This is a genomic window from Pseudomonas sp. NY15437, assembly GCF_048068435.1.
Taxonomy (GTDB): domain Bacteria; phylum Pseudomonadota; class Gammaproteobacteria; order Pseudomonadales; family Pseudomonadaceae; genus Pseudomonas; species Pseudomonas nitroreducens_B.
Map to the genome: position 1 here is coordinate 57672 of NZ_JBLUQC010000010.1, position 55383 is coordinate 113054.

Annotated in this window: 59 protein-coding genes (2 of these 59 running past the window's edge); 52 read left to right on the top strand and 7 right to left on the bottom strand. The window is 66.2% G+C overall.

What is annotated here, in order from left to right; all coding sequences use genetic code 11:
- Positions 1-399, bottom strand: the 5' end (the start) of a protein-coding gene (locus ACNFIA_RS21375; protein ID WP_416788454.1) for a hypothetical protein. 1239 nt of this gene lie to the left of the window's left edge; the window shows 399 of its 1638 coding nt (coding positions 1-399); the start codon lies at positions 397-399; its stop codon lies off the left edge, out of view.
- A gap of 212 nt (positions 400-611) precedes the next feature.
- Between ACNFIA_RS21375 and ACNFIA_RS21380 the strand changes: the two genes are divergently transcribed.
- The 16 genes from ACNFIA_RS21380 to ACNFIA_RS21455 all read left to right on the top strand — a co-directional run bounded on the left by ACNFIA_RS21380 (position 612) and on the right by ACNFIA_RS21455 (position 16728).
- Positions 612-1754 carry a flagellin gene (locus ACNFIA_RS21380; protein WP_416788457.1) on the top strand — a complete coding sequence of 381 codons (1143 nt, stop codon included), beginning with the start codon at positions 612-614 and terminating at the stop codon, positions 1752-1754.
- A gap of 77 nt (positions 1755-1831) precedes the next feature.
- Positions 1832-2173 carry a flagellar protein FlaG gene (locus ACNFIA_RS21385; RefSeq protein WP_259756432.1) on the top strand — a complete coding sequence of 114 codons (342 nt, stop codon included), beginning with the start codon at positions 1832-1834 and terminating at the stop codon, positions 2171-2173.
- A 97-nt stretch (positions 2174-2270) separates the two neighbouring features.
- Complete coding sequence (gene fliD / locus ACNFIA_RS21390; protein WP_259756431.1) at positions 2271-3671, top strand: flagellar filament capping protein FliD; 1401 nt, start codon at positions 2271-2273, stop codon at positions 3669-3671.
- Between the two features lie 143 nt (positions 3672-3814).
- Positions 3815-4195 (top strand): flagellar export chaperone FliS, encoded by a 381-nt coding sequence (gene fliS, locus ACNFIA_RS21395; protein ID WP_259756430.1) that lies wholly within the window; start codon positions 3815-3817, stop codon positions 4193-4195.
- 26 nt (positions 4196-4221) lie between these two features.
- Positions 4222-4518 carry a flagellar protein FliT gene (locus ACNFIA_RS21400; protein ID WP_259756429.1) on the top strand — a complete coding sequence of 99 codons (297 nt, stop codon included), beginning with the start codon at positions 4222-4224 and terminating at the stop codon, positions 4516-4518.
- 267 nt (positions 4519-4785) lie between these two features.
- Positions 4786-6261, top strand: coding sequence for a sigma-54 dependent transcriptional regulator (locus ACNFIA_RS21405; protein ID WP_259756427.1), 1476 nt, complete (start codon positions 4786-4788; stop codon positions 6259-6261).
- A 121-nt stretch (positions 6262-6382) separates the two neighbouring features.
- On the top strand, positions 6383-7612 hold the full coding sequence (locus ACNFIA_RS21410) for a sensor histidine kinase (protein ID WP_416788460.1): 1230 nt from the start codon (positions 6383-6385) through the stop codon (positions 7610-7612).
- A gap of 5 nt (positions 7613-7617) precedes the next feature.
- The gene (fleR, locus tag ACNFIA_RS21415; protein ID WP_416788462.1) at positions 7618-9033 is read left to right on the top strand and encodes a sigma-54-dependent response regulator transcription factor FleR; all 1416 of its coding nucleotides are present in this window, start codon (positions 7618-7620) and stop codon (positions 9031-9033) included.
- Positions 9034-9368: 335 nt separating this feature from the next.
- Positions 9369-9698 carry a flagellar hook-basal body complex protein FliE gene (gene fliE / locus ACNFIA_RS21420; protein ID WP_416788464.1) on the top strand — a complete coding sequence of 110 codons (330 nt, stop codon included), beginning with the start codon at positions 9369-9371 and terminating at the stop codon, positions 9696-9698.
- Between the two features lie 19 nt (positions 9699-9717).
- Positions 9718-11511 (top strand): flagellar basal-body MS-ring/collar protein FliF, encoded by a 1794-nt coding sequence (fliF, locus tag ACNFIA_RS21425; RefSeq protein WP_259756421.1) that lies wholly within the window; start codon positions 9718-9720, stop codon positions 11509-11511.
- On the top strand, positions 11504-12520 hold the full coding sequence (fliG, locus tag ACNFIA_RS21430) for a flagellar motor switch protein FliG (protein WP_017520274.1): 1017 nt from the start codon (positions 11504-11506) through the stop codon (positions 12518-12520). The genes fliF and fliG overlap by 8 nt, the downstream gene beginning before the upstream one ends.
- Position 12521: 1 nt before the next feature.
- The gene (gene fliH / locus ACNFIA_RS21435) at positions 12522-13319 is read left to right on the top strand and encodes a flagellar assembly protein FliH (RefSeq protein ID WP_416788467.1); all 798 of its coding nucleotides are present in this window, start codon (positions 12522-12524) and stop codon (positions 13317-13319) included.
- Positions 13309-14664 (top strand): flagellar protein export ATPase FliI, encoded by a 1356-nt coding sequence (gene fliI / locus ACNFIA_RS21440; RefSeq protein ID WP_259756418.1) that lies wholly within the window; start codon positions 13309-13311, stop codon positions 14662-14664. The genes fliH and fliI overlap by 11 nt, the downstream gene beginning before the upstream one ends.
- Before the next feature lie 88 nt (positions 14665-14752).
- Positions 14753-15196, top strand: a complete 444-nt coding sequence (gene fliJ / locus ACNFIA_RS21445) for a flagellar export protein FliJ (protein WP_416788469.1) — start codon at positions 14753-14755, stop codon at positions 15194-15196.
- A 54-nt stretch (positions 15197-15250) separates the two neighbouring features.
- Positions 15251-16087: an aminoglycoside phosphotransferase family protein gene (locus ACNFIA_RS21450; RefSeq protein ID WP_416788471.1), complete on the top strand. Its 837-nt coding sequence runs from the start codon at positions 15251-15253 to the stop codon at positions 16085-16087.
- Complete coding sequence (locus tag ACNFIA_RS21455; RefSeq protein WP_416788474.1) at positions 16075-16728, top strand: DUF1345 domain-containing protein; 654 nt, start codon at positions 16075-16077, stop codon at positions 16726-16728. Before ACNFIA_RS21450 ends, ACNFIA_RS21455 begins: the two co-directional genes overlap by 13 nt.
- On the opposite strand, the gene ACNFIA_RS21460 is transcribed toward ACNFIA_RS21455, so the two are convergent.
- From ACNFIA_RS21460 to ACNFIA_RS21470, 3 genes are all read right to left on the bottom strand, one after another.
- On the bottom strand, positions 16725-17345 hold the full coding sequence (locus ACNFIA_RS21460; protein WP_416788476.1) for a LysE family translocator: 621 nt from the start codon (positions 17343-17345) through the stop codon (positions 16725-16727). The two genes, ACNFIA_RS21455 and ACNFIA_RS21460, sit on opposite strands and share 4 nt — an antisense overlap.
- Positions 17346-17396: 51 nt before the next feature.
- The gene (locus ACNFIA_RS21465) at positions 17397-18200 is read right to left on the bottom strand and encodes an AraC family transcriptional regulator (RefSeq protein ID WP_416788478.1); all 804 of its coding nucleotides are present in this window, start codon (positions 18198-18200) and stop codon (positions 17397-17399) included.
- Positions 18201-18440: 240 nt separating this feature from the next.
- Entirely contained in the window at positions 18441-19157 is a 717-nt protein-coding gene (locus tag ACNFIA_RS21470; protein ID WP_416788480.1) for a TorF family putative porin, read from the bottom strand.
- 252 nt (positions 19158-19409) lie between these two features.
- On the opposite strand from ACNFIA_RS21470, the gene ACNFIA_RS21475 reads away from it, so the two are divergent.
- From ACNFIA_RS21475 to ACNFIA_RS21610, 28 genes are all read left to right on the top strand, one after another.
- A complete protein-coding gene (locus ACNFIA_RS21475) occupies positions 19410-19715 on the top strand; it encodes an STAS domain-containing protein (protein ID WP_259756407.1) in 306 nt (101 codons plus the stop codon).
- A 16-nt stretch (positions 19716-19731) separates the two neighbouring features.
- Positions 19732-21441, top strand: a complete 1710-nt coding sequence (locus ACNFIA_RS21480) for a SpoIIE family protein phosphatase (protein ID WP_416788482.1) — start codon at positions 19732-19734, stop codon at positions 21439-21441.
- Positions 21442-21546: 105 nt separating this feature from the next.
- A complete protein-coding gene (locus ACNFIA_RS21485) occupies positions 21547-21888 on the top strand; it encodes an Hpt domain-containing protein (RefSeq protein WP_259756404.1) in 342 nt (113 codons plus the stop codon).
- A gap of 66 nt (positions 21889-21954) precedes the next feature.
- Complete coding sequence (locus tag ACNFIA_RS21490; RefSeq protein ID WP_416788485.1) at positions 21955-23265, top strand: flagellar hook-length control protein FliK; 1311 nt, start codon at positions 21955-21957, stop codon at positions 23263-23265.
- A gap of 488 nt (positions 23266-23753) precedes the next feature.
- Positions 23754-24275, top strand: coding sequence for a flagellar basal body-associated protein FliL (fliL, locus tag ACNFIA_RS21495; protein WP_259756402.1), 522 nt, complete (start codon positions 23754-23756; stop codon positions 24273-24275).
- A gap of 9 nt (positions 24276-24284) precedes the next feature.
- Positions 24285-25256, top strand: a complete 972-nt coding sequence (gene fliM / locus ACNFIA_RS21500; RefSeq protein ID WP_259756401.1) for a flagellar motor switch protein FliM — start codon at positions 24285-24287, stop codon at positions 25254-25256.
- Between the two features lie 22 nt (positions 25257-25278).
- A complete protein-coding gene (fliN, locus tag ACNFIA_RS21505; protein ID WP_259756400.1) occupies positions 25279-25746 on the top strand; it encodes a flagellar motor switch protein FliN in 468 nt (155 codons plus the stop codon).
- Between the two features lies 1 nt (position 25747).
- Entirely contained in the window at positions 25748-26224 is a 477-nt protein-coding gene (gene fliO, locus ACNFIA_RS21510) for a flagellar biosynthetic protein FliO (RefSeq protein ID WP_259756399.1), read from the top strand.
- 23 nt (positions 26225-26247) lie between these two features.
- Positions 26248-27012: a flagellar type III secretion system pore protein FliP gene (gene fliP, locus ACNFIA_RS21515; RefSeq protein ID WP_416788711.1), complete on the top strand. Its 765-nt coding sequence runs from the start codon at positions 26248-26250 to the stop codon at positions 27010-27012.
- Positions 27013-27118: 106 nt separating this feature from the next.
- Positions 27119-27388: a flagellar biosynthesis protein FliQ gene (gene fliQ, locus ACNFIA_RS21520; RefSeq protein WP_045212070.1), complete on the top strand. Its 270-nt coding sequence runs from the start codon at positions 27119-27121 to the stop codon at positions 27386-27388.
- Positions 27388-28164 carry a flagellar biosynthetic protein FliR gene (gene fliR / locus ACNFIA_RS21525; protein ID WP_259756396.1) on the top strand — a complete coding sequence of 259 codons (777 nt, stop codon included), beginning with the start codon at positions 27388-27390 and terminating at the stop codon, positions 28162-28164. Before fliQ ends, fliR begins: the two co-directional genes overlap by 1 nt.
- Entirely contained in the window at positions 28164-29300 is a 1137-nt protein-coding gene (gene flhB, locus ACNFIA_RS21530; RefSeq protein WP_259756394.1) for a flagellar biosynthesis protein FlhB, read from the top strand. Before fliR ends, flhB begins: the two co-directional genes overlap by 1 nt.
- 101 nt (positions 29301-29401) lie before the next feature.
- Entirely contained in the window at positions 29402-30241 is an 840-nt protein-coding gene (locus ACNFIA_RS21535) for a TPM domain-containing protein (RefSeq protein ID WP_416788489.1), read from the top strand.
- Positions 30242-30335: 94 nt separating this feature from the next.
- Positions 30336-30920 carry a hypothetical protein gene (locus ACNFIA_RS21540; RefSeq protein WP_416788491.1) on the top strand — a complete coding sequence of 195 codons (585 nt, stop codon included), beginning with the start codon at positions 30336-30338 and terminating at the stop codon, positions 30918-30920.
- A 114-nt stretch (positions 30921-31034) separates the two neighbouring features.
- Positions 31035-33158: a flagellar biosynthesis protein FlhA gene (flhA, locus tag ACNFIA_RS21545; RefSeq protein ID WP_416788493.1), complete on the top strand. Its 2124-nt coding sequence runs from the start codon at positions 31035-31037 to the stop codon at positions 33156-33158.
- A gap of 15 nt (positions 33159-33173) precedes the next feature.
- Entirely contained in the window at positions 33174-34484 is a 1311-nt protein-coding gene (gene flhF / locus ACNFIA_RS21550) for a flagellar biosynthesis protein FlhF (RefSeq protein WP_259756387.1), read from the top strand.
- A 164-nt stretch (positions 34485-34648) separates the two neighbouring features.
- Positions 34649-35476, top strand: coding sequence for a flagellar synthesis regulator FleN (fleN, locus tag ACNFIA_RS21555; RefSeq protein ID WP_017520297.1), 828 nt, complete (start codon positions 34649-34651; stop codon positions 35474-35476).
- The gene (gene fliA / locus ACNFIA_RS21560) at positions 35473-36222 is read left to right on the top strand and encodes an RNA polymerase sigma factor FliA (RefSeq protein WP_259756385.1); all 750 of its coding nucleotides are present in this window, start codon (positions 35473-35475) and stop codon (positions 36220-36222) included. Before fleN ends, fliA begins: the two co-directional genes overlap by 4 nt.
- A gap of 197 nt (positions 36223-36419) precedes the next feature.
- On the top strand, positions 36420-36794 hold the full coding sequence (locus ACNFIA_RS21565; protein ID WP_085988857.1) for a chemotaxis response regulator CheY: 375 nt from the start codon (positions 36420-36422) through the stop codon (positions 36792-36794).
- Between the two features lie 19 nt (positions 36795-36813).
- On the top strand, positions 36814-37596 hold the full coding sequence (locus ACNFIA_RS21570) for a protein phosphatase CheZ (RefSeq protein WP_259756383.1): 783 nt from the start codon (positions 36814-36816) through the stop codon (positions 37594-37596).
- Positions 37597-37628: 32 nt separating this feature from the next.
- Positions 37629-39836: a chemotaxis protein CheA gene (locus tag ACNFIA_RS21575; RefSeq protein ID WP_416788497.1), complete on the top strand. Its 2208-nt coding sequence runs from the start codon at positions 37629-37631 to the stop codon at positions 39834-39836.
- A gap of 324 nt (positions 39837-40160) precedes the next feature.
- Positions 40161-41279 (top strand): protein-glutamate methylesterase/protein-glutamine glutaminase, encoded by a 1119-nt coding sequence (locus ACNFIA_RS21580; RefSeq protein WP_416788499.1) that lies wholly within the window; start codon positions 40161-40163, stop codon positions 41277-41279.
- Complete coding sequence (locus ACNFIA_RS21585; RefSeq protein WP_259756378.1) at positions 41279-42019, top strand: flagellar motor protein; 741 nt, start codon at positions 41279-41281, stop codon at positions 42017-42019. Before ACNFIA_RS21580 ends, ACNFIA_RS21585 begins: the two co-directional genes overlap by 1 nt.
- Positions 42020-42035: 16 nt before the next feature.
- Complete coding sequence (gene motD, locus ACNFIA_RS21590; protein ID WP_416788502.1) at positions 42036-42920, top strand: flagellar motor protein MotD; 885 nt, start codon at positions 42036-42038, stop codon at positions 42918-42920.
- Between the two features lie 45 nt (positions 42921-42965).
- Positions 42966-43754, top strand: a complete 789-nt coding sequence (locus ACNFIA_RS21595) for a ParA family protein (protein WP_259756375.1) — start codon at positions 42966-42968, stop codon at positions 43752-43754.
- A gap of 97 nt (positions 43755-43851) precedes the next feature.
- Positions 43852-44790, top strand: coding sequence for a CheW domain-containing protein (locus ACNFIA_RS21600; RefSeq protein WP_416788505.1), 939 nt, complete (start codon positions 43852-43854; stop codon positions 44788-44790).
- 62 nt (positions 44791-44852) lie between these two features.
- Positions 44853-45332: a chemotaxis protein CheW gene (locus ACNFIA_RS21605; RefSeq protein WP_015476565.1), complete on the top strand. Its 480-nt coding sequence runs from the start codon at positions 44853-44855 to the stop codon at positions 45330-45332.
- Position 45333: 1 nt separating this feature from the next.
- A complete protein-coding gene (locus ACNFIA_RS21610) occupies positions 45334-45741 on the top strand; it encodes a DUF2802 domain-containing protein (protein ID WP_416788507.1) in 408 nt (135 codons plus the stop codon).
- A 62-nt stretch (positions 45742-45803) separates the two neighbouring features.
- Here the strand turns inward: ACNFIA_RS21610 and ACNFIA_RS21615 are convergent, their stop codons facing one another.
- Positions 45804-47219, bottom strand: a complete 1416-nt coding sequence (locus tag ACNFIA_RS21615) for an amino acid permease (RefSeq protein ID WP_416788509.1) — start codon at positions 47217-47219, stop codon at positions 45804-45806.
- Between the two features lie 444 nt (positions 47220-47663).
- Here ACNFIA_RS21615 and ACNFIA_RS21620 point away from each other — a divergent pair, with 444 nt between their 5' ends.
- The gene (locus tag ACNFIA_RS21620) at positions 47664-48161 is read left to right on the top strand and encodes a hypothetical protein (protein WP_416788511.1); all 498 of its coding nucleotides are present in this window, start codon (positions 47664-47666) and stop codon (positions 48159-48161) included.
- Positions 48162-48165: 4 nt separating this feature from the next.
- Here ACNFIA_RS21620 and ACNFIA_RS21625 read toward each other — a convergent pair whose 3' ends face one another.
- Together ACNFIA_RS21625 and ACNFIA_RS21630 are read right to left on the bottom strand one after the other, a co-directional pair.
- Positions 48166-48507 carry an EscU/YscU/HrcU family type III secretion system export apparatus switch protein gene (locus tag ACNFIA_RS21625; RefSeq protein WP_259756367.1) on the bottom strand — a complete coding sequence of 114 codons (342 nt, stop codon included), beginning with the start codon at positions 48505-48507 and terminating at the stop codon, positions 48166-48168.
- Positions 48504-50126, bottom strand: coding sequence for a flagellar hook-length control protein FliK (locus ACNFIA_RS21630; protein ID WP_416788513.1), 1623 nt, complete (start codon positions 50124-50126; stop codon positions 48504-48506). Before ACNFIA_RS21630 ends, ACNFIA_RS21625 begins: the two co-directional genes overlap by 4 nt.
- A gap of 300 nt (positions 50127-50426) precedes the next feature.
- Here ACNFIA_RS21630 and ACNFIA_RS21635 point away from each other — a divergent pair, with 300 nt between their 5' ends.
- From ACNFIA_RS21635 to ACNFIA_RS21665, 7 genes are all read left to right on the top strand, one after another.
- Positions 50427-51062, top strand: coding sequence for a serine acetyltransferase (locus tag ACNFIA_RS21635; RefSeq protein ID WP_259756363.1), 636 nt, complete (start codon positions 50427-50429; stop codon positions 51060-51062).
- A gap of 142 nt (positions 51063-51204) precedes the next feature.
- Positions 51205-51861 (top strand): cytochrome c biogenesis heme-transporting ATPase CcmA, encoded by a 657-nt coding sequence (gene ccmA, locus ACNFIA_RS21640; RefSeq protein WP_416788517.1) that lies wholly within the window; start codon positions 51205-51207, stop codon positions 51859-51861.
- Positions 51858-52529, top strand: coding sequence for a heme exporter protein CcmB (gene ccmB, locus ACNFIA_RS21645; RefSeq protein ID WP_054907301.1), 672 nt, complete (start codon positions 51858-51860; stop codon positions 52527-52529). The genes ccmA and ccmB overlap by 4 nt, the downstream gene beginning before the upstream one ends.
- A gap of 65 nt (positions 52530-52594) precedes the next feature.
- Complete coding sequence (locus ACNFIA_RS21650; protein WP_088416741.1) at positions 52595-53341, top strand: heme ABC transporter permease; 747 nt, start codon at positions 52595-52597, stop codon at positions 53339-53341.
- Positions 53338-53514 (top strand): heme exporter protein CcmD, encoded by a 177-nt coding sequence (gene ccmD / locus ACNFIA_RS21655; protein ID WP_081519307.1) that lies wholly within the window; start codon positions 53338-53340, stop codon positions 53512-53514. The genes ACNFIA_RS21650 and ccmD overlap by 4 nt, the downstream gene beginning before the upstream one ends.
- Positions 53511-53996 carry a cytochrome c maturation protein CcmE gene (gene ccmE / locus ACNFIA_RS21660; protein ID WP_259756360.1) on the top strand — a complete coding sequence of 162 codons (486 nt, stop codon included), beginning with the start codon at positions 53511-53513 and terminating at the stop codon, positions 53994-53996. Before ccmD ends, ccmE begins: the two co-directional genes overlap by 4 nt.
- Before the next feature lies 1 nt (position 53997).
- Positions 53998-55383, top strand: partial view of a heme lyase CcmF/NrfE family subunit gene (locus ACNFIA_RS21665; protein WP_416788522.1) — the 5' portion only. 588 nt of this gene lie beyond the right edge of the window; only the first 1386 of its 1974 coding nucleotides appear in the window; it begins with the start codon at positions 53998-54000; its stop codon lies beyond the right edge, outside the window.

Consider the following 55383-nt stretch of genomic DNA (forward strand, 5'->3'; position numbering starts at 1 on the left):
GATCAGCCGTTCGGCTTCCTCGTGGGCCTCGATGCGGTTGAGCGCCGCGAGCAGCAGCTTGAAGCGCCAGAGGTTCGGCACCGCGTCGTACCACTGCTGTGCCTTGACCAGGTTGCCATTGAAACGGGGACGCTTGGCCAGTTCGTCGAACAGCAGGCTGTCGATGCGTTCGTCGAAAGGCGCCTCCAGCGCACGCTCGACATGCGGCTCGGCTTCCTGGTCGCGATTGCGTCCGAGCAGCAGGGCGGCCAGGTGCGCGTGGGCCAGGGCGAGCTCGGGCATCAGCTTGAGCAACTGCTGATAAAGAGGAATCTTGCGCTCGTCGTCATTGACGCGCTCGGCTTCCTCGAGCGCGCGGGCGATGCGCTGGACCTCGGCCTGGATCTGGGATGAATGCATGGGCTGCTGCCTTGATGTGACGTTGCCTTGACGGATTGCCCTGCGGTTGCAAGAAGAGGGCCATGGCGCTTGTGCAAGGGCTTCTGAAAAAAATCCAAAAAAAAACTAAAGCCCCGCCCCTCCACGACGATAACCCTAACGAAGGTTCTCCACGCCACTTCGGTCAGTTGCCAGGCTGGGAGCCACATAGCCCAAATTACGAGGAACTCGTCATGGCTCTTACCGTTAACACGAACATTGCCTCGCTCTCCGTTCAAAAGAACCTGAGCAAGGCTGCTGGCTCCCTGTCCAACTCGATGACTCGCCTGTCCACCGGCCTGCGCATCAACAGTGCCAAGGACGACGCCGCCGGTTCGCAGATCTCCAACCGTCTGACCAGCCAGGTCAAAGGTCTCGACGTAGCCGTCAAGAACGCCCAGGACGCCAACTCCATCGCCCAGGCCGCTGAAGGCGCCCTGCAGGAGTCCACCAACATCCTGCAGCGTATGCGTGAGCTGTCCCTGCAGTCGGCCAACGGCTCGAACAGCTCCGAAGACCAGAACTCGTTGAACCAGGAGTTCAAGTCGCTGACCGCTGAACTGACCCGTATCTCCAAGACCACCACCTTCGGTGGCGGCACCTCCGGCATCAAGCTGCTCGACGGCTCCGCTGGCACCAACGGCACCCTGACCTTCCAGGTCGGCGCCAACGCCAACGAAACCATCAGCTTCAGCCTGGGTGACATGGGTGCCAATGCGCTCAAAGGCTCCTCGGCCCTGGCCTCGGTTGATGTCGCGCTGACCACCGCACTGACCTCGGCCAATGCCGTGACTGCCACAGCCGGCACCATGGTGATCGACGGCACCACCGTCAACATCGCCAAGGGCTCGACCACCAAGGACATCATCAGCGCTATCAACACCAATGTCAGTGGTGTAACTGCGACTACTGACACCAACGGCACCAAGATCACTCTGCATTCAGGCAACGCAATCGTCGTGAGTGCCGGGACTGGCGCCACCGCAGCCACCGCTAGCAGCACCGCGACCGTCTCCTCCTCGTTCACCGTGCAGCAGCTGGATATCACCACCTCCAAAGGCGCCCAGTCGGCTACCCAGGTGATCGACGCCGCGCTGAAGCAGATCGATACCCAGCGTTCCGCTCTGGGTGCCGTGGAAAACCGCCTGGACAGCACCATCTCCAACCTGCAGAACGTGTCGCAGAACGCCACCGCTGCACGCTCCACCATCCAGGACGTGGACTTCGCCTCGGAGACCGCGGAAATGACCAAGCAGCAGACCCTGCAACAGGCCGCCACCGCGGTCCTGGCCCAGGCCAACCAGCTGCCCTCGGGCGTCCTGAAGCTCCTGCAGTAACAGGGACTGACGGTCGAAAATGGAAAGGAAGGGCGCCCAGCGCCCTTCCTTGCTTTGCGTGTGGAGGGTAAAACCTGATGGATACCAGCCTCGGAATCAACGCCCCGCGCCCGCTCGACAACAGCACCGCGGGCAGCAAGCCGGCCAGCGGCAACAGCTTGCCGCACAGCGCCAATCAATCGCCGGCGCCGCTGGGCAAACGCAACCTCGAGGAAGCGGTGAGCCGCCTGCGCGAACAGGCGCAATCGGTCCAGCGTAACCTGGAATTCTCCGTGGACGACGCCAGTGGCGAGACCGTGGTGAAGGTCGTGGCCTCCGATACCGGCGAGGTCATTCGGCAGATTCCTTCGGAAGTTGCGCTCAAGTTGGCAGAAAGCCTGAAGGAAGCGGGTAATCTGCTGTTCAGTGAACGGGCCTGACTTCGCAAGAGGGTTCTGGCGCGATTCTTGAATGAAGCGTCACTAGACGCAGGCGGCAACTGAAAGCCGCCAGAAATTTGGACAGGAGGGTAGGCAAATGGCCGGGACTTCGATCAACGGTGTTGGGTCGGGATATGACATCGACTCCATCGTGACCTCGCTGGTGAACGCGCAGAAGGCGCCGAAACAAAGCCAGATCACCACGCAGCAGACCAAGGCCAATACCCAGCTGTCCGCGCTCGGCACGCTCAAGAGCGCACTGTCGACCTTCCAGACTGCGCTGGACAAGCTCAACGACAGCAGCGCCTTCGCCGGCCTGGCGGTGAAGTCCTCCAGCACCGACACCCTGACTGCCACCCTCGGCACCGGTGCCACGGCAGGCACCTACAAGGTGGTTGTCGGCAACCTCGCCACCAGCTCCAAGGTCGCCAGCCAGTACATCGACAAGTCCGCCAGCTTCGGCGCCGGCAGCCTGAAGATCACCCAGGGCAACAGCACCTACACGGTGAACGTGTCCGCAGGGTCGGACCTCTCGAGCATCCGCGACAGCATCAACAGCCAGCTCAAGTCCAGCGGCATCACCGCCAACATCATCACCGACGCCACCGGGCCGCGCCTGGTGCTGGGTTCCAGCGTCACCGGCGCCGGCAGCGACATCAGCGTCCAGGCCAGCGGTGACAGCAGCCTGGATGTGCTCAACATCGACGGTGCCGGCACCAAGGCCTCGGCCACGGCCGGCGGCTATATCGACGCGGTCGCCAAGGACGCCAACTACACCATCGACGGCCTGGCGATGACCAGCTCCACCAATACCATCAGCAGCGCCATCAGCGGGGTGTCCTTCACCCTGGCCGCCCCGGGCAGCTCGACCGTCACCGTCGACACCAACAAGGATGGCCTGAAGACCTCGATCCAGTCCTTCGTCGACTCCTACAACGCGCTGATCACCTCGATCAACTCGCTGACCAAGGTCACCAATACCACCGACAGCAGCGGCAACCCGACCACCAGCGCCGCGGCGCTGTCCGGCGATGCCATGACCCGCAGCCTGCTCAGCGGCCTGCGCAACGAGCTGGTGGGGGCTTCCGCCAACGGCGGCAGCATCAAGCTGCTGTCCCAGCTGGGCATTTCCACCAAGAACGACGGCACCCTGTCGGTGGATGACAAGAAGCTCAACACCGCGCTGACCAACGACTTCTCCTCGGTGCAGGGCTTCTTCACCGGCAAGGGTGGCCTGCTCGATCGCATGAGCAGCAGCGTCAAGAGCTACACCCAGAGCAACGGCCTGCTCGACCAGCGCACCAGCAACCTGAACCAGACCCTCAGCGACCTGGCGACCCAGCAGACGGCGCTGACCAGCCGCATGGACAAGCTGACCACCACGCTCATGGCCAAGTACAACGCCATGGACTCCCTGGTGGCCCAGCTCAACGCCACCAAGTCCAGCGTACTGACCACGCTCAACGCGCTGAACAAGGCCAGCAGCTCCGACAGCTGATCCCGGCCAGCCGCGCTGCGCCGCTCTGCGGCGGCGCTTCGCGGCAGTACGCCAGTGCAGTTTTTTGCCTAAAGCTTTTTCCGCCTGCGCCGATACGCTGGATATCGACGATTTGATCGTTCAGCGAATCAAGGGGAAATCAGATGAACGCTTCGGCAGCGCTGCGCCAGTACCAGAATGTGAACAACCAGTCGCAGGTGCACGACGCCTCCCCCCACCGTCTGATCCAGATGCTGATGGAAGGTGGCCTGAGCCGAATCGCCCAGGCGCGTGGCGCCATGGAGCGCGAGCAGTTCGCCCAGAAGGGCATGCTGATCGCCAAGGCCACCGCCATCATCGCCGGTCTGCGCGAGGCACTGAACTTCGAAGCCGGTGGTGAAGTGGCGGAGAACTATGCCAACCTGTACGACTACATGAGCCGTCGCCTGGGCGACGCCAACCGCAGCAACGATGTCCAGATGCTCGACGAGGTGTCGGGTCTGCTGCGCACCATCAAGGAAGGTTGGGACGCCATCGCTCCGTGATCGCGGCCCGCCAGGAGAGACCAGAAATGACCCTCGCCGTCCAGCACATCGAACAGACCCGTCTTGCCCTGGGGGCGGCGCTTGCCCAGGAAGACTGGGAGGCCATCGCCCGCCTCGATCTGCAGTGCCGCGACTACGTCGATGCCGCCATGGTCGAGCCGCTGGACGATGACAGCGACCTCAAGCGCAGCCTGGAAGGGCTGCTGGTGCTGTATCGCGACCTGGTCCAGGCGGTCACCCGCCAGCGCGAGGACGTGGCCGGCGAGATCGTCCGCGTCAACCGCTCGCACCAGGGCGCCAAGGTCTACCAGATGTTCGGCTGATCCATTCGGGTCAGCTGTCTTTGGGCGGTGATCGGCACATGCCGGTGGCCGCCTCTTCCGCTTCGAACTACCCTCATTCGAATTGCCATGACCGGGATCAACACCCTTCGTCGGGCTGCATCAAAAAAAACACGCCATAAATTTGACTCTTGCCACAATTTTGACTTAACTAGTGGCCAAATGCTGGCTAGCACGGGGAAATTGTGCTGTGCCCAGATCGTGTCAGTCGCCGTAGTACGGCCTTCAAGCCCGGGATGACAAGCTAAGATGTGGCGCGAAACGAAAATCCTCGTGATCGATGACAACCAGGACCGTTGCCGGGACCTGTCGGTAATCATCAGCTTCCTGGGTGAAGACCAACTGTCCGGCGGCAGCCGCGATTGGCGCCAGGTTGTCGACCCGCTGCCCAACGGCAGCCGCGATGTCCTCTGCGTGCTGGTCGGCGCGGTGGACAGCAAGGGCGGGGCGCTGGAGCTGCTCAAGCAGCTCGCCGCCTGGGACGAGTACCTGCCGGTGCTGCTGTTGGGCGAACCGGTGCCCAACGAGTGGCCCGAGGAACTGCGCCGCCGCGTGCTGGCCAGCCTCGAGATGCCGCCCAGCTACAACAAGCTGCTCGACTCCCTGCACCGCGCCCAGGTCTACCGCGAAATGTACGACCAGGCCCGCGAGCGCGGCCGCCAGCGCGAACCCAACCTGTTCCGCAGCCTGGTGGGCACCAGCCGTGCCATCCAGCAGGTGCGGCAGATGATGCAGCAGGTCGCCGACACCGACGCCAGCGTACTGATCCTCGGCGAGTCCGGTACCGGCAAGGAAGTGGTGGCGCGCAACCTGCACTACCACTCCAAGCGCCGCGACGCGCCCTTCGTGCCGGTCAACTGCGGCGCGATTCCCGCCGAGCTGCTGGAAAGCGAACTGTTCGGCCACGAGAAGGGTGCCTTCACCGGCGCCATCACCAGCCGGGCAGGGCGCTTCGAACTGGCCAACGGCGGCACCCTGTTCCTCGACGAGATCGGCGACATGCCGCTGCCGATGCAGGTCAAGCTGCTGCGCGTGCTGCAGGAGCGCACCTTCGAGCGCGTGGGCAGCAACAAGACGCAGAACGTCGACGTGCGCATCATCGCCGCGACCCACAAGAACCTCGAGAAGATGATCGAGGACGGCAGCTTCCGCGAAGACCTCTACTACCGCCTCAACGTCTTCCCCATCGAGATGGCCCCCCTGCGCGAGCGCGTGGAGGACATCCCGCTGCTGATGAACGAACTGATCTCGCGCATGGAGCACGAGAAGCGCGGTTCGATCCGCTTCAACTCCGCCGCCATCATGTCGCTCTGCCGCCACGACTGGCCGGGCAACGTGCGCGAGCTGGCCAACCTGGTCGAGCGCCTGGCGATCATGCATCCCTACGGCGTGATCGGCGTTGGCGAGTTGCCGAAGAAATTCCGCCATGTCGACGACGAGGACGAGCAACTGGCGACCAGCCTGCGCGAGGAACTCGAAGAGCGCGCGGCGATCACCGCTGGCCTGCCGGGCCTCGACTCGCCGGCCATGTTGCCGGCCGAGGGCATCGACCTCAAGGACTACCTCGCCAACCTGGAGCAGGGCCTGATCCAGCAGGCGCTGGACGACGCCAGCGGCGTGGTGGCCCGCGCCGCCGAACGCCTGCGCATCCGCCGTACCACCCTGGTGGAGAAAATGCGCAAGTACGGCATGAGCCGCCGCGAAGAGGAAATGGCGGAGGATTGACGCCTGCGCCCTGCTCGTTTTTTCAACTCATTGAAAAATAACGAGTAAATTTTAGGCACGCGGTTTGCTAAGACTCATCCGACCGACAGATTCACGCCGTCGGACGGATGAGGAAAACCGCATGATGCCCGCCACCCAACGCCAGACTGATCTCGCTTCCCCGCTGCCCGCAGAACCGCTGCCGGTACCGGTGGAACAGCAGAGCCGTGCCCATCTGGAGCAGACCTTCGCGCTGTTCAGCCAGATGTCCAGCCAGCTCAACCAGTCCTACAGCCTGCTGGAAGCCCGCGTCACCGAACTCAAGGGCGAGCTCGCCCTGGTCAGTGCGCAGCGCATGCAGGAGCTGGCGGAGAAGGAGCGCCAGGCCAACCGCCTGCAGAGCCTGCTCGACGTGCTCCCCGGCGGCGTCATCATGATCGACGGCCAGGGCGTGGTGCGCGACGCCAATCCGGTGGCGGTGGCCCTGCTGGGCAAGCCGCTGGTGGGCATGCTCTGGCGCGAAGTCATCTCCCGCAGCTTCGCCCCGCGTGCCGACGACGGCCACGAAGTCTCCCTGCGCGATGGCCGCCGCGTGTCCATCGCCATCCGCCCGCTGAACGGCGAACCCGGCCAGCTCATCCTGCTCAACGACCTGACGGAAACCCGTCGCCTGCAGGAACAGCTCGCCCGCCATGAGCGCCTGTCCGCCCTTGGCCGCATGGTCGCGTCCCTGGCCCACCAGATCCGCACCCCGCTGTCCGCCGCGATGCTCTACGCCGGCCACCTGAGCGAGGGCGAGCTGCCGGTGGAACAGCAGCAGCGTTTCGCCGGGCGCATCAAGGAGCGCCTGCACGAACTGGAAAGCCAGGTGCGCGACATGCTGGTGTTCGCCCGCGGCGAACTGCCCCTGCCGGACCGCCTTGCCCCCACCCAGCTGTTCGCCAGCCTGCGTGCCGCCGCCGAATCCCACGTCGCCGGCCTGAACCTGCGCTGGCAGTGCGACGCCCGCGCAGGCGAGCTGCTGTGCAATCGCGACACCCTGGTCGGCACCGTGCTCAACCTGGTGGAAAACGCCATCCAGGCCGCCGGCCGCGATGTGCGCCTGAAAGTGCACCTGTACCAGCGCGGCAACAGCCTGCGCCTGTCCGTCAGCGACAACGGCCCCGGCATGAGCGCCGAGACCCTGGCGCGCCTGGGCGAGCCGTTCTTCACCACCAAGACCACCGGCACCGGCCTCGGCCTTGCCGTGGTCAAGGCCGTCGCCAAGGCCCACCAGGGCGAGCTGCGCCTGCGCTCGCGCCCCGGTGTCGGCACCTGCGCCACCCTGATTCTGCCGCTGATCCTGGCTCAACCCGTCGTCCACGAGGAGTGATTTCCATGGCCGCCAAAGTCCTGCTGGTCGAAGACGACCGCGCCCTTCGTGAAGCCCTCTCCGACACCCTCTCGCTCGGCGGGCATGACTTCGTCGCCGTCGACTGCGCCGAGGCCGCGCTGCCGGCGCTGGAGAAGGACGCCTTCGGCCTGGTGATCAGCGACGTCAACATGCCGGGCATGGACGGGCACCAGCTGCTCGGCCTGATCCGCAAGCGCTACCCGCAACTGCCGGTGCTGCTGATGACGGCCTACGGCGCCGTCGACCGCGCCGTGGACGCGATGCGCCAGGGCGCCGCCGATTACCTGGTCAAACCCTTCGAGCCGCGCGCGCTGCTGGAGCTGGTGGCGCGCCATGCGCTGGGCGCCGTTCCGGCCAGTGCCGGCGAAGGCCCGGTGGCCCTGGAACCGGCCAGCCAGCAACTGCTGGAGCTGGCGGCCCGCGTCGCCCGCAGCGACTCCACCGTGCTGATCTCCGGCGAGTCCGGCACTGGCAAGGAAGTCCTCGCGCAGTACATCCACCAGCAATCGCCGCGCGCCGGCAGACCCTTCGTTGCCATCAACTGTGCGGCGATCCCGGACAACATGCTCGAGGCCACCCTGTTCGGCCACGAGAAGGGCGCCTTCACCGGTGCCATCGCCGCCCAGCCGGGCAAGTTCGAACTGGCCGACGGCGGCACCATCCTGCTCGACGAAATCTCCGAAATGCCGCTGGCCCTGCAGGCCAAGCTGCTGCGCGTACTGCAGGAGCGCGAGGTGGAGCGCGTCGGCGCGCGCAAGCCGATCAGCCTGGACATCCGCGTGCTTGCCACCACCAACCGCGACCTGCTGGGTGAAGTGGCTGCGGGGCGTTTCCGTGAAGACCTCTACTATCGCCTGTCGGTCTTCCCGCTGGCCTGGCGTCCGCTGCGCGAGCGTCCCGCCGACATCCTGCCGCTGGCCGAGCGCCTGCTGGCCAAGTACGCGCGCAAGATGAACCATGCGCCCGTGACCCTGGCCGAGGACGCCCGCGCCGCGTTGCTGGCGCATCCCTGGCCGGGCAACGTGCGCGAGCTGGACAACGCCATCCAGCGCTCGCTGATCCTCCAGCAGGGCGGCCAGGTGCAAGCGGCCGACCTTTGCCTGACCGCGCCGATCGGCCTGGCGCCGCGCCCCGTGCTGACGGCGGTTCCGGCTTCGCCTGCCGCGCCGGCTCCCGTGGGTGTCGAGATTCCGTCACCGACCTCCGTGGAGGCCGGGCCGTTGGGCGAAGATCTCAAGCGCCGCGAGTTCCAGATGATCATCGACACCCTGCGCAGCGAGCGCGGCCGCCGCAAGGAAGCCGCCGAGCGCCTGGGCATCAGCCCGCGCACCCTGCGCTACAAGCTCGCGCAGATGCGCGATGCCGGCATGGATGTGGAGGCGTACCTCTACGCCAGCTGATCGGCGAACGAACGACCCCTCTTGGCCCGCCTTCGTGCGGGCCTTTTCTTGAGGCCCGCTGCGCTCGGGCAGGCGTGCTTTTCGTAGGAGCGAGCTTGCTCGCGAACCGGTCTCGTGCCAGAGCTGTTCGCGAGCAAGCTCGCTCCTACAGGCCCGTCCCGATCATGGCGACGAAGCTGCCAGCCTCTGCCTGTTCGGTTTTCCCCTAGAAGCCCCATCCCAGAGCCATCCACCGTCTTTTTCCTACGCCCTGAAAACCTGGCACCCAAGTTGCAATCTCCCCTGCAAAGCGCCGCGCAGTGTCAAAAAACCGCGGCCAGTCGGAGGGGTAAGTGATGAGTCAGGGTATCGAGTTCAATCGTCTGTTGCTGGAAATGCGCTCCATGCAAATGGAGGCCATGGCCAAGGCGAAGACGCAGGCCGGGCCGGTCGAAGCGGGAGCGCCGAGCTTCTCGCAGATGCTCGGCCAGGCGGTGGACAAGGTGAACGGTACCCAGCAGGCCGCCTCCGACATGGCCAGCGCGTTCGAGATGGGGCAGAAAGGGGTTGATCTCACCGATGTGATGATCGCCTCGCAGAAGGCCAGTGTTTCTTTCCAGGCGATGACCCAGGTACGCAACAAGCTCGTGCAGGCGTACCAGGACATCATGCAGATGCCGGTTTGAGCGGCGAGGATCGTAGGTAATGGCTGAAGCCAGCGTTATTGACAGTCAGGTTCCCGCCAAGCTCGGCGCCGATGCGCCGAAGAAGCCGCTGCTTGGCCTGACGTTCCTCGAGAACCTCGCGGACATGCCGGTGCTGCGCCAGGTCGGCCTGCTGGTCGGCCTCGCCGCGAGCATCGCCATCGGCTTCGGCATGGTGCTGTGGTCCCAGCAGCCGGACTACAAGCCGCTCTATGGCAGCCTCAACGGCGTCGACGCCAACAAGGTGGTCGAGGCGCTGACCGCTGCCGACATCGGCTACAAGATCGAGCCCAACTCCGGCGCGCTGCTGGTGAAGGCCGACGACCTGGGCCGCGCGCGCATGAAAGTCGCCGGCGCAGGCCTGGCGCCGACCGACAACAACGTCGGCTTCGAGATCCTCGACAAGGAGCAGGCGCTGGGCACCAGCCAGTTCATGGAAGCGACCAATTACCGTCGCGGCCTGGAAGGCGAGCTGGCGCGCACCGTCTCCAGCCTGAACAACGTCAAGGCCGCCCGCGTGCACCTGGCGATCCCCAAGAGCTCGGTATTCGTCCGTGACGACCGCAAGCCCAGCGCCTCCGTGCTGGTCGAGCTGTACCCGGGCCGCACCCTGGAGCCGAGCCAGGTGCTGGCGATCGTCAACCTGGTCGCCACCAGCGTGCCGGAACTGGATAAATCCCAGGTCACCGTGGTCGACCAGAAGGGCAACCTGCTGTCCGACCAGCAGGAGCTTTCCGAGCTGACCATGGCCGGCAAGCAGTTCGATTTCACCCGGCGCATGGAAAGCAACTTCACCCAGCGCGTGCACAGCATCCTGGCGCCGGTGCTGGGCAACGGCCGCTACAAGGCCGAGGTCTCCGCCGACGTCGACTTCAGCGCGGTGGAATCCACCTCCGAGTCGTTCAACCCGGACCAGCCGGCCCTGCGCAGCGAGCAGGTGAACAACGAGGAACGGCAGAACAGCAACGGCCCGCAGGGCGTGCCGGGTGCGCTGTCGAACCAGCCGCCGGGCCCGGCCAGCTCGCCGCAGACCACCGCCCAGAATGCCGGCGGGGATTTCGTCGCGCCGGGTCAACCGCTCAAGGACGCCAACGGCCAGACCATCATCGATCCGAAGACCGGCAAGCCGGAGCTGGCGCCGTACCCGACCGACAAGCGCCAGCAGAACACCCGCAACTACGAGCTGGATCGCTCGGTGAGCTACACCAAGCAGCAGCAGGGCCGCCTGCGCCGGCTTTCCGTCGCGGTGGTGCTGGACGACCGCATGATCGCCGACCCGAAGACCGGCGAAGTCAGCCACCAGCCCTGGAGCGCCGACGAACTGGCGCGCTTCACCCGCCTGGTGCAGGACGCGGTAGGCTATGACGCCAGCCGTGGCGACAGCGTCAGCGTGATCAACGCACCGTTCGCCCCGGAGCTGGGTGACGAGATCGTCTCGCCGCCGTTCTACTCGCAGCCCTGGTTCTGGGACGTGGTCAAGCAGGTGCTGGGCATCGTCTTCATCCTGGTGCTGGTGCTGGGCGTGCTGCGCCCGGTGCTGAACAACCTGTCGGGCAACAAGAGCAAGGCCCTGGTGGCCGGTGGCGCCGCAGGCGAAGGTGGCCTGGGCGAGTTGGGCGGTCTGGAGGGCGAGCTGTCCGAAGACCGCGTGAGCCTCGGTGGCCCGGCCAGCATCCTGCTGCCCAGCCCGTCCGAGGGGTACGATGCACAATTGAATGCGATCAAGACACTGGTCGCCCAGGACCCGGGGCGCGTTGCCCAGGTAGTGAAGGACTGGATCAATTCCGATGAGTGAAGCCCGCATGAGCGCCAAACTGAACAAGGTCGACAAGGCCGCCATCCTCCTGCTCTCCCTGGGTGAGACCGATGCCGCGCAGGTGCTGCGCCACATGGGCCCGAAGGAAGTGCAGAAGGTCGGCGTGGCCATGGCGCAGATGCGCAACGTGCACCGCGAGCAGGTCGAGCAGGTGATGGGCGAGTTCGTCGAGATCGTCGGCGACCAGACCAGCCTGGGCGTGGGCGCCGACAGCTACATCCGCAAGATGCTCACTCAGGCCCTGGGCGAGGACAAGGCGAACAACCTCATCGACCGCATCCTGCTGGGCGGCAACACCAGCGGCCTGGACAGCCTGAAGTGGATGGAGCCGCGCGCCGTGGCTGACGTGATCCGCTACGAGCACCCGCAGATCCAGGCCATCGTGGTCGCCTACCTCGACCCGGACCAGGCCGGCGAAGTGCTCAGCCACTTCGACCACAAGGTGCGCCTGGACATCATCCTGCGCGTGTCCTCGCTCAACACCGTGCAGCCGTCCGCGCTCAAGGAACTGAACCTGATCCTGGAGAAGCAGTTCGCCGGCAACGCCAACTCCACCCGCACCACCATGGGCGGCGTGAAGCGCGCGGCGGACATCATGAACTACCTCGACAGCTCGGTCGAAGGCGCGCTGATGGACGCCATCCGCGAAGTCGACGAGGACCTGTCGGGCCAGATCGAAGACCTGATGTTCGTCTTCGACAACCTCGCCGACGTCGACGACCGCGGCATCCAGGCGCTGCTGCGCGAGGTGTCCTCGGACGTGCTGGTGCTGGCCCTCAAGGGCTCGGACGAGGCGATCCGCGAGAAGATCTTCCGCAACATGTCCAAGCGTGCCGCCGAACTGCTGCGCGACGACCTGGAGGCCAAGGGCCCGGTGCGCGTCAGCGAAGTGGAAGGCGCGCAGAAGGAAATCCTCACCATTGCCCGGCGCATGGCCGAGTCCGGCGAGATCGTGCTGGGCGGCAAGGGCGGCGAGGAGATGATCTGACGTGGTCCCGCCGGCGAAGGATGAAGACAAGCTCAGCGAACTGATCCGCGCGCGCGACGTGGCGGGCTTCGACCGCTGGTCGTTGCCCAGCTTCGACCCGGCGCGCCCGGCCCCCGAGCCCGAGCCGGAACCCGAGCCTGCGGTGGAGGAGCAGCCGCAGATCGAGGAGGTACCAGAGGAAGAGGTCAAGCCGCTGACGCTGGACGAACTCGAGGCGATCCGCCAGGAGGCGTACAACGAAGGCTTCTCCACCGGCGAGAAGGACGGCTTCCACGCTGGCCAGATCAAGGCGCGCCAGGAAGCCGACGCGGCCCTGCAACCGCGCCTGCAGAGCCTCGAAACCTTGATGTCGCATCTGCTCGAACCCGTTGCCGAGCAGGACCAGATGCTCGAACAGGGCATGCTCACCCTGGTAACCCACGTGGTGCGCCAGGTGGTGCAGCGCGAATTGGCCACCGACTCCAGCCAGATCCGCCTGGTGCTGCGCGAGGCGCTCAAGCTGCTGCCCATGGGCGCCGGCAACATCCGCATCCAGGTCAACCCGCAGGACTTCGAACTGGTGAAGGCCCTGCGCGATCGCCACGAAGAAAGCTGGAAGATCATCGAGGACGACGGCCTGCTGCCCGGAGGCTGCCGCATCGAAACCGAACATTCGCGCATCGACGCCAGCGTCGAGACGCGCCTGGCCCAGGCCGTGAAGCAACTCTTCGAGCAGCAGCGCGACCAGGCCACCCACGCACTGGAGCCTGACCTGCACGTCGACCTCGACGCCGGCCAGGGCAACCCCGATGCGCCTTGACCGCGTCAGTTTCGCCCGACGCCTGCAGGGCTACACCGACGCCGTGGACCTGCCCGCCCAGCCGGTGGTGGAAGGGCGCCTGCTGCGCATGGTCGGCCTGACCCTGGAGGCCGAAGGCCTGCAGGCCGCCGTCGGCAGCCGTTGCCAGGTGATCAACGACGGCGGCTATCACCCGGTGCAGGTGGAAGCCGAAGTCATGGGCTTTGCCGGCAGCAAGATCTACCTGATGCCGGTGGGCAGCCTGGCCGGCATCGCCCCCGGCGCCCGCGTGGTGCCGCTGCCGGATTCCGGCCGCCTGCCCATGGGCATGTCCATGCTCGGTCGCGTGCTCGATGGTGTCGGCCGCGCGCTGGACGGCAAGGGCGGCATGCGCGCCGAAGACTGGGTGCCGATCGATGGCCCGATCATCAACCCGCTGGCGCGCGACCCGATCCATGAACCCATGGACGTCGGCATCCGCTCGATCAACTCCCTGCTTACCGTCGGCCGCGGCCAGCGCCTGGGCCTGTTCGCCGGCACCGGCGTGGGTAAATCGGTGCTGCTGGGCATGATGACCCGCTTCACCAAGGCCGACATCATCGTGGTCGGGCTGATCGGCGAGCGGGGCCGCGAGGTGAAGGAATTCATCGAGCACATCCTCGGCGAGGAAGGCCTCAAGCGCTCCGTGGTGGTCGCCTCGCCTGCCGACGATGCGCCGCTGATGCGCCTGCGCGCCGCGCAGTACTGCACGCGCATCGCCGAATATTTCCGCGACAAGGGCAAGAACGTCCTGCTGCTGATGGACTCCCTGACCCGCTACGCCCAGGCCCAGCGCGAGATCGCCCTGGCCATCGGCGAGCCGCCGGCGACCAAGGGCTACCCGCCGTCGGTGTTCGCCAAGCTGCCGCGCCTGGTGGAGCGCGCCGGCAACGGCGAGAAGGGCGGCGGTTCGATCACCGCGTTCTACACCGTACTCAGCGAAGGCGACGACCAGCAGGACCCGATCGCCGATGCCGCGCGCGGCGTGCTCGATGGCCACTTCGTACTGTCGCGCCGGCTGGCCGAGGAAGGCCATTACCCGGCCATCGACATCGAAGCCTCGATCAGCCGGGTGATGCCCCAGGTCACCAGCCCCGAACATATGCGCGACGCCCAGCGCTTCAAACAGTTGTGGTCGCGCTACCAGCAGAGCCGCGACCTGATCAGCGTCGGTGCCTACGTGGCCGGCGGCGATCCGGAAACCGACCTGGCCATCCAGCGCTTCCCGATCATGCGCCAGTTCCTTCGCCAGGCCCTGGACGAAAGCCAGAACCTCGACGACAGCCGCCTGCTGCTGGATGCGGTCGTCAGCGGCAAGGCCGGTTGATGGGTTTGCTCCCCGGCTCTGAGCTTTTCGCCCCCTCTCCCTATAGGGAGAGGGCTGGGGAGAGGGGCGCACGGCAGAGGTTTCTCCCATGAACCGCCGCGCCGAGCGCCTCGCCCCGGTGGTGGACATGGCGCTCAAGGCCGAGCGCGAGGCCGCGCGCCAGCTCGGCCAGATGCAGGGCCAGCTGCAGCAGGCGCAGCGCAAGCTCGCCGAGCTGGAACGCTACCGCTTCGACTATCAGCAGCAGTGGATCACCAACGGCCAGCAGGGCGTCAGCGGCCAGTGGCTGATCAACTACCAGCGCTTCCTTTCCCAGCTCGAAGGCGCCGTCGAACAGCAGAATCGCTCGGTGGCTTTCCACGAGAACAACGTGGGCAAGGCGCGGGAGATCTGGCAGGAGAAGTACGCCCGCCTCGAAGGCCTGCGCAAGTTGGTGGAGCGCTACCGCGAGGAAGCCCGCCTGGCCGCCGACAAGTACGAGCAGAAGCAGCTCGACGAATTCGCCCAGCGGCTGAAGCCGACCGCCGACTGACGCCCCGGCCGGTCGTGCTAGGCTCCAGGCAATCTCTTCCAGCGGAACCCGTCCATGCCGTTACCTGCGCCCGTGCCTGTGGATTTCGAGCGTGTCCTGCGCCTGTGGTGCCTTACTCCCGAAGGTGAGCCGATCATCACGCCCAGCAGCCATCTGCTGCCGGTTCGCTGGATGGGCCGGGCGGCGATGCTCAAGCGCGCGCTGGACGTCGAGGAGCAGGGCGGTTGCCGGGTGATGAGCTGGTGGTGTGGCGAAGGCGCCGCACAGGTCTTTGCCTACGACGGTGACAGCATCCTCATGGAACGCGCCGAGGGCACGCGCTCGCTGATGCACATGGCGCTCAACGGCGAGGACGACCAGGCCAGCCGCATTCTCTGCGACGTGGTACGGCGCCTGCACTGGCCGCGCGATGAGCCGCCGGCGGATCTGATCGGCCTGCGCGAATGGTTCCGCGACCTGGCGCCGGCCGCCAGGCGCTACGGCGGGCTGTTCCCGCGCTGCCTGGACACCGCCGAGGCGCTGCTGGCCAGCGAGCAGGACCAACGCGTGCTGCACGGTGATATCCATCACGACAACATCCTCGACTTCGGCGAACGCGGCTGGCTGGCGATCGATCCCAAGCGTCTCTACGGCGAGCGCCTGTTCGACTACGCCAACCTGCTGTGCAACCCGGACCTGCCCACCTCCCGCGAGCGCACGCGCTTCCTGCGCCAGTTGGACGTGATCGTCGAGCACGCCCGCGTCGATCGCCGGCGGTTGCTGGAGTGGGTGCTGGCATTTGCCGGGCTGTCCGCCGCCTGGTTCCTCGACGACGGCATGGCCGCCGACAGCGACCTGGCCGTGGCGCACCTGGCCGCCGCCGAACTGGACCGCATGGCATGCTGCGCCTGAACCGGGCGCTGCTGCGGACCCATCCGCGCCTGGTCAGTGCCGTGGTCGTCGGCCTGCTGGTGGCGCTGGCGAGCTATCCGCTCGCGCCTATGACCCGCGTGCTGCTGGGCTGGAACTGCATGGCCTGGCTCTACGTGCTGTTGATCGGCTGGCTGGCCCTGCGCGCGGAGCCGGCGGATGTCCGCCGGTTGGCCGAGATCGAGGACGAGAATGCCGAAGCGGTGCTGGTACTGGTCACCGTGGCGGCGGTCGCCAGCCTGGGCGCCATCATCGTCGAGCTGGCCACCGCCGGGGATGCCGGCGGCAGCGACAGGATCATCCGCTACGCCTTCACCGCCAGCACCGTGTTCGGCTCCTGGTTTCTCATCGGCGTCACCTTCACCATGCACTACGCTCGCCAGTTCTATTCGACGGACGCGGCACAGCCGGTGCTGCGCTTCCCCGAGGGTGAGCAGAACCCGGACTACTGGGACTTCCTCTACTTCGCCTTCACCCTCAGCGTGGCGGTGCAGACGTCCGACGTGGAGGTCGCCTCGCGGGCCATGCGCAAGGTGGTGCTGGCGCACTCGGTGATCGGCTTCCTGTTCAACACCACGATCCTCGGGTTGGCGATCAACATGGGCGCGGGGCTGGTCGGCTAGGCCAGGACGATCGTCTCCAGGGCCAAGCGCAGCGCCAGGGCGAGGAAGGCCAGGGCGAAGCACCAGCGGATCACGCTCATCACCCGCGGGCGGGAAATCACGTAGTCCCGCACCCAGGCGGCCAGTAGCCCGTAGCCGATGAACACGACGAAGGTCATGACCGCGAACACCAGGCCCAGCGCCAGGAACAGCGTCCGCGCGTCGTCATTGCCGGGCGGCACGAACTGCGGCAGAAAGGCCAGGAAGAACAGCCCGAGCTTGGGGTTGAGCAGGTTCAGCCAGAGCCCGGTGCCCACCAGTTGCGGCGTACTGCGCGGGCGGTCGGCGCCCTCCAGCGCCAGCGCGCCGCTGCCGCGCAAAACCTGCCAGGCGATGAACAGCAGGTAAGCCGTGCCCAGCAGCCGGACGACCTGGAAGCTGGTGGCGCTGGCCTGCAGGATCACCGTTAGGCCGAAGGTAGCGAGCAGCAACTGCGGGAGCATGCCCAGCGTGCAGCCGAGCGCCGCCAGGGTGGCGGCGCGGGCGCCCAGGCCGAGGCCGACGGCGAGGGTGTAGAGCACGCCGGTGCCCGGCAGCAACACGACGACGAACGCCGTCAGCAGGAATTCTGCGTTCATTCCTGTGGGTTTCCTGTCAGTGGAGGGGAGGGGCGCAGCAGCGCCGGGCGTTCAGCGTTTGGCGGGCGGCGGCCTGATGGATGAGCGCCATTGCCCCGGCGTCAGCCCGAACTGACGAACGAAGGCGCGGGTCATGTGCGGCTGGTCGGCGAAGCCGGCGATCAGCGCGGCCTCGGCCAGCGTGTGGCCTTCGCCGATGGCCTGGTGCGCCTGGCGCACGCGGTACTGCAGGAGATAAGCGTGGGGCGTGGTGGCCAGTTCGCGACGAAAGCGGCGCAGGGCTGCAAAGGGCGTCAGCCCGGCAATGCCGGCCAGCTCCGCCAGCGAGGGGGCATGGCGCGGGTCGTCGTGAATCCGTTCGAGCATGCGCGCCACGCCGCGCGAGGGCAGCGCCGCCACGGTCGTGGCACGGCGCTGCTCGAGCAGGTCGCCGAACAGCTCCAGCACGCCTTCGCTGGCCTCGTCGGGACAGGCGTCCGGCAAACGCTGCAGCAGGGTGGCGATGCGCCGGGCAAGGCGTGGGTCGGTGAGGGTCGGCAGGGAGAATTCCCGGCCGGCCCACTCGGCGCCGGCCAGCCGGGCGATCACCGTCGGCTCGACATAGAGCATCCCCCAGCGGCGCGGGGCGCCACGCAGCGAGGCGCCGTCATGCAGTTCGTTGGGGCTCACGGTGATGATGTCGCGCGGCTGCGCCTCGACCTGGCCGCGGCCACTCCAGGAGCGATGCCCACCTTCCAGCATCACGCCGATACCGTATTCGTCGTGGGCGTGACGCGGGAAACTGCGCTGGGTGAGGATCTCGACGCTGCGCAGGCCGGGCAGGGCGGTCGGGGTGCAGATCACGTGGTGCAGCATGGGTAGGCCTGCGTGAACGGTGAAGTGACTGGCAGAGTAGCCCCTGCTCCCACGGCCATCTTGAATGAAATTGACTTTTTCAGGACCGCCAGGCGTCGCCCATCACGCATCGCACTGAAGCATGGCGGCGCCTTTGTGTAGGAGCGAGCTTGCTCGCGAACCTGCGCAGCTCCGCGGTCGAGAGGTTCGCGAGCAAGCTCGCTCCTACAGATTGGTGGGGCGTCCGGACAAGGCCTGAGATCAGAAGAACGGCCGCGACGCCTTGAGCATGAACGCCGAATCGCAATAGGCGTTGTGCCCGGAGTAGGCGCTGCAGTCGCTGCCGGTGAGGCTGCCGCCGCTGTAGGAGAAATTCAGGTCGATGCCTTTCCACGGCCGGCTGAAGTTCAGGGACCAGTCGCCGAATTCGCTGACGCTGCCACCGCTGCCCAGGCTCACCGGCGAGGCGAGGTTGTAGGTGGAGTACTTGAAGGTGACGTCGAAGCCGAGGTCCTGCTGCACGCCCAGGTCGGTGAACAGCGTGGCCGTGCTGCGGCCGGCCTGGGCGCTGTAGGCGGCGCCCAGGCGGCTGCCGAATACCGAGAGGCCGCCGTACAGCGCCTGGCTGTCGTAGTCGGGCTGTTCCGGGCGGCTGTAGCGCAGGGTGCCGACTTCATAGCCCAGCTTGCCGTCGCCCAGCGGGTGCTTGTAGCCGGCGTAGCTGTCGATCTCCAGGGGCTTTTCCTGCTCGATGTTGGAGGTCCAGCTGCCGATGTACCAACCACTGTCGTGGGTGATGTCGAGGCCGCCCTGGGCGCTGTTCGCCTGGCCCGGCTGGACCAGCCCCTGGGCCATGCTGCGGGTTGGCGAGGTGGCGAACTTGAGCTCGAAATCGCCCAGCTCGCGCTGCATCACCTGGGCCCCCGCATACGGCTCCGCGCACAACACGCAGGCCGCGATGAGAATGGACTTGTACATGCTCCCCCCTTCATGCCTGGCGCGACGAGTCTGGCATGGCCTCTGCGGGCCTTCGCCAGGTGTCGCACGGGTAAAAGGGTAAAGGCATTTGCCGTGCCTGTGGCGACCGGTGGTCCAGTAATCGACCCGGGCGGCGACCCTCGGACCGGTCTGGCGAGGCGGTTTCCCATCGCTCGCCGAGGTTGCCGCTGTCATCGCTAGCTGCTACATCTTCAGACTCGTGCGCGACCATCGATCGATAAGGAGAATCCCATGGCCATCACTTCCGTTCCCTCCGCTGACGGGCAGGAGCTCACCATCGTGGTCCAGGGGCGTTTCGATTTCGGCGCACACCAGGAATTCCGCAACGCCTACGAACGCGTCGAGACCACGCCCAAGCGCTACGTGGTGGACCTCAAGGGGGCGACCTACCTCGACAGCTCGGCGCTGGGCATGCTCCTGCTGCTGCGCGACCACGCCGGCGGCGAGCACGCGCAGATCAGCCTGGCGCACTGCAATCCGGACGTGCGCAAGGTGCTGGCCATCTCCAACTTTGAGCAGCTGTTCACCATCAGCTGACCCGGCCCGCTGCGCAGTGGCAACGGCCGTGGCCGAACTCCTCACCGTCCTGATCGCCGACGACAACGCGGCCGATCGCCTGTTGCTGTCCACCATCGTCAGCCGCCAGGGGCACCGCGTGCTCACCGCCGCCAACGGCCTGGAGGCGCTGGCGCTGTTCGCCCAGGAGCGCCCGCAGCTGGTGCTGATGGATGCGCTGATGCCGGTGATGGACGGTTTCGAGGCGGCGCGGCGGATTCGCCGGCAAGCCGGCGAGGAACTGGTGCCGATCATCTTCCTCACCTCGCTGAGCGAGCCCGAGGCGCTGGTGCAGAGCCTGGAGGCGGGCGGCGACGACTTTCTCTCCAAGCCCTACAACCGCGTCATCCTCGAAGCCAAGATCCGCGCCATGGGCCGCCTGCATCACCTGCAGCGGATGGTGCTGGAGCAGCGCGACCTGATCGCCCGGCACAACGAGCACCTGCTCAACGAGCAGCGGGTGGCCAAGGCCGTGTTCGACAAGGTGGCCCACTCGGGCTGCCTGAATGCGGCGAACATCCGCTACCTGCAATCGCCCTTCGCGCTGTTCAATGGCGACCTGCTGCTGGCGGCCTTCAAGCCCTCCGGCGGCATGCACGTGCTGCTCGGCGATTTCACCGGCCACGGTTTGCCGGCGGCCATCGGCGCCATGCCGCTGGCCGAGGTGTTCTACGGCATGACCGCCAAGGGCTACCCGATGGCGGACATCCTTCGCGAGATGAACGCCAAGCTCAAGCGCATCCTCCCGGTGGGTGTGTTCTGCTGCGCCGCGGTGCTCAACCTGAGTTTCCAGCGCGGCCTGGTGGAGGTGTGGAACGGCGGCCTGCCCAACGGTTACCTGCACCGCCACGCCAGCGGCGAACTGCAGCCGCTGGTGTCGCGCCACCTGCCGCTGGGAATTCTGGAGGCCGCCGCCTTCAGCGACCAGTGCGAGGTCTACGCGATGGAGGAGGGCGACCGTGTGTTCCTCTTCTCCGACGGCGTGCTGGAGGCGCGCAATGCCAGCGGCGAAGCGTTCGGCGAGGAGCGCCTGCACCAGGTGTTCGCCGAGGGCCTGGCGCCGTCGCGCCTGTTCGATGGCATCCAGGCGGCGGTGGCGCGTTTCCGTGGCGAGGCCCAGGACGACGTCAGCATGCTGGAGGTCGCGCTGGTCCCGGAGGATTCGTTGCAGCGACCGCCGCTGGCGTTCGCCGACAACGGGTTGAGCAGCCCGCTGGACTGGTCCGCCAGCTTCGAATTCCGCGCGCCGACCCTGCGCCACTTCAACCCTCTGCCCTTCCTCCTGCAATTGCTGATGGAGGTGCACGACCTGCGTCCCCGCGGCGGCGCCCTCTACAGCGTGCTCGCCGAGTTGTACTCCAACGCCCTGGAGCACGGCGTGATGGGCCTGGACTCCGCGCTCAAGTGTGACGCCGCCGGCTTCGCTCGCTACTACCAGGAACGCAGCCAGCGCCTGGAGGCGCTGCGTGACGGCTTCGTGCGCTTCCACCTGGACCTTGCGCCCCACGGCGACGGCGGGCGGCTGCTGGTGCGGGTGGAGGACAGCGGCGACGGATTCGACGTGGGCGCGGTGCTGGCCTCCCAGCAGGCCGCCGGCAGTCTCTGCGGGCGGGGGCTGGCGCTGGTCCGGCAACTGGCGGACCGCTGCCAGTGGTCGAGCGACGGCAAGGCGGTCTCCGTGGAGTTCTTCTGGTCGGCTCAGGCATAATCGGGCCTTCTCGTCCCTTGGGAAGCTGTTCCGACTCTCGCGCTGCGCCAGGCCGGGCCTGAACGGATTCCCCGGGGTGGCGAGCCATCCTCCAGGGAGTGCCCAATGTCCGAGCCGCATCTCGATGGCGCCGTGCTGAGCAATTTGCTGTCGATCATGGAAGACGAGTACCCGCTCCTGGTGGAGACCTTCCTCAGCGATTCGGAAGAGCGCCTGCGCAGCATCCGCGAGGCCTTTGCCGCGGCCGACGCACCGGCCCTGCGCCACGCCGCGCACAGCTTCAAGGGCAGCTGCGGCAACATGGGCGCCGCGGTGCTCAGCAGCCTGTGCAAGCGCCTGGAAGAGGCCGCACGGCAGAATGACCTGGCCGGGGCGCAGAGCCTGATCGGCAAGGTCGAGCACGAGTTCTCCATCGTTCGCACCCTGCTGGTGGCCGGTCGTTCCTGAGCCTTTCCAAGTTGGCCCGCGCCTTGCTATCTCCGTGTTGGATATTCACCTCAACGGAGCACTCCGATGGCTGTCGCCCCGGATATTTTATTGAGCTCGGCGCCTGATATCAGGCCCAAGGCGGCGCTCTCCAAGTCTGCCCAGAATTCGCCGAACAGCAGCAACGACAAGGGTTCCAGCTTTGCCGACGTGTATGCCAGGGAGCAGCGTCCGGCCCCCAGCGAGCGAACCGACAAGCCCGCCAAGGCGAAAGCCGACAAGCCACGGGACAGTGCCGACAAGGACACTGCCAGCCAGGACGCCACGGCGCCGGCTGCCGCCGACCAGCCAAAGGTTGCCGAGGACGGCAAGGCCTTGCCGGCCGACGGCGCGAGCAAGGCGGACGAGCCGGTGGCGGACACCGACGCCAAGCCCGACGCGACCCTCGACCCCCTGCTGATGCTGGGCATGACCGGCCAGCTGCCGGAGCCCGAGGCGCCGCCGCTGGTGGTCAGCAGCGGCACCAGCGCGCTCACCGAGGCCAGTGGCGACGACGACCTGCAGAAGCTCAACGAGATTCCCGGCGTCAGCCTGGCGCTCGGGCTGGGCGGCAACGAGCAGCCTGCCCAGGTACAGCAGACCCAGTTGGCCAACCCGTTGGCGGCCAAGGCCGGCGGCAAGGCAGTGGATGCCAACGGCAAGGATGACCTGTCGGCGGCGCTCGCGGCGCTGAACTCGGAGTCGGCCACCAAGGGCACAGGCACCCAGCTCGCCGAAGGCGCGCTGAAGGACGCCGTGGACCTGACGCAGCAGGTGGCGGACGTGCAGACCGACGCCAAGCCGGAGATGCCGCGCAACGAAGCCTTCGCCGCGCGCCTGGAATCCCTGACCCAGGCACTGAACACCCCGCAGGCCGTGACCAGCCGCCCGGTGAACCCGCTGGTGCCCGGCCAGGCGGTGTCGATGCAGCAGAACGGCTGGACCGACCAGGTGGTCGACCGGGTGATGTGGATGTCGTCGCAGAACCTCAAGTCCGCCGAGATCCAGATGGACCCGGCCGACCTCGGCCGCCTGGAAGTGCGTATCCACATGAGCGCCGACCAGACCCAGGTGAACTTCGTCAGCGCCAACGCCGGCGTGCGCGAGGCACTGGACAGCCAGCAGCACCGCTTGCGCGAGATGTTCAGCCAGCAGGGCATGGGCCAGCTCGACGTCAACGTTTCCGACCAGTCCGCCCGTGGCTGGCAGCAGCAACAGCAGCAGGGCGACGGCCGCGGCGGCGCGCGGAGCGTGGCGGGGGGCGAGGGCGGCGACGACGAGCCGATGATCAGCGGCATGTCGGAGATCCGCCCGGCATCGACGGCGCAGGGCAGGGGATTGGTGGATTATTACGCGTGATGGGGTGGGCGCGTTCCGGGTGGCGCGGTGCTGCCTGAAAGCGCCCTCTCCCCAGCCCTCTCCCTGAAGGGAGAGGGAGCTATCCGTGCCGTTCATAGTGATGTGCCACCGTCGAGCGTCGATCTTTCAGCGCACGCCGAACGAGTCTCCTATCCCTTCAGGGAGAGGGTCCAAGCCCGAGCGCCACGCTTGCCCTCGTTCGCGAGCAAGCTCGCTCCTACAGTTCGGGCCGGGCGGCGAGGCGGCTCCTCGGGGGACCGAGCCAGGAACGGGCGCCGGGGCGGCTCTTCGTAGGAGCGAGCTTGCTCGCGAACCGCCCAACCCCCATCCCCGCCTGCGCCAAGGAAAATTCTTACTCCTCCCCGTGACATCCTCCGTCTAGCCTGTAATATCCGCGGCGGCGCCAGTCGGACGTTTCCGAACTGGCACAGCCCTTGCTGGTACCCCGGTATCAGCGTATCGCGCCGCAAAAGTGACGGATTATTGGCATGGCCAAGAAAGAACAGACGCCTTCTCTCCCCGATGGCCAGGCGCCCGGCAAGGGCAAGCTGAAGCTCATCATCATCATCGTGCTGGCCTTCCTGCTGGCGGTGGGTGCGTCGGTGGGCGGTACCTGGTTCTTCCTGCACAAGAGCGCCAAGCCCGACGAAGCCGAGGCCAAGGCCGCGGAACACGCGGAGCCCACCCGCAAGCAGGCGGTGTACGAAATTCTCGCGCCGTCCTTCGTGGTCAACTTCAATCAGAACGGCCGCCAGCGTTATCTTCAGGTGGCCGTTGCCCTGATGGGCCGTGACCAGGCGCAGATGGATGCCCTGCGCGAGCAGATGCCGCTGGTGCGCAACCAGCTGGTGATGCTGTTTTCCAGCCAGAATTTCGACAATCTGGTGACGCCGGTCGGCAAGGAAATGCTCCGCCAGCAGGCCACCTCCAGTCTTCAGGAACTGGCGAAGAAGGCGACCGGTCAGTTGACCGTGGAGCAAGTGCTTTTCACCAATTTCGTATTGCAGTAGGTACCCGCCATGGCCATGCAGGATCTACTTTCCCAGGACGAGATCGACGCGCTGCTGCACGGCGTCGACGACGGCCTGGTGGAAACCGAGTCCGACGTCGAGCCGGGGGCGATCAAGTCCTACGACCTGACCAGTCAGGACCGTATCGTCCGGGGCCGCATGCCGACCCTGGAGATGATCAACGAGCGGTTCGCCCGCTACACCCGCATCAGCATGTTCAACCTGCTGCGCCGTTCGGCGGATGTCGCCGTGGGCGGCGTGCAGGTGATGAAGTTCGGCGAGTACGTGCATTCGCTGTACGTTCCCACCAGCCTCAACCTGGTGAAGATGAAGCCGCTGCGCGGCACCGGCCTGTTCATCCTCGACGCCAAGCTGGTGTTCAAGCTGGTGGACAACTTCTTCGGCGGCGACGGCCGTCACGCCAAGATCGAAGGCCGCGAGTTCACCCCCACCGAGTTGCGCGTGGTGCGCATGGTCATCGAGCAGGCCTTCGTCGACCTCGCCGAGGCCTGGCACGCGGTCATGCCGATCACCTTCGAGTACGTGAACTCCGAGGTGAACCCGGCGATGGCCAACATCGTCAGCCCCAGCGAAGTGGTGGTGGTCTCCACCTTCCACATCGAGCTGGACGGCGGCGGCGGCGACCTGCACATCACCCTGCCATACGCGATGATCGAGCCGATCCGCGAGATGCTCGATGCCGGCTTCCAGTCCGACGTGGACGACCAGGACGAGCGCTGGATCAACGCCCTGCGCGAGGACATCCTCGACGTCAACGTGCCGCTGGGCGCCACCGTCGTGCGTCGCCAGCTCAAGCTGCGGGACATCCTGCACATGCAGCCGGGCGACGTGATCCCGGTGGAGCTGCCCGAGCACATGATCATGCGCGCCAACGGCGTGCCTTCCTTCAAGGTCAAGCTGGGTTCGCACAAGGGCAACCTGGCCTTGCAGATTCTCGATCCGCTCGTGCGCCCGCGCTGAGCGAATCCCAAGAGGACCCACCATGTCTGACGAAGAAAACGTAACCCCCGAAGAACAGGCGCTGGCCGACGAATGGGCCGCGGCGCTCTCCGAATCGGGTGACGCCAACCAGGACGACATCGACGCGATGATGGCCAGCGCCGCGGCGCCGGTCGTGCCCGCCGCGCCGCGCGCGCCGATGGAAGAGTTCGGCATGGCGCCCAAGGCGCCGACCATTGCCGGCCTGGAAGGCCCGAACCTGGACGTGATCCTGGATATCCCGGTGACCATTTCCATGGAAGTCGGCCATACCGACATCAGCATCCGCAACCTGCTGCAGCTCAACCAGGGCTCGGTGATCGAACTCGATCGCCTGGCCGGCGAGCCGCTGGACGTGCTGGTCAACGGCACGCTGATCGCCCACGGCGAGGTGGTGGTGGTGAACGAGAAGTTCGGCATCCGCCTCACCGACGTGATCAGCCCCAGCGAACGCATCAAGAAGCTGCGCTGACATGGCCCGCCTGCTCGCGAACCTCATTGCGTTGCCGTTGGCGGGGCTGTCCCTCTTCGCCCTGGGCGAGGAGGCGTCGGCACCGGCGTCCAACCCGGCCATCGTCCACGCCAGCTCCACGCCGAGCCTGATCACCGGCAGCGCCGGCGCGCAGCTGATGCAACTGCTGCTGGGCCTGGTGCTGGTGGTCGGGCTGATCTTCCTGCTCGCCTGGCTGGTGCGCCGCGTGCAGCAGGTCGTGCCGCGCGGCAACCAGGCGATCCGCCTGATCTCCAGCCAGGCCCTCGGCCCGCGTGATCGCCTGGTGCTGGTGCAGGTGGGCGAGGAACAGGTGCTGCTGGGCCTGACGCCCGGGCGCATCACGCCGCTGCATGTCATGCGCCAGCCGGTGCATGCCGCCGAGTCGGAAGCGGCGCAGCCGGAATTCGCCCAGCGCCTGCTGGAATTGCTGAACAAGGACAAGGGCCGCCCGCAGTGACCCGTTCGCCGAACCTCTCCGTTCTGATCGGCGCGCTCAAGGCAGCCGCGCCGCTGCTCCTGGGCCTGCTGGCGTTGCTCGCGCCGCAGGCGTTTGCCGCCGATCCGACGCAGCTGACGGCGATTACCGTGACCACCAACCCGCAGGGGCAGCAGGAGTATTCGGTCAGCCTGCAGATCCTGCTGATCATGACCGCGCTGAGCTTCATCCCGGCGTTCGTCATGCTGATGACCAGCTTCACCCGGATCATCATCGTCTTCTCCATCCTGCGCCAGGCGCTGGGCCTGCAGAGCACGCCGTCGAACCAGGTGCTGATCGGCCTGGCGATGTTCCTCACGCTGTTCGTGATGGCGCCGGTGTTCGACAAGATCAACAGCACCGCGCTGCAGCCTTACCTCAACGAGCAGATCCCCGCGCAGGAGGCGATCACCCGCGCCGAGGTACCGCTCAAGGCGTTCATGCTGGCTCAGACCCGGCAGTCGGACCTGGAACTGTTCGTGCGCCTGTCCAAGCGCACCGACATTGCCAGCGCCGACGCCACGCCCCTGACCATCCTGGTGCCGGCGTTCGTCACCTCGGAGTTGAAGACAGCGTTCCAGATCGGTTTCATGATCTTCATTCCGTTCCTGATCATCGACCTGGTGGTGTCCAGCGTGCTGATGGCGATGGGCATGATGATGCTCTCGCCGCTGATCATCTCCTTGCCGTTCAAGATCATGCTGTTCGTGCTGGTGGATGGCTGGGCGCTGATCATCGGCACCCTCGCCGGCAGTTTCGGGATGGTCTAGCGATGCCTTTGCTTTTTGTAGGAGCGAGCTTGCTCGCGAAGCTCTTGAGCGGCTGCGGTTCGCGAGCAAGCTCGCTCCTACCCAAGCCTGAAAGAACGGAGTTGCCATGACCCCTGAAGTCGCCGTCGACCTGTTCCGCGAAGCGCTCTGGCTGACCGCCGTGATGGTCGGCATTCTCGTGCTGCCCAGCCTGCTGGTGGGCCTGATCGTGGCGATGTTCCAGGCCGCCACGCAGATCAACGAGCAGACCCTGAGCTTCCTGCCGCGCCTGCTGGTGGTGCTGCTCACCCTCATCGTGCTGGGCCCCTGGCTGCTGCGGCAGCTGATGGAATACACCCAGTCGCTGATCACCAGCATCCCGACGCTGATCGGCTGATGCTCGAGCTCAGCAACGCGCAGATCGGCGGCTGGATCGGGGCCTTCCTGTTCCCGCTGTTCCGCATCGCCGCCATGCTGATGGTCATGCCCATCATCGGCACCCAACTGGTGCCCACCCGCGTGCGCCTCTACCTGTCCGTGGCGATTGCCGTGGCGCTGGTGCCCAACCTGCCGCCGATGCCGCAGGTGGACGCGCTGAGCCTGAAGGCGATGGTCTACATCGCCCAGGAAATCCTCGTCGGCGCCATGCTCGGCTTCGTCCTGCAGCTGATGTTCCACGCCTTCGTGATTTCCGGGCAGATCATCTCCATGCAGATGGGCCTGGGCTTCGCCTCCATGATCGATCCCACCAACGGCATCTCGGTGCCCGTGCTGGGGCAGTTCTTCACCATGCTGGTGACGCTGCTGTTCCTCTCCATGAACGGCCACCTGGTGGTGTTCGAGGTGCTGGCGGAAAGCTTCACCACCTTGCCGGTGGGCGAGGGGCTGTCGAGCAACCACTTCATCACCGTGGCCGGCAAGCTCGGCTGGATCCTCGGTGCGGGGCTGATGCTGTCGCTGCCGGCAATCACCGCGCTGCTGGTGGTCAACCTGGCGTTCGGCGCCATGACCCGCGCCGCGCCGCAGCTGAACATCTTCTCCATCGGCTTCCCGCTGACCCTGGTGATGGGCTTCATCATCGTCTGGATCGGCAGCGCCGACATTCTGACCCAGTACCAGTCGCTGGCCAGTGAAGGCCTGCGGCTGCTGCGCGAACTCGTGGGGGCCCGCTGATGGCCGAGAACGACAGTAGCGAAGACAAGACAGAGGAACCTACAGAGAAACGGCGCAAGGACGCGCGCGAGAAGGGCCAGCTCCCTCGGTCCAAGGAGCTGAACACCCTGGCCGTGCTGTTGGCCGGCGCCGGCGCCCTGCTGATGTTCGGCGCCAGCCTGGCCGACGCGCTGATGCGCCTGATGCGCGGCAGCTTCGAGCTGGACCGCGCCACGGTGATGAACAGCGAGAGCATGCTCAACCTGCTGGCCGAAGGCGGCAAGATTGGCGCCGACGCGATCTGGCCGATCCTTGCGGTGCTGCTGATCGCAGCGCTGGTCGGCCCGGTGGCCCTGGGCGGCTGGCTGTTCTCCGCCGAGGCGCTGGCGCCCAAGTTCAGCCGGCTCAACCCGCTGGCCGGGCTCAAGCGCATGTTCTCGCTGCGCTCGGTGACCGAGCTGCTCAAGGCCCTGGCCAAGTTCGTGCTGGTGCTGATCGTGGCGATCCTGGTGCTCAAGTCCGACCAGGACGACCTCATGGCGATCGCCCGCGAACCGCTGGAACAGGCCATGGTGCACAGCGCCAGGATCATCGGCTGGAGCGCCTTCTGGCTGGCCTGCAGCATCATCTTCATCGCCGCCGCGGATGTCCCCTTCCAGCTCTGGGACAACCGCAAGAAGCTGATGATGACCAAGCAGGAAGTGAAGGACGAGTACAAGGATTCCGAGGGCAAGCCCGAGGTCAAGGCCAAGGTCCGCCAGATGCAGCGGGAGATGGCCAACCGGCGGATGATGCAGGCGGTGCCGCAGGCCGACGTGGTCATCACCAACCCGACCCACTTCGCCGTGGCCCTGCAATACGACGCCGAGAAGGGCGGCGCGCCCCGGCTGCTGGCCAAGGGCAACGACTTCATGGCGCTGAAGATCCGCGAGATCGCCCAGGAGCACAAGGTCACCGTGCTCGAATCGCCGGCCCTGGCGCGGGCGGTGTACTACTCCACCGAACTGGACCATGAAATCCCCGCCGGCCTCTACCTCGCCGTGGCCCAGGTGCTGGCCTACGTCTACCAGCTCAAGCAGTACCGCGCCGGCAAGGGCAAGCGCCCCGGCCCGATGCCGGACCTGCCGATCCCGCCGGATTTGCGACGCGACGAGTGATAAGGACGGCTGCCGGCAAATTCCTACATTTCTTCAGCGATTGAAGCTTTACGATGGCGGGTCCGACAGCGCACCGCCGCTATCCCGTTCGAGTCGCGAGAATGAAACACTGGATTCGTCTCACCCTTTGTCTGTTCATCTGGTTGGGTTCCAGCGCTGCGTTCGCCAATGTGCCGAGTGTGGCTGTGTCGCCGACACCGCTCGACGCCAGCCGCGAGCCACCGTTTATCGAGCACCATGCACAGCGAGTCGAATTACCGGCGCTGAAGAGCCCGGTCACTGACCTCACCGGTACTCTCGACAGCGCCTGGACCACTGCGATGAAGCAGCGGTTGCTGGCATTACAACAGCGCAAGGGCTCGCAGATCGCCATCCTGATGTTGCCCAGCACTGGCGAGGACAGCATCGAGCAGTTCGCCACGCGCGTCTTCGAGCACTGGCGCCTGGGTCGGCGGGGCGTGGACGACGGCGTGCTGGTGTTGGTGGCAAAGGACGATCACCGCATGCGCATCGAGGTCGGCTACGGGCTGGAAGGGGCGATTCCCGACGTGGTCGCCGCGCGCATCATCCGGGAAAATATCGTTCCGGCCTTCCGCAATGGTGACTTCGCCGGCGGTATCGAGCGCGCGGTATCGACGTTGGTACGACTGATCGACGGCGAGGTGCTGCCGGATGTGCCTAGCAATAACGACTTGGCAGGGTTCGTCCGGTTGCTGCTGACCCTTCTGGCGATTCCTGCCGTCCTTTACCTCCTGTACCGCCTGATCCGTCGCTTGCAATGGAGGTGGATTGCAAGTTCCAGTTCAGACGCCTATTCACGCGGTGGATCCGGCGACAGTGGAACGTCCGTCGGCAGCGGCGACAGTTATTCCAGCAGCGACAGCGGCTTTTCCGGGGACGGCGGCTCCAGCGGGGGTGGAGGTGACTCGGAAAGCTGGTGACCGGCCGAAAGACAGGGGAACCTTTCGCGGGATTTCGCCGGTCGAACCTTCCAGGTGCGGGCGTGCGCGCCAGGGCATGGAACGGAGAAGGACGATGAGCGAAGCGGGATACTTCAGAAGGCTGGGGATGGCCGTGGGCGCGGCCCTGTGCGCGGCCTGCGCGCCGGATACGCCGGTGACGCAGTACCGCCTGCAGGTCTGCGGCACGCAGCACGAAGCGCAGGTCACGGACCGCTGGTGGGGTTCGCTGTATGTCGCCCAGCTCGGCGGCGACAACGAGCTGGTGATCGGCGTGCCGCTGGCGGTACAGGGGGAGGGTGGCCGCCCGGCGACGCTTACCGCGCAGTTCCACCTGACCACCGAGCAGGACCAGTTGCGACGGGATCCTTCGAAGCTTTCCGGGCGCTACGCCATCGGCCCGGCGCGGGAGGGCCGCGCCCGGCTCGGTGAGGCGGTGGCGGTGGTGTTCCAGGAGGTGCCCGAGGATGCCCTGCGCGCCAGCCATGGCGAACTGGTGATCGACCGCGTGGAGATCGTCCGCAGCGAGGACGACACCGACTACGGCGTGATGTCCGGCCATTACCGTTTCGAGGCGCGCAGCGACGCCAACCAGTCCACCTGCGCGGTGGCCGGCAGCTTCCGCGACGGCACCTTCAAGCTGGTGAAAGACAGTTCGTAGAGCGGCTTCGACGAAGTTGGAACGCTTCCTGCAAAACCCTGTGCGGATGCCCGGTTGGGCGTCAAAAGTTTGATCCGGTGGCCGCTTCGGCCACCCACGTGCAGGGGATTTCGGGTGGATCGTACGCAACTGATCGGCACTGTTCGCAGCAATCTGGCGGGGCTCAGCCGGGGCAACCTGGGTGTGCCGCTGTTGCTGCTCGCCATGCTGGCGATGATGACCCTGCCGATCCCGCCGTTCCTGCTGGACGTGCTGTTCACCTTCAACATCGCGCTGTCCATCGTCGTGCTGCTGGTCAGCGTGTACGCCCTGCGTCCGCTGGACTTCGCCGTGTTCCCGACCATCCTGCTGGTCGCCACCCTGCTGCGCCTGGCGCTGAACGTCGCGTCCACCCGCGTCGTGCTGCTCCACGGGCATGACGGCCACGCAGCCGCGGGCAAGGTGATCCAGGCTTTCGGCGAGGTGGTGATCGGCGGCAACTACGTCGTCGGTATCGTGGTCTTCGCGATCCTCATGATCATCAACTTCGTGGTGGTCACCAAGGGTGCCGGGCGTATCTCCGAGGTGAGCGCGCGCTTCACCCTCGACGCCATGCCCGGCAAGCAGATGGCCATCGACGCCGACCTCAACGCCGGCCTGATCGAGCAGGCGGAAGCCAAGAAGCGCCGCGCCGAAGTCGCCCAGGAAGCCGACTTCTACGGCTCCATGGACGGTGCCAGCAAGTTCGTCCGCGGTGACGCCGTCGCCGGCCTGCTGATCCTCTTCATCAACCTCATCGGTGGCGTGGCCATCGGGGTGATCCAGCACTCGATGAGCTTCGGCGATGCCGGCAAGGTCTACGCCCTGCTGACCATCGGTGACGGCTTGGTGGCGCAACTGCCGTCGCTGCTGCTGTCCACCGCCGCGGCGATCATGGTGACCCGCGTTTCCAGCGCCGAGGACATGGGCCAGCAGGTCAACCGCCAGATGTTCGCCTCGCCCAAGGCGCTGGCCATCTCCGCGGCCATCCTCATCGCCATGGGCCTTGTGCCGGGCATGCCGCACGTATCCTTCATCGGCCTGGGCGGCCTGGCTGCCGGTGGCGCCTACCTGATCTGGCACCGCCAGCGCCAGGCCAGCCAGAAGGCCGAGCAGGAGGCCCAGGCCCAGCAGGAGCTGCTGCCCGCGCAGCGCGCCGAGCAGACCAAGGAGCTGGGCTGGGACGATGTGACGCCGGTGGACATGGTCGGCCTGGAAGTGGGCTATCGCCTGATTCCGCTGGTGGACCGCAACCAGGGCGGGCAATTGCTGGCGCGGATCAAGGGCGTGCGCAAGAAGCTGTCCCAGGACCTGGGCTTCCTGATGCCGTCGGTGCACATCCGCGACAACCTCGACCTGCTGCCCAACGCCTATCGTTTGACGCTCATGGGCGTCAGCGTGGCGGAGGCCGAGATCTATCCGGACCGCGACCTGGCGATCAACCCCGGCCAGGTGTTCGGCACCCTCAACGGCATCGCCGGCAAGGACCCGGCCTTCGGCCTGGAAGCCGTGTGGATCGAAGCCTCGCAGCGCGACCAGGCGCAGTCCCTGGGCTACACCGTGGTGGACGCCAGCACCGTGGTTGCGACGCACCTCAACCAGGTCCTGCACAAGCACGCCCACGAGCTGCTTGGCCACGAAGAAGTCCAGCAACTGATGCAACTGCTGGCCAAGACCTCGCCCAAGCTCGCCGAGGAGCTGGTGCCGGGGCTGATTTCCCTGTCGACCCTGCTCAAGGTGCTGCAGGCGCTGCTGCAGGAACAGGTGCCGGTGCGCGACATCCGCACCATCGCCGAAGCCATCGCCAACGTCGCGGTGAAGAGTCAAGATCCCGCCGCGATGGTGGCGGCGGTTCGCGTCGCGCTGGCCCGCGCCATCGTGCAAACCATTGTGGGACTAGAGCCGGAGCTGCCTGTGATCACTCTGGAGCCCAGGTTGGAACAGATATTGCTCAATAGTCTTCAGAAGGCCGGACAGGGCTCCGAAGAAGGCATGTTGCTGGAACCCGGAATGGCCGAGAAGCTGCAACGCTCGATGGTTGAAGCGGCGCAGCGCCAGGAGATGCTTGGCAAGCCGGCGATTCTGCTGGTGGCCGGCCCCATCCGCGCGATGATGTCGCGATTCGCCCGGATGGCGGTGCCCACCATGAACGTGCTGGCGTACCAGGAAATCCCCGACAACAAACAAGTCACGATCGTTGCCACCGTTGGGCAGAACTGATTGAGGTCCGAGGCCATGCAGGTAAAACGCTTCTTCGCCGCTGATATGCGTCAGGCCATGAAACTGGTCCGTGACGAGCTGGGCCCGGACGCCTCGATCATCGGCAATCGCCGTGTCGCTGGCGGCGTGGAACTGACCGCGGCGCTGGATTACCAGGCACCGGTGGCGGCCAGCAAGCCGAACCCGGCGCTGGAAGCCGAGCTGCGCAAGACCCAGGCGAAGATCGCCCAGGCCAAGGCCGACCTGTCGGCACCGACCCGTGCCGCCGATGGCGTGCGCGGCGACCGTCAAATGTACGGCACCGAGAAGCCGCGCCGCAGCGCCGCCGAAACCCTGGCCGCCGCCATGGACGCACCGGTGGCCCCGGCGCCGGCCGCCGCTGGCCAGCAGGCGCTGGAGGCCATGCGCTTCGAGCTCAACGGCCTGCGTGAACTGATCGAAGTGCAGCTTGGCTCGATTGCCTGGAACCAGTTGCAGAACCAGCGTCCGAAGCAGGCCAACCTGTGGCGTCGCCTGCAGCGCATGGGCCTGCCGGCCGACCTGTCGCGCAGCCTGCTGGAGCGCGTGGCCTCCATCGCCGACCCGAAGCAGGCCTGGCGCATGCTGCTGGCGCACCTGGCACGCTCGATCAACACCCCGGAGATCGACCTGCTGGAGCAGGGCGGGGTGATCGCCCTGGTCGGCCCGGCCGGCATGGGCAAGACGACTACCCTGGCTAAGCTGGCTGCCCGCTACGTGCTGAAGTACGGCGCGCAGAGCATCGCCCTGGTGTCCATGGACAGCTTCCGCATCGGCGCGCAGGAGCAGATCAAGACCCTGGGCCGCATCCTCAATGTGCCGGTCACGCTGGTCGATCCGGGGCAGTCGTTGATCCAGGCCATGGCCCCGCTGGCACGCAAGCGCCTGGTGCTGATCGATACCGCGGGCCTGCCGGCCAACGACCCGGCGCTGCGCATGCAGCTCGAGGCGCTGTCGTCGCTGAGCCTGAACGTGAAGAATTACCTGGTGCTGGCCGCGACCAGCCAGAGCCAGGTGCTCAAGGCCGCCTGGCAGAACTATCGTTCCTGTGGGCTGGCCGGGTGCATCCTGACCAAACTGGACGAAGCGGGCAGCCTCGGGGAAGCTCTGGCTCTGGCTATCAGCCAGCATCTCCCGGTAGCCTATCTGGCTGACGGGCCGAAGATCCCGGATGACCTGCACCTGGCACGCGCGCACCAACTGGTGAGCCGCGCGGTGAGCCTGCAGTCGCCGGAAGAGCCCTGCGAAGACGCCATGGCCGACCTGTTCGCCGGCCTTTACCAGCAGCCGGTGCGTCGCGCCAGCTGACGATTGTGAGCCCCGGGTAGGGGCGCGGGGCGGCCGGTTGGGTCGCCCAAGCGATGCGGATGCTCTGCACGATGATCCGCGAGCACCGGCAGCAGGGGAGCACCGCAGCCGGAATAGCCGAAACGCTGGTGCGTGACGGTCGAACGACGAGACAAGGTATTGATATGGGCATGCATCCCGTTCAGGTAATCGCAGTCACCGGTGGCAAGGGTGGCGTGGGCAAGACCAACGTGTCGGTGAACCTGTCGCTGGCGCTGGCCGACCTGGGTCGCCGCGTCATGCTGCTGGACGCCGACCTGGGCCTGGCCAACGTCGACGTGCTGCTGGGCCTGTCGCCCAAGCGCACGCTGGCCGACGTGATCGAAGGCGAATGCGACCTGCGTGACGTGATCCTCCAGGGCCCGGGCGGTATCCGCATCGTTCCGGCGGCCTCGGGCACCCAGAGCATGGTCCACCTCACGCCGATGCAGCACGCCGGCCTGATCCAGGCCTTCAGCGACATCAGCGACAACATCGACGTGCTGGTGGTGGACACCGCCGCCGGCATCGGCGACTCGGTGGTGAGCTTCGTCCGCGCCGCGCAGGAAGTGCTGCTGGTCGTTTGCGATGAACCCACGTCCATCACCGATGCCTATGCTTTGATCAAGCTGCTCAACCGCGACTACGGCATGACCCGTTTCCGCGTGCTGGCGAACATGGCGCACAGCCCCCAGGAGGGCCGCAACCTGTTCGCCAAGCTGACCAAGGTCACCGACCGCTTCCTCGACGTGGCCCTGCAGTACGTGGGCGCCATTCCCTACGACGAGTCGGTGCGCAAGGCGGTGCAGAAGCAGCGTTCGGTATATGAGGCGTTCCCGCGCAGCAAGGCGTCCCTGGCCTTCCGTGCGGTGGCGCAGAAGGTCGACAGCTGGCCGCTGCCGGCCAACCCTCGAGGGCACCTGGAGTTCTTCGTCGAGCGCCTGGTGCAACATCCCACGGGTTCGGCCGTATGACCGCGGCCTCCGGAGCGCGTATGTACAGCAAGGCGCAGGCGCACAACTCCCAGGAACTGCTGATCCAGAAGCATGCCCCGCTGGTGAAGCGTATCGCCTACCACCTGCTCGGCCGCCTGCCGGCCAGCGTGCAGGTGGAAGACCTGATGCAGGCCGGCATGATCGGCCTGCTGGAGGCAGCGAAGAAATACGACGCGGGCAAGGGCGCGAGCTTCGAGACCTACGCCGGCATCCGCATCCGCGGCGCCATGCTCGACGAGGTGCGCAAGGGCGACTGGGCCCCGCGTTCGGTGCACCGCAACACCCGCATGGTCAGCGACGCCATCCGCGCCGTCGAGGCGCGCACCGGACGCGACGCTAAAGATCAGGAGGTTGCTGCCGAACTCAATATGAGCCTCGAAGATTATTACGGCATCCTCAGCGACACCCAGGGCAGCCGTCTGTACAGCTTCGACGACATGTTGCAGGACGGCGAACAGAGTGGCGGCCTTGCCGAAGACGCATCGCACCACGACAACGAGCCGTCCCACGGGCTGGAGGACGAACGCTTCCAGGCGGCGCTGGCCGACGCCATCACCAAGCTGCCCGAGCGCGAGCGGCTGGTGCTGGCCCTGTACTACGACGAGGAACTCAACCTCAAGGAGATCGGCGAAGTACTGGGCGTCAGCGAATCCCGGGTCAGCCAGTTGCACAGCCAGTGCGCCGCGCGCTTGCGTTCGCGTCTGGCGGAGTGGCGCGCTCGCTGAGCATCGGGTAGTTTCGCGCCTGCTTGTTCCTAGCGAAAAGGCTGAAGGGATTTTCCTTAGGCAAGTTATAGGCTTACGAATTTTTTGGGTGACGTTCCCTTGACGCGCCCATGGCGAGAGCGCACGACGCTCGATGAATTGACGGCACGCCCGCCAGGGCGCGTTTGGTATCGATGGAGGCAGGTTTGGACAAGAACATGAAAATTCTCATCGTGGACGACTTTTCCACGATGAGGCGCATCATCAAGAACCTCCTGCGAGACCTGGGGTTCACCAACACCGCAGAGGCCGACGACGGCACCACTGCGCTGCCGATGCTGCACAGCGGCAACTTCGACTTCCTCGTTACCGACTGGAACATGCCCGGCATGACCGGTATCGACCTGCTCCGTGCGGTCCGCGCCGACGAGCGCCTCAAGCACCTGCCGGTGCTGATGGTCACCGCCGAAGCCAAGCGCGACCAGATCATCGAAGCGGCCCAGGCCGGGGTCAACGGCTATGTGGTCAAGCCTTTCACCGCTCAGGTGCTGAAAGAAAAGATCGAGAAGATTTTCGAGCGGGTCGGCAGCTGAGGCTGGCCAAGAGGGCGTCATGGATTTCAACGAATCCGCGGGTGACTTCGAGTCGACCCTGAAAAAACACGCGCGCGAATTGGTCGACTGCCTCGAGCAGGGCGACGTTCAGACCGCCGTGCAGCTGATCTCCGAGCTCAACCAGGCGCGTGATCGCGGGCTCTACCAGGAGGTAGGCAAGCTCACCCGCGAATTGCACAACGCCATCGTCAACTTCCAGATCGACCCCAACTCCCGGCACGCCGAGGAGATGTCGCAGATCGCCGATGCGACCGACCGCCTGTCCTATGTGGTGACGATGACCGAGAAAGCGGCCAATCGCACCATGGACCTGGTGGAGGAGTGCACCCCGGTGGTGATGCACATCGAGACCCAGGCCAAGGAGCTGCAGGAAGACTGGTCGCGCTTCATGCGCCGCGAGCTGGGCCCCGAGGCCTTCCGCGAGCTGGCCAAGCGCGTCGAGCAGTTCCTCTACATCAGCGCCCAGGACAGCCGCAAACTCTCCGCGCACCTGAACGACATCCTGCTGGCGCAGGACTTCCAGGACCTCACCGGGCAAGTGATCAAGCGCGTCACCAAGCTGGTGACCGAGGTCGAGTCGAACCTGGTGAAGCTGGTCTGGATGGCAGGGCAGGTCGATCGCTACGCCGGCATCGAGCATGACCACGACAGCATGCGCGACGCGGTGGAAAAAGAAAGATCGGCCAAGGGTGAAGGTCCGCAGATTGCTGCCGATACAAGAAAAGACGTCGTGTCCGGTCAGGACGATGTCGACGACCTGTTATCCAGCCTTGGTTTTTAAGCGTCCGCTGACGCTGTAGAGGGAGCACCCGAATGAGCTTCGACGCCGATGACGAGATCCTCCAGGACTTCCTGGTGGAGGCCGGCGAGATCCTCGAGCAACTGTCCGAGCAACTGGTCGAGCTGGAAAGCCGCCCGGATGACATGGACCTGCTCAATGCCATCTTCCGTGGGTTCCACACCGTCAAGGGTGGGGCGGGCTTCCTCCAGCTGAACGCGCTGGTGGAGTGCTGCCACATCGCCGAAAACGTCTTCGACATGCTGCGCAAGGGCGAACGCCGCGTGGATGCCGAGCTGATGGACGTGATGCTGCAGGCGCTGGATACCGTCAATGTGATGTTCCAGCAGGTGCGGGATGCGCAGGAGCCGACGCCGGCTACGCCCGAGCTGCTCGCTGCCCTGTCGCGCCTGGCCGACCCGGATGCCGCGCCGGCCGAAGCTCCGGCCGCCGAGCCCGTCGTCGAACCCGCGCCGGCGGCTGCGGCAGCCTATGGCGACATCACCGACGCCGAGTTCGAGCAACTGATGGATGCGCTCGAGCCCGCCGCCGAAGCGCCCGCGGCGCCCGTGGGTGCCGGTGGCGACGACATCACCGACGACGAATTCGAAGCGCTCCTCGACCAGTTGCACGGCAAGGGCCAGTTCAGCGCTGGCGCCAAGGAGCCGGCCAAGGCTGCTCCGGCGCCGGCCGCCGAAGCGCCGGCCGGTGGCGACGAGATCAGCGACGACGAGTTCGAAGCGCTGCTCGACCAGTTGCATGGCAAGGGCCAGTTCACCGGCGCCAAGGAGGAAACCCCGGCTCCCGCCGAAGCGGCTGCCGAGAAGAAAGCCGAGCAAGCGCCGGCACCTGGCGGCGACGACAACATCACCGACGACGAATTCGAGAAGCTGCTCGACGAGTTGCACGGCAAGGGCCAGTTCACCGGCGCGAAGGAAGAGCCAGCGGCGGCCAAGCCGGCGGCGCCAGCCCCCGCGCCCAAGCCTGCTGCGGCGCCGGCACCGGCTGCTGCGGCGGCCAAACCTGCCGCTGCCAAGCCTGCTGCCGCCGCGCCCGCCGAGAAGCCGGCCAGCGAAGCGGAAACCACCGTGCGCGTGGACACCGCCCGCCTGGATGAGATCATGAACATGGTCGGCGAACTGGTGCTGGTGCGTAACCGCCTGGTGCGGCTGGGCCTGAACAGCGGCGACGAGGCGATGGCCAAGGCCGTCTCCAACCTTGACGTGGTGACCGCCGACCTGCAGTCGTCGGTCATGAAGACCCGCATGCAGCCGATCAAGAAGGTCTTCGGCCGCTTCCCGCGCCAGGTCCGCGATCTGGCGCGCAACCTGAAGAAAGAGATCAACCTCGAGCTGATCGGCGAAGAGACCGACCTGGACAAGAACCTGGTCGAGGCCCTGGCCGACCCGCTGGTGCACCTGGTGCGCAACGCGGTCGACCACGGCATCGAAGGCCCCGACGAGCGAGAGGCCGCCGGCAAGTCGCGTTCGGGCAAGGTGGTGCTGTCCGCCGAACAGGAAGGCGACCACATCCTGCTGTCGATCTCCGACGACGGCAAAGGCATGGACCCGGACGTGCTGCGCGCCAAGGCGGTGGAGAAGGGCCTGCTGGACAAGGATGCGGCCGATCGCCTGTCCGAGTCCGACTGCTACAACCTGATCTTCGCCCCCGGCTTCTCGACCAAGACCGAGATCTCCGACGTCTCCGGCCGCGGTGTCGGCATGGACGTGGTGAAGACCAAGATTTCCCAGCTCAACGGGATCATCAACATCTACTCGACCAAGGGCCAGGGCTCGAAGATCGTCATCAAGGTCCCGCTGACCCTGGCGATCATGCCGACCCTGATGGTGATGCTGGGCAACCAGGCCTTCGCCTTCCCGCTGGTCAACGTCAACGAGATCTTCCACCTCGACCTGTCCAACACCAACGTGGTGGACGGCCAGGAAGTGGTGATTGTCCGCGACAAGGCCCTGCCGTTGTTCTACCTCAAGCGCTGGCTGGTGCCAGGTGCGCAGCATGACGAGCCGGGCGAGGGCCACGTGGTGATCCTCTCCGTGGGCACCCAGCGCATCGGCTTCGTGGTCGACCAGCTGGTGGGCCAGGAAGAGGTGGTGATCAAGCCGCTGGGCAAGATGCTGCAGGGCACGCCGGGCATGGCCGGGGCGACCATCACCGGGGACGGGCGCATCGCGCTGATCCTCGACGTGCCGAGCATGCTCAAGCGCTACGCCCGTCGTATCTGACAATAGGGTCAGATGACGATTCGCCACGGCCGCGACGGAACCACATTTTGCGCAGGCCAAGGCACGAGGAGATAGGTGTGGTTATTCCAAATGAGCCAGTAACGCAGCGCGGCGCAAAATGCGGCCCCGTCCCTTCGGGTTGCGCGGCAAATCACGCCATGCGTCGTTGCGGAACTCGACAAGGGAATGCCATCGCCGTCGTTCCGCGTCTAGCCTGGCGTGATTGGGCGCAGCAACGCGGCTCGCGCCGAATCGTCAACTGACTCTATGGGCGGGCCTCCTGGCGCGCCCGTGTGATGGAAGAAGTTTTTTTCAGGAGTGTCTATGGCTGTCAAAGTCCTGGTGGTGGACGATTCGGGGTTCTTCCGCCGCCGTGTCTCGGAGATTCTTTCGGGCGACCCGCAGATCCAGGTGGTCGGCACGGCCACCAACGGCCGCGAGGCGATCGATCAGGCGCTGGCGCTCAAGCCCGACGTGATCACCATGGACTACGAGATGCCGCTGATGGACGGCATTACCGCCGTGCGGACCATCATGCAGCGCTGCCCGACGCCGGTCCTGATGTTCTCCTCGCTGACCCACGAGGGCGCCCGGGTGACCCTGGACGCGCTGGACGCCGGCGCGGTGGATTACCTGCCGAAGAATTTCGAGGACATCTCGCGCAACCCGGACAAGGTCCGCCAGTTGCTCTGCGAGAAGGTCCACACCATCGCCAAGAGCAATCGTCGCTTCGCGTCCTACTCGTCGTATTCGTCGAGCCCGGCCGCGCCGGCTTCGACGTCTGCTGCCGGCACCGCGCGCCCGGCCGCTCCTGCTTCGCCGGGCGGCAGCCACGCGCCGGCCGCTCCGGCGCCGGCGACCTCCGCCGCCCCAAAGCGTAAGCCCTACCGGCTGGTAGCCATCGGCACGTCGACCGGTGGGCCGGTGGCGCTGCAGCGGGTCCTGACCCAGCTGCCTGCCAACTTCCCCGCGCCGCTGGTGCTGATCCAGCACATGCCGGCGGCCTTCACCAAGGCCTTCGCCGAACGCCTGGACAAGCTGTGCAAGATCACCGTCAAGGAAGCCGAGGATGGCGACCTGCTGCGTCCCGGCGTGGCCCTGCTGGCTCCCGGCGGCAAGCAGATGATGATCGACGCCCGCGGCGCGATCCGCATCCTCCCCGGTGACGAACGCCTGAACTACAAGCCCTGCGTGGACGTGACCTTCGGTTCCGCGTCCAAGGCCTACGGCGACAAGGTGCTGGCGGTGGTCCTCACCGGCATGGGCGCCGACGGCCGTGAAGGCGCGCGCATGCTCAAGCAGGGCGGCGCCCAGGTGTGGGCCCAGGATGAGGCCAGCTGCGTGATCTACGGCATGCCCATGGCGATCGCCAAGGCGGGTCTGGCCGACGCGGTGTACAGCCTGGACGACATCGGCCGGCACCTGACCGAGGCCTGCGGCTGATGGATGTCCTCAGCCTGGTCGGCCTGATCCTCGCGCTGGTTGCCATCATCGGTGGCAACTTCCTCGAGGGCGGGCACGTCGGTGCCCTGGCCAACGGCCCGGCGGCGCTGATCGTGGTGGGCGGCACCCTCGCCGCCGCGTTGCTGCAAACGCCGGTCGCGGTGCTCAAGCGCGCCGTGACCATGCTGCGCTGGATGGTCCTGCCGCCCAAGGTGGACCTGGTCGGCGGCATCAACCATGTAGTCGGCTGGAGCATGACGGCGCGCAAGGAAGGCCTGCTGGGCCTGGAAACCGTCGCCGACGCCGAGCGCGACCCCTACGCGCGCAAGGGCCTGCAACTGCTGGTGGACGGCACCGAGCCCGAAGCCATCCGCAGCATCCTCGAAGTCGACCTGTACAACCAGGAAAGTCGTGACCTGGCCGCCGCCAAGGTGTTCGAGGCCATGGGCGGCTACTCGCCGACCATCGGCATCATCGGCGCGGTGATGGGCCTGATCCACGTCATGGGCAACCTCGCCGACCCGAGCCAGCTGGGCAACGGCATCGCCGTCGCCTTCGTCGCCACCATCTATGGCGTGGGCCTGGCCAACCTGTTGCTGCTGCCCATTGGCCACAAGCTGAAAAGCATCGTGCTGCGCCAGTCCTGCTACCGCGAGATGCTCATGGAGGGGCTGCTGTCCATCGCCGAGGGCGAAAACCCGCGTTCCATCGAGCTGAAGCTGCAAGGCTTCGTGGGCTAAGAAGAAGGTGATGCGCATGCCTCGCCGCAGACGCCATGAAGAACACGAGAATCACGAACGCTGGCTGGTGTCCTACGCGGACTTCATCACCCTGCTGTTCGCCTTCTTCGTGGTGATGTACTCGATCTCCTCGATCAACGAGGGCAAGTACAAGATCCTCTCGGAAACCCTGACCGGCGTGTTCAATCAGCCCGACCGTTCGGTGCGCCCGATCCCGATTGGCGAGGAGCGCCCGCGCACCCAGCAACCGGACCAGTCGCTGACCGATCCGCAGGACGAAGGGCAGGCCCAGGGCAACCCGGACACCCTGCAGCAGATTACCCAGAGCGTGCGCGAGGCGTTTGGCGACCTGATCGCCACCGACCAGTTGTCGGTGCGCGGCAACGAGTTCTGGATCGAGATCACCCTCAATTCCAGCCTGCTGTTCCCCAGCGGCGATGCGGTGCCCAACGACGCGGCGTTCGCGATCATCGAGAAGGTCGCCAGGATTCTGGCGCCTTACCGCAACCCGGTGCACGTCGAGGGCTTCACCGACAACGTGCCGATCCATAATTCGCAGTACCCGACCAACTGGGAACTGTCCGCGGCCCGCGCCGCCAGCATCGTCCGCATGCTCGCCCAGGACGGCCTCGACGCCGGTCGGCTGGCGGCGGTGGGCTATGGTGAATTCCAGCCGGTGGCGGACAATGCCACGGCGGACGGCCGTGCACGCAACCGCCGGGTGGTATTGGTGATCTCCCGCAACCTGGAGGTGCGCCGCAGCATCAGCGGCGTGGGCAGCGGCAAGGCGCAGCCGGACCCGGCGTTGCGGCATGCTGGCACGCAATCTGCACCAGTGGTTGCCAGCGAGGCGCCCGGGAGTGGCGCCGTCAATTCTTCGTCATCGGCAGGGGCTGAATGATATGAACACCCTGAACCGAAACACGGCCTGCGGGGAGCCAGCACTATGAAAGTCTGGGCGGTAGCCAACCAGAAAGGTGGCGTCGGCAAGACCACATCGTCGATCGCCTTGGCGGGCCTGCTGGCGGACGCCGGCAAGCGCGTGCTGATCGTCGACCTGGACCCCCACGGTTCGATGACCAGCTACTTCGGCCATGATCCGGACACCCTGGAACACAGCGTGTTCGACCTGTTCCTGCACCAGGGCAACGTGCCCGAGGGGCTGCCGGCATCGCTGCTGCTGCCCACCAGCCACGAGAACATCCGCCTGCTGCCGTCGAGCACCGCGCTGGCCACCCTGGAGCGCCAGTCGCCGGGGCAGAACGGCCTGGGTCTTGTCATCGCCAAGAGCCTGGCGCAGCTGTGGAACGAGTTCGACCACGCGATCATCGACAGCCCGCCGCTGCTGGGCGTGCTGATGGTCAACGCCATGGCGGCCAGCCAGCACCTGGTCATCCCGGTGCAGACCGAGTTCCTCGCCCTCAAGGGCCTGGAGCGGATGGTCAACACCCTGAAGATGGTCAACCGCTCGCGCAAGCAGGCGCTGCCGTTCACCATCGTCCCGACCCTGTTCGACCGCCGTACCCAGGCCTCCCTGGGCACCCTGCGGGTGCTGCGCGACACCTACCCGGACACCCTCTGGCAGGCGTTCATCCCGGTGGATACCAAGCTGCGCGACGCCAGCCGCCAGGGCCTGGTGCCCTCGCGCAACGACGGCAACAGCCGTGGCGTGATCGCCTACCGCGCGCTGCTCAAGCATCTGCTGGCCCACGTGCCGGCAAGTCAGGTAGCGTGAGCATGCGGTGCTTGAACAAAAGAATCCGACGGATGCGCTCAAGAGCGGTGCGTCCGCTGCCGATAGGCTGGACAGTCACCTTGCGCGGTTATCCCTCATGAGTCGTTCCGCTACCGCCACGCGCCCCCAGCTTGCGCTGCAGTCCTACCTGGACGCACTGCTGCAGGAGGCCACGTTCGAAGACTTCGCCCCGGAACCGGTGGCGCAGCCCGTTGCCGCGCCCGTTGCGCCGGTCGCCCCGGTGGCGCTGGTGGTCAGCGAGCCGCTCGCACCGCTCACCGCCGAGCCCCAGGCTGCGGTGGTGCAGACGGCGGATACCAGCGTCAGCCTCGACGAATTCGAGGCGGCGGTGCTGGAGGAGCAGGTCCGCGATGCGCGCCTGAGCGTTTCGGCCCGGGCGCCCGTCGCCGAGCTGCGCGCCCCCGCACCGATGGCCCCGGCCAGCGACGCGCCAACCACCGCCGCACCGGTTGCCGATGAACCGCCGGCGCAGCTGGGCCAGGTCATCGACCTGCACCAGCCGGGCAGCGCCGAGCTGCCCGCCGCGCCGCTGAAGCTGCTCGACGACGGCCGCCCGGTATGGGCCGCCGAGCCGTTCGAGTGCCTGTTGTTCGACGTCGCCGGGCTGACCCTGGCGGTGCCGCTGGTGTGCCTGGGCTCGATCTATCCGCTGGCGGGGCACGACCTGACCCCGCTGTTCGGCCAGCCGGACTGGTTCCTGGGCATCCTGCCCGGGCAGAACGGCAACCTGAAGGTGCTCGACACCGCGCGCTGGGTGATGCCCGAGCGCTACCGGGACGACTACCGCGAAGGGCTGCAATACGTGATTTCCGTGCAGGGCTACGAGTGGGGGCTGGCGGTGCACCAGGTCAGCCGCTCGGTGCGCCTGGACCCGTCCGAGGTGAAGTGGCGCAGCCAGCGCCAGCAGCGCCCGTGGCTGGCCGGCACGGTGATCGACCAGATGTGCGCGCTGCTGGATGTCTCCGCCCTGGCCGAACTGATCGCCAGCGGCGCGGCCAAGCGCCTGCAGCACTAACCCAATACGACAGAAAACCTCCGCGCCGCAGGCGGCGTGGAAACCAGAAGAGGCGAGGGGATATGAAGAAAACGTCAGCGCAAGGTGCCGAAGATCCGATTCTGCAGTGGGTCACCTTCCGCCTGGACAACGAGACCTACGGCATCAACGTGATGCAGGTCCAGGAAGTGCTGCGCTACACCGAGATCGCGCCGGTCCCGGGTGCCCCGAGCTACGTGCTGGGCATCATCAACCTGCGCGGCAACGTGGTCACCGTGATCGACACCCGCCAGCGCTTCGGCCTGGACCCGGCGCCGGTTTCGGACAACACCCGCATCGTCATCATCGAAGCCGACAAGCAGGTGGTGGGCATCCTGGTCGACAGCGTCGCCGAGGTCGTCTACCTGCGCCAGTCCGAGATCGAGACCGCGCCGAACGTCGGTAACGAGGAATCGGCCAAGTTCATCCAGGGCGTCTGCAACAAGAACGGCGAGCTGCTGATCCTGGTCGAGCTGGACAAGATGATGACCGAGGAAGAGTGGTCGGAGCTGGAGAGCATCTGAGGTGCTGATTGCACTGGTGGTGCTCGCGGTCGCCTGCGTCGCCCTTGCCGGCGCCTGCGTCTGGCTGTCCGGCCGGCAGCGCGCCCAGCAAGCCCAGGCGGTGGAGCTGGCCAAGCAATTGGCGGTGTTCGAGCAGCGCCTGAAAGAGCAGGGCAAGCGCATCGAGTCATACCAGCAGATCAACGTCCGCATGGGCGAGGAACTGCGCGAGCTGAGCAAGCAGGTCGCGCCGCTGCCCGAGCGCCTGGTGCGCATCGAGCAGCGCGACCCCACCAGCCTGTCCTTCAGCCAGGCCGCGCGCCTGGTCGGCATGGGCGCCAGCCCGGAAGACCTGACCCAGAGCTGCGGCCTGTCCCAGGCCGAGGCCGAGCTGGTCGCCCGGCTGCATCAAGGCAAGGCGCGCGACTAGCAAGCGCCGCCCCGACGAAACGAGGCCCCGGACGTGGGGCCTCGCATTCATCCGGCAGGTCTTCAGCCTCTGCGGTTTTTCGTACCGATATCGAAGCGCTGCGCAATCAGCCCCATGGTCACGATCACTGCCGCCAGCAGCAGCGTGTAGACCACTTCGTAGAAATAGGTGCCTTCCCACACCATGACGATGAAGGCGCCGATGATGAAGGCGATCACCCCGTAGGTCAGCCAGGGGAACAGCCAGACCTTGAGCTTGATCTCCCGGCCTTCGGCCTCCAGCTTGCGGCGCATCCTCAATTGCGAGAAGGCAATGGCGAGGTAGACCAGCAGGGCGATGGTCCCGGTGGCCTGCATCAGCACGTCGTAGACGTCCATCCATTGCATGGCGGTGAGGAAAATCGCCACCAGCGCGAAGAGGCTGGAAATCAGCACGCCCACGTATGGCGTGCCGGTGCGCCGGCCGGTGGTCTGCATGATGCGATGGGCGTCGCCACGGCGAGCCAGGGAATAGAGCATGCGCGACGCGGTGTAGAGCGCCGAGTTGAAGCAGCTGCACACCGAGGTCAGTACCACGAAGTTGACGATCAGGCCGGTGTAGGGAATGCCCAGCGCGTCCAGGGTGACACGGTACGAACCCCAGGTCGGGTCGCCCAGGTGCGGGTGGTTCCACGGCACCAGGGCGACCACGATGAAGATCGAGCCGATGTAGAACAGGCAGATCCGCCAGACCACCGACTTGGTGGTGCGGATGATCGCCTTGTCGGGATTGGCCGACTCGGCGGCGGCCACCGTGACGATCTCCGCGCCGAGAAAGGCGAACATCACGCCAAGCAGGGCGACCACCACCGATTTGCCGCCGTTGGGCATGAAGCCGCCGTTGGCGGTCAGGTTCGACCAGCCGCCGGTGCTGCCCCACGGCCACAGGTGGGCGATCGCCAGGCCGCCGATGATGATGAAGATGACGATGGCGACCACCTTGATCAGGGCGAACCAGAACTCGAACTCGCCATAGCTGCGCACGTTCATGAAGTTCACCACGATCAGCGACAGCGTGACGATCAGCGCGAAGCCCCAGCCGGGGATCATCGGGAACCAGCTGTTGAGGATGTTGCCGGCGACGAAGGCTTCCCAGCCCATCAGCAAGGCCCAGAAGTACCAGTACAACCAGCCGATGGTGAAGCCGGCCCAGCGCCCGATGGCGCGGTCGGCATAGGTGGAGAAGGAGCCGGTGTCCGGCTGGGCGACCGCCATCTCGCCGAGCATCCGCATCACCAGCACCACCAGGATGCCGCCGCCCAGGTAGGCCAGCACGGCCGCGGGCCCCGCCAGGGCGATGGTTTTACCGGAACCGACGAAGAGTGCCGCGCCGATGACGCCGGCGATGGACATCATGGTCAAGTGGCGGGATTTCAGTCCGCCCCTGAGTTCGTTGTGGTGAGGCGTGTTGCCTGCTTCATGCGTGCTGCTCACGATCAAACTTCCTTGCCGACAAATGACGATACGAACGGATGGAAGGGGAAATCCGTACGGGTTTCCCTGGGCCTGACCACGCGGATGGACAGGTCGCGTTCGATGAACGAGGGAACTCATAGGAACCTGGGTGTTTAACCCGCGTTCCCCATTCCTTCATCCGTTTCTCAAGTGGCGGCGCGGCTTCTTGTGCAAAGAATGAACGGGTTGGACATTTGCCGCTGCCCCGCCTGGCCGCGCTCGCGGCCCGCCGGTGGCGCGCGGCCGAGATGACTCGAACAGGCAGCAAAGGGGCTCAACAAAGCGATGCCCGCGGCGCAATGTCGGAAACCGGCCGTCGGGAAATCTTATAAGTAGGATTTCCACTACAGCGGATTAGGACTCGTCTGATAAGAAGGGCGTCAATTCGTCGCTACATTGGCCCCATCAACTGTTATCGAGGCCATCGAAATGGCGACGATTTCCCATCGGGCGATGGTGCTGTGCTCGAATCCCGGCCGGCTCCTGAACTACAGCGTGCTGCTCAACCGCCTGGAGTTCTACCACCTGAGCCTGTGCCTGAACCTGGACGAAGTGCGCAAGGCGCTTGCCACCCGGCAGCGCTACGGGCTGTTCATCCACGATGACTTCCGCCCCGGCCCCAGCGAATTGTTGAGCCTCAAGGCGCTGAGCCAGAGCAATACCTTCCGCCAGTTCCTGCTGGTGGGGCACTACAGCGCCGAGGAAAAGCGCGGGCTGATGCAATGGGCCTGGGCCAACCGCGTGCCGCTGCTGGACGTGCTGGACAAGCCGTTGTCCCTGGCGCAGCTGCGGGAAGTGACCAGCAGCATGGTGCTCTACCACAGCGAGGACGAGCAGCCGATTCGCAGGTCGGTGGGGGAATTCCGCGACTTCGCGCCGGTCGGCGACTCGGCGCCGGCCCGCACCGGCTGCGCCTGCCGTTCCTGAGGCGTCAGCGACGCCGCGAGGCCGGGCCTTCCAGCAAGAGCGGCATTGCATCCGGCGCAGCGCCCGGGTTGTCATTCAACGGACTCTTGCCCTTGAGGTACCAGGCGAAGGCGATGATCTCCGCGATGGTGCGGTAGAGCGCCTCGGGTATCGCATCGCCCAGTTCCAGCCGTGCCAGCAGGCGCACCAGTTCGCCGTTCTCGTAGATCGGCACTTCGTGGTGACGGGCGATGGCGAGGATGGTTTCCGCCAGCTCGTCGTCGCCCTTGGCGGTCAGCGTCGGCGCGCTCTGACCGTCGTAGTTGAGGGCGATAGCCTGGCGTGGCGCTTTCCTGGCTTTTTTCATGCGGTCTCATCCACCCAGCGCTGCTCCACAGCCGTGCGCGTGCCCTGCGGCGGCTTGCCCTGGCGACAGCTCAGTTCACCCACCGTCAGCCCGGCGTCATTCAGCCGCTGGCGCAGCGTGCCCAGCTCGCCGTCGATCAGGCTGGCGGTGCTGGCGCGCTCGGCCCACAGCTGGGTGCCGATGCTGCCGTGGGCGAGGGTGGCCTGGACTTGCAGCGGGCCGAGGCTGTCCAGGTCGAAGGCGAGGTCGACGCGCCAGAGCATCTCGCGCGGCGGCTGGTCCCGGTCCTTGCCCTGGGAGTCCTTTTCCTCCTGCTGGATACGCACCTGGATCGGCACCAGCTGCTGCTGATGGCGCAGGGGAATTTCCAGCTGCCAGGTGTTCAGTACCGTGCCGTCGGGCAGCACGTCGCTCTGTGCCAGGCTGCCCAACTGGTGGGTCTGCAGGCGGGCGACGGCGGCGGCGGCGAGCTTGAGCAGCGATTCGAGGTCGCCTTCCTCCTCCAATTCATTGGCCAGGCGGCTGGGCAGCGGGAAGCTGACCGGGGCTGGCGCACGGCCGCTGCTCTGCCCGATCACGCCCAGCGCGTTGCGCACGAAGGCCGGCATGGCCTGGGCCAGGTTGTTGGCTCCGGCCAGGGCGGTACCCGGCAGGTTGCTCAGTACCGCAGCCGCGGTGCCGCCCTGAACGGCCGGCAGCAGTTGAGCGATCAGCCGCAGCAGGTTGGCCTTGAGGTCCTGCGGCAGGGCCTCCACGCCGCGCAGCAATTGCCCTTCGAGGAACACCCCGCTCTGCTGGAAGGCCTGGGCCACGCCCTTGGCATCGCTGAGTTGACGCACGTCGGGCAGGGCGCCAAGCAGCTTGTCCACCGCCTGGCGCAATTCCGGGCTGGCGTCCTGGGCCGCGTTGGGATTGCTGGTCACGCCCTGTAGCGCCTTGAACAGGCCGTCCAGCGGGCCCTGACGGCTCTGCTGGACGCCGAGCTGCAGGCTCAGGTCGAGTTGCTCCAGGCGCGCGTTCATCGGCAGGAATTGCAAGGCTTGTTGATCCTGCACCCGAGCGCTGAGCAGGCTGTTGAGGGGCAGCGGGTTGGGCGATTCGAGGCTCAGCTGGCGCCCGGCCAGCGGGGTGTTGAGCAGGGTGACCAGCACCTTGTAGACCACCTGTTCGGCCTTGCCCAGGGCGATGGCCTGGCTGGCATCCACCTTGCCCTGGATCAGCGTGCCCACCGGCAACACGTCGAGGTCGAGGCTGCCCAGCGGCGCCTGGCTGGTCCCGGCCAGCCCCAGTGAGCCGAGGCTCGGTTGCGTCAGCAAGGTGGCGGCAAGGCTGGTCGGGTTCATCGTCGACAGCTGCAGGGTGCTGCCCTTGGGCAGCGCCTGGGGACTTTCCGCCACCACCAGGGCCTGTTGGCCGCCGGCCATCGTCAGGCGCAGCAGCAACTGGAAATTCACCTGCCCCTCGCGCACCGCCAGCACCTCGGCATGCGCCTTGTCCCCCGGCGGCAGCAGGTCGCCCAGGCTCTGCGCGAGCTTGAGCGTCAACTCGGCAGCATTCTGCGAGCTGCGCAGCGTCGGCGTGGGCGGTAGCGGGCGGGAAACGCCAATTTCGCTCGGCATCGAAGACCTGTAGGCGGAGTGACGGGTTTACGCCCAGTGTATCGGCGGCGATGCCCGGCACTTTAGACCGTTCGGCCGACGGCGGCGCTCGCGGATTCCTTAAGAGAGGTTTAAGGATCCATTGGCACAATGACAGCATCGGCCTTCGGCCAAGTGCCGCAAATCCCGGTGTGGCAAGGACTTACGCGATTATTGCCTCTTGGCGAACGCAGCGTTGTTTTGTGCCGATGGGCGGTATCAGAGTAATATTGCGTTTTCATTGCCGCAGGGACCGCAGGCTGAATCAAGTGGAATGCAGTAATGACCTTCGCGGAATTGAAACGACTGTGGCGGATCGAGATCCTGGGGGGCGAGGAAAGCCGCTTCAGCTGGACTCGGCTTCATCGTCGCTGCCGGCAGCGCGCCCGGTATCGTTACATGTTCTGGTTCCGCGTCGCCCAATACCTGCACTCCAGCCCCAGCGCCTTCTGGCAGAAGCGCGCCATGCGCCTGGGTGATCGCCTCGCCGAGCGCTTCGGTATCGAGATTCCGATTACCATCCCGGTGGGTGAGGGGCTTTACATCCCTCACCTGGTTGGCATCGTAATCACCCGCAAGGCGGTGATCGGCAAGAATTTCAGCATCTTCCAGAACACCACCATCGGCCAGAAGAACGATGGCAGTGCGCCGATCCTCATCGGCGACAACGTCAGCCTCGGTGCCAATGTCTGCATCATCGGCGACGGCCTCCACATCGGTGACAACGTGTCGGTTGGTGCCTCGGCCTTTGTCAACCGGGATATCCCGGCCAACCACTCCTATATCTCGCGGCATACTCATAGTCTGATCAAGCAGCAGGAAACGTCGCCGATCAGCACCATCCATACCCGTCGTGCCCGCGACGAAGAGGCGCAGCCGGACGATCATGACAGCCCAGGGGCCCGCCGCAGGGCCTGAGGCGCGTTACACCCTGTCGAAAAACCTGACGTCGGGCGTAGGAACGGCTGTGTATAATGCGCCGCCCGCGGCCGTGCTTGGCGGCCTGGCGGGTTTGGCCGCTTTTTTGCACTCCTGACTGTTTTCTGCCCGACGGTTGCCGATGCCCTTGACCCATCCCCTCCTCGAAACCGTGGCGCTCGCCTGCGAGCGGGACTGGCGCATGCTGTTCGAGCGTCTCGATGTGCGACTGGGCGCGGGCGAAATGCTACAGATCGTCGGCCCCAACGGCAGTGGCAAGACCAGCCTGCTGCGCCTGCTCAGCGGGCTGATGCAGCCCACCGCGGGTGAGGTGCTGCTCAATGGCAAGCCGCTGACCGAGCAGCGCCACGAGCTGGCGCGCCTGCTCCTGTGGATCGGCCACGCCGCGGGTATCAAGGGCCTGCTGAGCGCCGAAGAGAATCTCGCCTGGCTCTGCGCCCTGCACCAGCCGGCCAGCCGCGATGCCATCTGGCAGGCGCTGGACGCCGTCGGCCTGCGTGGCTTCGAGGACGTTCCCTGCCACACCCTGTCCGCCGGGCAGCAGCGCCGCGTGGCCCTGGCGCGCCTGTATCTGGACGCGCCGCCGCTGTGGATCCTCGACGAACCCTTCACCGCCCTGGACAAGCAGGGCGTGGCGCAGCTCGAAGAACACCTGGCCGGCCATTGCGAACGCGGTGGCCTGGTGGTGCTGACCACCCACCACACCCTGGAACGCATGCCACGGGGCTACCGCGCCCTGGACCTTGGCCAGCACGCACGGGAGGTGGCGGCGCGATGAGCAACGTCTTCACCCTGCTGCTCGCCCGCGAAGCGCGGCTGCTGTTCCGACGTCCGGCGGAGCTGGCTAATCCTTTGGTGTTCTTCGCCATCGTCATCGCGCTGTTCCCGCTGGCGGTCGGTCCTGAGTCGGAAATGCTCAAGAACCTCTCGCCGGGCCTGGTCTGGGTCGCGGCTTTGCTGGCGGTGCTGCTGTCGCTGGACGGCCTGTTCCGCAGCGATTTCGAGGATGGTTCCCTGGAACAGTGGGTCCTTTCGCCGCACCCCCTGCCACTACTGGTCCTGGCCAAAGTGCTGGCACACTGGCTGGTTTCAGGGCTGGCCCTGGTGCTGCTGTCGCCGCTTTTCGCCCTGATGCTGGGCCTGCCGGCGCGCTGCCTGCCGGACCTGCTGCTGTCGCTGCTGCTGGGGACGCCGGTGTTGAGCCTGCTGGGCGCCGTGGGCGCCGCGCTCACCGTCGGCCTCAAGCGCGGTGGCCTGCTGCTGGCCCTGCTGATCCTGCCGCTCTACATTCCGGTGCTGATCCTGGGCAGCGGAGCGCTGCAGGCGTCGCTGCAGGGGCTGCCCACCGCCGGGCACCTGTTGTGGCTGGCCAGCCTGACGGCGTTAGCATTGACGCTGACGCCCTTTGCCATTGCCGCCGGGCTGAAGATCAGCGTCGGCGAGTGAACGAACGATCGCCGGGCTCTCGAAGCGGCACCGGCGGCAGACTAGAGCTTTGATGACAGAGCCTGATGATGAACTGGACTTGGTTTCACAAGCTTGGCTCGCCCAAGTGGTTCTACGAGATCAGCGGACGCTGGATGCCCTGGTTCGCGGTCGCCGCGATCCTGCTGATGGTCGCCGGCACCGTCTGGGGCCTGGCCTTCGCGCCGCCGGACTACCAGCAGGGCAATAGCTTCCGGATCATCTATATCCACGTTCCGGCGGCGTTCCTCGCCCAGTCCTGCTACGTGATGCTGGCGGTGGCCGGCGCGGTCGGGCTGATCTGGAAGATGAAGATCGCCGACGTCGCCGTGCAGTGCGCCGCCCCCATCGGCGCCTGGATGACCTTCGTCGCACTGGTCACCGGCGCCATCTGGGGCAAGCCGACCTGGGGCGCCTGGTGGGTCTGGGACGCGCGCCTGACCTCGATGCTGATCCTGCTGTTCCTGTATTTCGGCATCATCGCCCTGGGCCAGGCCATCACCAACCGCGACAGCGCGGCCAAGGCTTGCGCGGTGCTGGCCATCGTCGGCGTGGTGAACATCCCGATCATCAAGTACTCGGTGGACTGGTGGAACACACTGCACCAGCCGGCCACCTTCACGCTGACCGAAAAGCCGCCGATGCCGCCGGAGATGTGGATCCCGCTGCTGATGATGGTCGCCGGTTTCTACTGCTTCTTCGCCGTGGTGCTGATGATGCGCATGCGCCTGGAAGTGCTCAAGCGCGAAGCCCGCGCGAGCTGGGTCAAGGCCGAGGTGGAGCGCGCGCTATGAGTTTCGAATCCTTCTCCGATTTCCTCGCCATGGGTCACCATGGCCCTTACGTATGGTCCGCCTACGCCATCTGCCTGGTGGTCCTGGCGATCAACGTCGTCTCGCCCATCGTGGCGCGCCGGCGTTACCTGCAAGAAGAGGCGCGTCGTCTGCGCCGGGAGGCCAGCAAGTGAATCCGGTCCGCAAGAAGCGTCTATACATCGTCCTCGCCATCGTCGCCGGCGTGGGTGTCGCCGTCAGCCTGGCGCTGTCGGCCCTGCAGGAAAACATCAACCTGTTCTACACCCCGACCCAGATCGCCAACGGCGAAGCCCCGCACGACACGCGCATCCGCGCCGGCGGCATGGTGGAGAAGGGCTCGCTCAAGCGCTCGGCGGATTCGCTGGACGTGGAATTCGTGGTTACCGACTTCGCCAAGGAAGTCACGGTGAAGTACCGCGGTATCCTCCCCGACCTGTTCCGCGAAGGGCAGGGCATCGTCGCCCTGGGCAAGATCGATTCCGCCGGCGTGCTGACCGCCGACGAAGTGCTGGCCAAGCACGACGAGAAATACATGCCGCCGGAAGTCACCAAGGCGCTCAAGGACAGCGGCAAGCTGGAGCACTACGAGGCCAGCCAGAACGGTGGCGCCGCGCCGCAACAGGGGAGCAACTGACATGGTTCCCGAGCTCGGCCACCTCTCGCTGATCCTCGCGCTGTGCATGGCGCTGGTGATGTCGTTCTTCCCGCTGGTCGGCGCGTGGCGCGGCGACCGCCAATGGATGAGCCTGGCGCGCCCGGCAGCCTGGGGGCAGTTCGCCTTCCTGCTGTTCTCCTTCGGCTGCCTGACCTGGGCCTTCCTCCACGATGACTTCTCGGTGGCCTACGTCGCCAGCAACTCCAACAGCGCGCTGCCGTGGTTCTACAAGTTCAGCGCCGTGTGGGGCGCCCACGAAGGCTCGCTGCTGCTCTGGGCGCTGATTCTCGGCGGCTGGACCTTCGCCGTGTCGGTGTTCTCCCGTCAGCTGCCGGAAGTGATGCTGGCCCGCGTGCTGGCCGTGATGGGCATGATCAGCACTGGCTTCCTGCTGTTCCTGATCATCACCTCCAACCCCTTCAGCCGCCTGCTGCCGCAGGTACCGGCGGACGGTAACGACCTGAACCCCTTGCTGCAGGACCCCGGCCTGATCTTCCACCCGCCGATGCTCTACATGGGCTACGTGGGCTTCTCGGTGGCCTTCGCCTTCGCCATCGCCGCGCTGCTCGGCGGCCGCCTCGACGCCGCCTGGGCGCGCTGGTCGCGGCCCTGGACCCTGGTGGCCTGGACTTTCCTCGGCATCGGCATCGTGCTCGGCTCCTGGTGGGCCTACTACGAACTGGGCTGGGGCGGCTGGTGGTTCTGGGACCCGGTGGAAAACGCCTCGTTCATGCCCTGGCTGGTGGGCACCGCGCTGATCCACTCGCTGGCGGTGACCGAGAAGCGCGGCGTGTTCAAGAGCTGGACCGTGCTGCTGGCCATCGCGGCCTTCTCCCTGAGTCTGCTGGGCACCTTCCTGGTCCGCTCCGGCGTGCTGACCTCGGTGCACGCCTTCGCCTCGGACCCGGAGCGCGGCGTGTTCATCCTGGCCTTCCTGCTGCTGGTGGTGGGCGGCTCGCTGACGCTGTTCGCCCTGCGCGCGCCGGTGGTCAAGAGCCAGGTCGGCTTCGCCCTGTGGTCCCGCGAGACCCTGCTGCTGCTGAACAACCTGATCCTGGTGGTCACCGCCTCGATGATCCTGCTGGGCACCCTCTACCCGCTGGTGCTCGATGCCATCAGCGGCGCCAAGCTGTCCGTCGGCCCGCCGTATTTCAACGCGCTGTTCGTGCCGCTGATGGCCATCCTCATGCTGGCCCTGGCCGTCGGCGTGCTGGTGCGCTGGAAGGACACCCCGACCCGCTGGCTGCGCAACATGCTCACGCCGGTGCTGATCGGTACCGTGGTGCTGGGCGGCCTCGGCAGCTTCCTATACGGCGAGCTGCACTGGGAAGTGCTGAGCGTGTTCATGCTCGCCGCCTGGGTGGTG

Coding starts and splice junctions, on each gene's coding strand:
- fliO (WP_259756399.1), top strand. CDS start 25,748: ATGGCCCGCCTGCTCGCGAACCTCATTGCGTTGCCGTTGGCGGGGCTG.
- fliJ (WP_416788469.1), top strand. CDS start 14,753: ATGAACCGCCGCGCCGAGCGCCTCGCCCCGGTGGTGGACATGGCGCTC.
- fliF (WP_259756421.1), top strand. CDS start 9,718: ATGGCTGAAGCCAGCGTTATTGACAGTCAGGTTCCCGCCAAGCTCGGC.
- fliA (WP_259756385.1), top strand. CDS start 35,473: ATGACCGCGGCCTCCGGAGCGCGTATGTACAGCAAGGCGCAGGCGCAC.
- ACNFIA_RS21585 (WP_259756378.1), top strand. CDS start 41,279: ATGGATGTCCTCAGCCTGGTCGGCCTGATCCTCGCGCTGGTTGCCATC.
- ccmB (WP_054907301.1), top strand. CDS start 51,858: ATGAGCAACGTCTTCACCCTGCTGCTCGCCCGCGAAGCGCGGCTGCTG.
- fliG (WP_017520274.1), top strand. CDS start 11,504: ATGAGTGAAGCCCGCATGAGCGCCAAACTGAACAAGGTCGACAAGGCC.
- ccmD (WP_081519307.1), top strand. CDS start 53,338: ATGAGTTTCGAATCCTTCTCCGATTTCCTCGCCATGGGTCACCATGGC.
- ACNFIA_RS21470 (WP_416788480.1), bottom strand. CDS start 19,157: ATGTACAAGTCCATTCTCATCGCGGCCTGCGTGTTGTGCGCGGAGCCG.
- ACNFIA_RS21605 (WP_015476565.1), top strand. CDS start 44,853: ATGAAGAAAACGTCAGCGCAAGGTGCCGAAGATCCGATTCTGCAGTGG.
- ACNFIA_RS21475 (WP_259756407.1), top strand. CDS start 19,410: ATGGCCATCACTTCCGTTCCCTCCGCTGACGGGCAGGAGCTCACCATC.
- ACNFIA_RS21400 (WP_259756429.1), top strand. CDS start 4,222: ATGACCCTCGCCGTCCAGCACATCGAACAGACCCGTCTTGCCCTGGGG.
- fliS (WP_259756430.1), top strand. CDS start 3,815: ATGAACGCTTCGGCAGCGCTGCGCCAGTACCAGAATGTGAACAACCAG.
- motD (WP_416788502.1), top strand. CDS start 42,036: ATGCCTCGCCGCAGACGCCATGAAGAACACGAGAATCACGAACGCTGG.
- fliR (WP_259756396.1), top strand. CDS start 27,388: ATGCTCGAGCTCAGCAACGCGCAGATCGGCGGCTGGATCGGGGCCTTC.
- ACNFIA_RS21455 (WP_416788474.1), top strand. CDS start 16,075: ATGCTGCGCCTGAACCGGGCGCTGCTGCGGACCCATCCGCGCCTGGTC.
- flhF (WP_259756387.1), top strand. CDS start 33,174: ATGCAGGTAAAACGCTTCTTCGCCGCTGATATGCGTCAGGCCATGAAA.
- ACNFIA_RS21600 (WP_416788505.1), top strand. CDS start 43,852: ATGAGTCGTTCCGCTACCGCCACGCGCCCCCAGCTTGCGCTGCAGTCC.
- flhB (WP_259756394.1), top strand. CDS start 28,164: ATGGCCGAGAACGACAGTAGCGAAGACAAGACAGAGGAACCTACAGAG.
- ccmA (WP_416788517.1), top strand. CDS start 51,205: ATGCCCTTGACCCATCCCCTCCTCGAAACCGTGGCGCTCGCCTGCGAG.
- ACNFIA_RS21620 (WP_416788511.1), top strand. CDS start 47,664: ATGGCGACGATTTCCCATCGGGCGATGGTGCTGTGCTCGAATCCCGGC.
- ACNFIA_RS21540 (WP_416788491.1), top strand. CDS start 30,336: ATGAGCGAAGCGGGATACTTCAGAAGGCTGGGGATGGCCGTGGGCGCG.
- fliQ (WP_045212070.1), top strand. CDS start 27,119: ATGACCCCTGAAGTCGCCGTCGACCTGTTCCGCGAAGCGCTCTGGCTG.
- ACNFIA_RS21490 (WP_416788485.1), top strand. CDS start 21,955: ATGGCTGTCGCCCCGGATATTTTATTGAGCTCGGCGCCTGATATCAGG.
- ACNFIA_RS21465 (WP_416788478.1), bottom strand. CDS start 18,200: ATGCTGCACCACGTGATCTGCACCCCGACCGCCCTGCCCGGCCTGCGC.
- ACNFIA_RS21575 (WP_416788497.1), top strand. CDS start 37,629: ATGAGCTTCGACGCCGATGACGAGATCCTCCAGGACTTCCTGGTGGAG.
- ACNFIA_RS21450 (WP_416788471.1), top strand. CDS start 15,251: ATGCCGTTACCTGCGCCCGTGCCTGTGGATTTCGAGCGTGTCCTGCGC.
- ACNFIA_RS21635 (WP_259756363.1), top strand. CDS start 50,427: ATGACCTTCGCGGAATTGAAACGACTGTGGCGGATCGAGATCCTGGGG.
- ACNFIA_RS21405 (WP_259756427.1), top strand. CDS start 4,786: ATGTGGCGCGAAACGAAAATCCTCGTGATCGATGACAACCAGGACCGT.
- ACNFIA_RS21410 (WP_416788460.1), top strand. CDS start 6,383: ATGATGCCCGCCACCCAACGCCAGACTGATCTCGCTTCCCCGCTGCCC.
- ACNFIA_RS21385 (WP_259756432.1), top strand. CDS start 1,832: ATGGATACCAGCCTCGGAATCAACGCCCCGCGCCCGCTCGACAACAGC.
- fliE (WP_416788464.1), top strand. CDS start 9,369: ATGAGTCAGGGTATCGAGTTCAATCGTCTGTTGCTGGAAATGCGCTCC.
- ACNFIA_RS21595 (WP_259756375.1), top strand. CDS start 42,966: ATGAAAGTCTGGGCGGTAGCCAACCAGAAAGGTGGCGTCGGCAAGACC.
- fliD (WP_259756431.1), top strand. CDS start 2,271: ATGGCCGGGACTTCGATCAACGGTGTTGGGTCGGGATATGACATCGAC.
- fliL (WP_259756402.1), top strand. CDS start 23,754: ATGGCCAAGAAAGAACAGACGCCTTCTCTCCCCGATGGCCAGGCGCCC.
- ACNFIA_RS21630 (WP_416788513.1), bottom strand. CDS start 50,126: ATGCCGAGCGAAATTGGCGTTTCCCGCCCGCTACCGCCCACGCCGACG.
- ACNFIA_RS21485 (WP_259756404.1), top strand. CDS start 21,547: ATGTCCGAGCCGCATCTCGATGGCGCCGTGCTGAGCAATTTGCTGTCG.
- ACNFIA_RS21380 (WP_416788457.1), top strand. CDS start 612: ATGGCTCTTACCGTTAACACGAACATTGCCTCGCTCTCCGTTCAAAAG.
- ACNFIA_RS21650 (WP_088416741.1), top strand. CDS start 52,595: ATGATGAACTGGACTTGGTTTCACAAGCTTGGCTCGCCCAAGTGGTTC.
- ACNFIA_RS21580 (WP_416788499.1), top strand. CDS start 40,161: ATGGCTGTCAAAGTCCTGGTGGTGGACGATTCGGGGTTCTTCCGCCGC.
- ACNFIA_RS21535 (WP_416788489.1), top strand. CDS start 29,402: ATGAAACACTGGATTCGTCTCACCCTTTGTCTGTTCATCTGGTTGGGT.
- ACNFIA_RS21625 (WP_259756367.1), bottom strand. CDS start 48,507: ATGAAAAAAGCCAGGAAAGCGCCACGCCAGGCTATCGCCCTCAACTAC.
- ACNFIA_RS21570 (WP_259756383.1), top strand. CDS start 36,814: ATGGATTTCAACGAATCCGCGGGTGACTTCGAGTCGACCCTGAAAAAA.
- ACNFIA_RS21565 (WP_085988857.1), top strand. CDS start 36,420: ATGAAAATTCTCATCGTGGACGACTTTTCCACGATGAGGCGCATCATC.
- fleR (WP_416788462.1), top strand. CDS start 7,618: ATGGCCGCCAAAGTCCTGCTGGTCGAAGACGACCGCGCCCTTCGTGAA.
- fleN (WP_017520297.1), top strand. CDS start 34,649: ATGGGCATGCATCCCGTTCAGGTAATCGCAGTCACCGGTGGCAAGGGT.
- fliN (WP_259756400.1), top strand. CDS start 25,279: ATGTCTGACGAAGAAAACGTAACCCCCGAAGAACAGGCGCTGGCCGAC.
- fliM (WP_259756401.1), top strand. CDS start 24,285: ATGGCCATGCAGGATCTACTTTCCCAGGACGAGATCGACGCGCTGCTG.
- ACNFIA_RS21460 (WP_416788476.1), bottom strand. CDS start 17,345: ATGAACGCAGAATTCCTGCTGACGGCGTTCGTCGTCGTGTTGCTGCCG.
- fliI (WP_259756418.1), top strand. CDS start 13,309: ATGCGCCTTGACCGCGTCAGTTTCGCCCGACGCCTGCAGGGCTACACC.